Source organism: Proteiniphilum sp. (genome assembly GCF_040307845.1).
Lineage (GTDB): Bacteria > Bacteroidota > Bacteroidia > Bacteroidales > Dysgonomonadaceae > Proteiniphilum.
The window spans coordinates 1-53,345 of the sequence record NZ_JAWRIS010000007.1 but is presented as its reverse complement, the minus strand read 5'-3'; the positions used below and the strand labels follow the sequence as shown (position 1 = coordinate 53,345).

The window sequence follows — 53,345 nt, the reverse complement described above, 5'->3', positions numbered from 1 at the left end:
GTCTTTCTGAACATAATCGGTTGCGCTTATTTTCCCTACAAGATACGATTTTTTTTCCTGATAGCAATGGGTTTTTGAACCCCGCTCGTGATATTTTTAGTAAATAATCTGTCCGCGACTTTTTAAAGTGGACTCAATAATCATTATTTAAACAGCTATTAAAAATCAAGTAAAGTGCAATTTTATTTCACCCAGCCCCACTAATTTTACCTCCGTTATTTAGAAGAGCGCAAATAAATTACTGGAACAGTTTTATTATTAGCAATTTAAATGTATTTTTGTATGAAAAATTTAGAATTTGTGGAGTTGAATGCCCAAGAGTTGGAAGAAGTGAATGGAGGTATTATTACTACGAATCCTTTTTATGGGATACAACAGTGGATTTTGGGAAAAATGAATGATTTATTTGCTAAATAGTAAATTTCATTATCCTATAACGCAGTTTTGATTTGAAAAAAAGTGCAGGATTTAGTTTCCTGTGCTTTTTATCAATCAAAATATGTTCTACCTTTATTTCTATTCCTTTCATGACCATGAGAATTAGGATAAATTGAATGGGAAAATATTTGTACATAGAAATTTGATGAGTTGATACTTTTGGAAAAAATAATTTAAAAATAATATTGATTATGAGACGATTGAATAATAGATGTTTAGTGCTTGGTGTTGTGTTACTTGCTGTTTTTATTTTTTTACGAATAAATTATGATATTGAGCCATGGATTGCTAATATTTTTATTATTCCAATTGGATTCCTATTCTTTAAAGGTTTTAATAGAGGTAACTCAACGCTATCATCTGAGCTAATTATCCTTACCAGTTTCACTTTGGGGCTTGTTGTAGCTTCTCTATTGGCTAGAAATGTGTCTGTAAATGAAATTCTAATAAGATCATTTGCAGCTATCGTTAGTGCAGGAGTAGTGGCTATCATTCTTTATTTTCGAAGATGATATTATTTTGTTGTAATCCTACAGTGATAGCAAAGGATAATGTTGCCTTCCTTAGAAGGCACAACCCTATAGGGTTTGTCAACGAAGAGTTGACACGTCTAAGAAACTTAGAACTGTCAACGATGTGATGATATGTAACATCTAGTTCTTAATTGGGAATTGGCACGTTGCGTTATATGAGTTAAGCGAATCAGGGATTGGGTAATGAATATATACTTTAGAATGCTACAATGAAGTTATCCAGTTTTATTTCATCAGATGACAAGAATGGATTATCAAAAAAGGGGATAATCTTCAAAGGGATTTTATTTTATGTGATGTCTCTTTTCACGTTGGTGATTGTTATCCTGGCCCTGATTGTTATTTTGAATTTATTTAATGTAGATACAGAGTCATTGAAATATCCTCTTGATTCAGAGAAGAATGAAATTAGAAAAAAGGGTATTCTATATGTACTATTTTTGGTCGTTTTTTTCGGGCCATTAATAGAAGAGCTGAGTTTTAGATTGGGATTATCATTTAAACGAATGCATGTTGCCATCTCGGCAGGAGCTATCACTTATGTGATTAGTTCATTATTGTCGGGTAGCAAATATTTTGAAGGCATCCACTATAAATTGATTCTTGCAATACTTGCAGGTTTACTTCTATATCGTATAGGGCAGACTACATTGGACAATATTCAGCAGAGGTATGGCCGGATGATAATATGGATAATGATTTTGTCTTTTGGTTTTTTACATGTTTTAAATTACGACATTGAAGTCACCTCTATACTCCCGATGTATTTTGTGATGTGTTTGCCTCAGGTGTTGATGGGTATTGTATTTGTATATTTCAGGTTGAATCTGGGATTTCTTTATGGATTGGGTTTTCATTGTTTACTAAACGGAATTTCTTTTTTGCTTTCGTTGAGAATGATGTGAATTCTATTGTTGTTTGTGACTAAAGGGTGAAAATTATTGGATAAACATTTTTTCAGAAAGTTTAGAATAGGTGTTTTTATCTTTTTAAATTCACATCGGATTGCATAGAAAGACAATATATGAGAAAAGATAAAATTTTAAAAATTATATGCTTAATACTTTTCCTGCAAGCTTTTATAGTAATTGTAAATTCACAAACAATAGTTATAAAAGGGGATATTATAAATGAATCTGACAATAGAGGCATCCCCAATATAAATGTCTTTTTAAAGAATACACAAATTGGTACCATTTCAGATCAAAACGGAAAATTTACCCTAAATATTTCAAGTAAATATATAGATGAATATCTATACTTTACAGGAGTTTCGTTCAATGGGGACAGTATTTTGGTAAGGGAAATTAAATCTCCGGTGACAATAAAATTATCGCCAAAGACCTATCTCCTTTCAGAAGTATATGTAATGCCAGATAGCACCTTATATACGCTATTAAGAAAGGCATACAACAAAATTCCAATTAATTATCCCAATATACCCACACTGTATGAGGGTTTTTACAGGGAGAGCGTGCAAAATGAAGAAGAGTTGCAGACTGACTTTATAGAGGCTGTACTATCCATCTATAAAGATCCCTACCAAAAATCGAGCAATAGTCCGGGACAGGTTGAATTGCTTAAATCCAGAAAAAGAAAAATAAGGGACACCGGAATATTATATTACGGGGGACCCTACCTGACAATTAAGAATGATTTCGTATTATCACGTGCAGATTTTATCAAGCCTCAAAGCCTTAAAAATTATAAATTCATATTCAATGGCATAAAATCGTTAGAGGGAAAAGATTGTTATGATATTGGTTTTCAGAAACTAACCAAAGATACACTGGCTCTTTACGGGACAATGGTGCTTGACAAAGAAAGTCTTGCCTATGCATCGTTTGAGCTGAATAGAAACTCGATGTCATCCCATCCACAAATAAAACAACGAATAAATACGGTAAATGTGGCTTATGAAGAAATTGATGGCAAGTGGTATCTGAAATATTACAGTACAAAAAATGAGGATATCAGAAGATTGGATGAAAAAAGAATATATGGTTCCATTGAGTTTATTACAACTGATATAAAGAGTGATTCAGTTCGCCCAATTCCTTATGAGCGACAATTACAGTTTTTTGATCCCCTGATAACAAGGGCAGAGGAGTACAATAAAAAAGGATGGACGGATTATTCTATCCTTGACGGAGAAGATGAAAGTAGATCCAAGTTCCAGTTTACAATAGACGAATCAACTGAAATATTCAAAGAAGATTCCCAAGCCAAGTCAATCCGTGCCATGAAAGTGATTTCTGTTCTGACAAAATTCCATTATGACATCGGGATATCATACAGGCAGGCAAGCACAGATGCTGTGCACCACGATATTTCTTTTCAGCCTAATGGCTATTCATTTGCAATTAAACACAATCAGAAAGCAACAAATGACAATATTCTTGTTCAAACTGTATTCGGATATAAGCTCAATAAAAATATTAACGTATTCTATCAGGAGAATACCGATTTATTTAATAAATCAATCTCTATAAACGAACGATATTTGGGAATTGGATATAGCAAAAATGTAAAACCGACAGGATTGCCCTTATTTCTTGAAACTTCTCTCATGTTCTCCAGTAATAGCTATTTTTCCGATCTTGGTGAATATGATAATCCTATGACTTTCCAAATCAATGGAAAAAAGATAGATTCAAAAGTCGTGTCATTTGATTATGGATATAAATACAAGTCTATTACCTCTCAAATATCAATATCAAAAAGAATCAGCAGGCTATTTTCTATGAGTATGTACTTGTTATATGATATCCATCTGCATTCTGATAAGATATTCCGGATAAAAGAAGAAAAAGGTGGATTATTCTCAAAAAAGAAAATTGAATTGAAAGACAATGATGTAAATCTCAATTTTATCAATGGAAATTCTCCATGGGATTCTTTTGATGTAGGTAATGCACAATTTGGGGTCTTGCTAAAGTTTAACTGAACAAAGTCACTGAGATGAAAAGATGTCAGGATATGTTGTTATTGTCATAGATACATCCTATATTTGCCACTGTTATATGCGGAAAGTGTGTAAAAAATCACATTATCCACATGAAAGTGTGAACGACATGGAGAATTTTGAAGAATACGAAAAGGAGAAGAAAACGATCAACATTTATACCGCGAATGGGGTAGGGCTGGCGATTACCGGTGCGGCGGCAATATTGTTCGGTGTTCCCTTTTATCTTATCTGGGGGCTGAACTCCTTTCTCTCGCTACAACAGGTCTTGCTATTTATCTTGTTATTTGTGGCAGGTATTGTCATTCATGAACTGATCCACGGTTTCTTCTTCGGGTTGTTTGCCAAAAACAGGTTTAAAAGCATCCGGTTCGGGGTGATGTGGCAGATGCTCACCCCCTATTGCCATTGCAAGGAGCCACTCAGGATAAAGCACTACTTCCTGGGGGCGTTGATGCCGGCGTTGCTGCTGGGAATCATTCCGGCGGTGATAGCGCTTTTCAATGGCAGCGGGATGATGTTGCTGTTTGGCGTTCTTTTTACCGGTGCCGCGGCGGGTGATTTTATGGTGGTGTGGATATTGAGAAAGGAACATCCCGATACTTATGTGCAGGATCACCCGTCGGAAGCGGGATGTTTTGTTTACCGGAAGAGAGAGGAGGTCTGATGGGAACTTGTGGTAGAAAGTGTCTTTTTTTTGTTGTTTATGGACAACAAAAAATATACAAAACTGTTGTTTGTAAACAACAATTTCGCTTTAGAAAAATAATTGACCCGAACCAATTGAATAAAAGGAGCAAAAAAGAGAGGGGATTATTACTTCTCAGAAAATGAGAAAAATAGGTTCAATAAAAAGTCAAAAGAAAAATAACATTCCAGCAGCATGGGATTAAAACGAGGAGATAGAGTAGGAAAGGGGCAATTTATACGTTTGTTGATCATGGCTGGTGCGCTGTTCGCGCTCATCTTCCTGTTCAGTCTCAGTCCGACGCTTTCGGAATGGTATATGCGCCGGATTTACCCGGTGGTGGCTGCAATATTATCTTTTGTCTCCAACATTTTCCCGTTTTCTTTATACGATCTGTTCCTGGTTTTGGCAGTACTGCTGTTGATAGGATTGATTGTGTCCGCCATCATTCGTAAGATATCTTTTTCACGGTTCCTTTTTTCACTTATCCGGTTTGTAACGGTGATGGTGGCCTGGTTCTATTTTGGCTGGGGAATTGCTTATTTCAGGGAAGATTTTTACACCCGGAGCGATATCGTGGAAAAGAGATATGATCCGGAGGTCCTTAAGGATTTTACCGTCCGATTTATCGGGAAAGCCAATCTCTGCTATGTCGACTGCAGGGATATGGACCGGAGCGAAGTGCGGAAAGAAATTGAATCATTGTACCGGTCGTTGTGCGAACCGTTAAGGATATCTTACCCCAACGGAAAAAGGAACCCAAAGCCGATGATGTTCGAACCGCTCTATTCCAAGATGGGCGTTTCCGGGTATTTCGGTCCGTTCTTCAATGAGATACATGTGAATAACTACAGCCTTAATTTTACCTATCCATCTACCCTGGCGCATGAAATGGCGCACCAGTTCGGAATTGCCCTCGAATCGGAAGCGAACTTGTATGCTTTTGTCATTTGTGCGCACAGTGACAACGAAAAGATCCGCTATAGCGCGTACGTTTCAACGCTCCGGTACCTGTTGAACGATATCTACCAGTTTTTGCCCGAGGAGTATGAGTCATTAAGAGCGTCTATCCGTCCGGAAATCATCACCGATCTCCGGCAAAACCGGGAGCATTGGCTCGCTGCAAGAGATGAATCCTTGTCGGCCATGCAGGACAAGGTATATGACGGTTACCTGAAAACAAATAAAATCAGTTCGGGACAAGCCAACTATTCAGAAGTAGTCGGCTTATTAGTTTCGAGTTATGATACTTTGATGGAACGTTTTCGATAATCAAACCTCCTGCTCTCCCCAGCCTCTCTCATCCATTTTTCACTCTTCACTCTTCATTCTTCATTCTTCACTCTTCACTCTTCACTCTTCACTCTTCACTCTTCACTCTTCATTTACTCCAAATATTCCCCGATTCTTCCACTGATCTGTAGCAGTGAGATTTCGTAGAGTTTCGTGTTGTACTGCGCGGTGAGAAGCCGCTGTTCAGCTTCGAGCAGGCTGTTTTGCGCTTCCCGCAGTTCCAATCCGGAGAGGTCGCCGATCTTGTATCGTTCCATGGCGATCTCGTAATTCAATTCCGCATTTTTGAGGCTTTCTACTTCCAGGTTAGTCAGTTCTACATTGATCTGATAGGCCATCCACATATTGGCGAAATCGCTTTCCAACGCCAGTTTATTGCGTTCGACCTGTAATTCACGGTTTTGGACGGTGATCCGGGCATTTTTCTGTTCCCTTTTGCGATTGAATCCATCGAAGATGGTATAGCCGAGGGTGACTCCCACATTGGGACCCCAGGTGCGTTGTTTGTCGAGTGTGCCGGTATTGTAGTTGTAATGGGTAAAGCCATAGCCTGCATTTAACCGTAAATAAGGATAGTTGCGGCTCCTCAGGCTTTTAAGGTCCAGTTCGCTTAATATTTTATTCTTATCACTCAGCAGGAGGACCGTATTATGCTGTATTGCCCGGCCGAACAATTCTTCTTTCGACAGGGCGGCATCCAAAAGAATGGTGGTATCTTTTGCGAGGAAGTACTGTTCCACATCGCCACCCATCAGTTCATTCAGGCGTATTCTCGAACTGTTGAGCGTTTCGTAATGCTGGATAAGCAGTGAGCTGTCGGCATTGAAATATACTTTTGCCTGTTGCAGGTCGAGCTGTGAAAGCGATCCCACCTGATAACGTGCTTCCACGATGCGTAACCTTTCTTTGGAAAGTGAAACCGCGTATTGGAGGTTTCCCAGTCGTATCTGTTGTTGCACATAATTGTAGTACTCTGCCGTGAGGCTGGCAATGAAATCTTCTACCGCTAACCGTGTGTTCAGCTCCCCGATAGTTTGCAGCTCTTTTAACCGTTGATAGTTGGTTTGTATCCGGAACCCTTCGAAGAGCGTCCAGTTGAGGTTTACACCTGCATCCAACGTATGTGTATTGGAGTTGCGGTTTTTTATTGTCTCCCCTCCCTCCGCAGGATACTGGTCGGAATTGCTGTTGCGCAGGTTATAACCAGAGTTCAGGCTGACATCCGGCAGGAATCCCGCATTCCCCAATGTGACATTATTATCTGAGATCAACTCTTCATTGCGTACGATACGCAGATCGTAATTGTTTTCCAGTCCGATCCTCAGGCATTCCTGCAAATCCATCAGGGGCTGTGTGGATTGTCCCGGTTGAACTGTTTGCCCGTTTTGTTGTACGGATTGTTCCTGAGGCGGAACTTGCCCGTTTTGTGCGGACACAGCAGGCACGGTCAGCAGGAAAAAGAGTAGCAATGGCACGTTTTTTATCATCATTTTATTCGATAGTTATTCGATAGTTATTCGGTTGTTATTCAGTTGTAATTCGGTTGTTATTCGATGGTAATTCAGTTGTTATTCAATTGTTGTTCGGTGGTAATTTGAGCATTATCCCGCAAAGCGGGAAATAACATGCGAAGCATGAATAACTATTGAATAACGCGAAGCGAATAACGGCGAAGCCGAATAACAATAGAATCATCACATCAGTAAATCATCAAATCAACTTTGTTTCCTTTTCAACCGTTTCATCTCCTGTACTTCCCTGTTTGTAGAGAGATAGACATACATTGTCGGGACGATATAGAGGGTGAATAGGGTAGAAATGAGCAATCCTCCTACTACGGCCGTACCCATGGCGACCCGTCCGTTGGCTCCTTCACCACTGGCAAACATGAGTGGTAGCAGTCCAAGGACGGTTGAGATACTGGTCATCAGGATGGGGCGTAACCGCTGTACCGAAGCGTCGATGATCGCTTTGAGCTTGTCGACGCCGGCGTTCTGCCGCTGGTTGGCAAATTCCACGATAAGGATCCCGTTTTTGGTCACCAAACCGATCAGCATGATAATGCCGATCTGGCTGTATATGTTCATCGTGATACCGAACACACGCATGAACAGCAGTGCCCCGAACAGTGCCAATGGAACGGTGAACATGATGACAAACGGATCTTTAAAACTTTCGAATTGCGCAGCCATCACAAGGAAAATCAACAGGATGGCGAGGCCGAAAGCGAAAATCAGGCTGGAGGAGCTCTCCTTGAAGTTCCTGGATTCACCTTCCAGGGCAGTCCTGAATGAGTCGTCCAGCACTTCGGAGGCTATCCTGTCCATCTCGTCCAACCCTTCGCCGAGCGAATAGCCGGGAGCTAATCCCGCGGTGATGGTGGCCGAGTTGAAACGGTTATACCGGTAGAGTTGGGGAGGGGCGACCGTTTCTTCGAGTTTCACCAGGTTGTCCATCTGGATCATTTGGCCGGCATTGTTTTTGATGTAGATAGTTTTCAGGTCGACAGGGGTATTACGTTGTTGACGGTTGATTTCACCCAGTATCTGATATTGTTTCCCGTTCATGTAAAAGTAGCCCATCCGCTGGCCGCTCAACGCGTATTGGAGGGTTTGCCCTATGTCGCGGGTGCTTACCCCGAGCATGGCCGCCTTGTCGCGGTCGATGAGGATTTTTGTTTCCGGCTTGGTGAACTTCAGATTCACGTCGCTCATCTGGAAAAAGGGACTCGCATTCACCCTTTCCATAAAGGGAGGAATGAATTCCTGCAGCTTTTCAAGATTGGGAGCTTGCAGGATATATTGTATTGGCATGCCGGCGCGGCGTCCACCGAAAGTGGATTGTTGCTGTACGAAAGCACGGGCAGCGGTTTCATTCCTTACGGCGAGGGTGAGGGCATCGGCAATTTCCATCTGGCTGCGTTCACGTTCGCGCATATCCGGCAGCACAAGCCGTATCATGCCGAAAGTGCCGCGGGTCATATTGATATTTGACTCCCTTTCCGGGGCGATAGAGTCGGCTATTTGCGAGATGCGTTCGGTATAGTCCCTGATAAACTCATAGGTGGCTCCTTCGGGTGCGGAACTCCGGATCATCACCATGGAGCGGTCTTCGAGGGGGGCCATTTCAGAGGGTATCCTGTTCCAGAAAATAACGATACAAATGACCGCCACGACGATGACCGGCAGTACAAGCCATTTATTATGCAGGAAGGCCCGCAACGACCTGTCGTAGAAATGGTTCAGTCCATCGAAAATAAATTCGGTCTTTTCATGCAACTTATTCTTTTTGCGTCCCGTGGTGAGCATTTTGGAGGATAGCATCGGCACGAAGGACAGCGCGGCAAAAGCCGAGATAATAAGCGCTCCGGAGATCACGATGCTGAACTCACGGAACAGGCGTCCTGTCATCCCTTCCAGAAAAACAATCGGGAAGAATATCGCCACCAAGGTCATGGTGGTGGAGATCACCGCAAAGAAAATCTCTTTCGATCCCGCGATGGACGCTTCTTCAGGATCCATTCCACCCTCCACCTTCTGAAAGATGTTCTCGGTCACCACGATCGCGTCGTCCACCACTAATCCGACCGACAGGACGACGGCCAACATCGATAGCACGTTGATGGAGAACCCGGCCAGGTACATCACAAAGAAAATGCCGATCAGCGAGATAGGAATCACGAGGGCAGGGATCAGCGTTACCCGCCAATTCCTTAAAAAGATGAAAATGATGGCTACCACAAGGATAAAGGCGATAAGCACGGTTTCTTCCACCTCGTTGATAGAAGCCCGGATGAACTTGGTGTTGTCGAACGCTGTGTCGAGGGTCACATCTTCCGGAAGGTCCTTGCGCATTTGTTCCATACGCATCCTCACCTCATCGGCAATATTGATATGATTGGCACCCGGTTGCGGGATGATCACGCAACTCACCATGGGCACTCCATTCCTTTTGAGGATATTTTGCCGGTTGGCCGCGTCGAGTTCGGCAAACCCCACGTCGCGGAACCGTACAACCCGGAAGTCATTTTCCACCAGGATGAGGTTGTTGAAATCTTCCGGTGTCTGCATCAATCCCATGGTGCGTATGGATTGGGATATCTGGTCGCCCTCAATGCTTCCGGCGGGAAGTTCGATGTTTTCCCTGTCGAGCGCATTTTTTATATCTATCGGGGTGATATTGTATGCTGCCATTTTAAGCGGATCGAGCCATAGGCGCATGGCATAGCGGTATTCACCCCAGATCTCCACGGCACTTACATTGGAAATGGTCTGCAGACGCTCTTTCACGGTGAGGTCGGCGATCTCGGAGAGTTCCAGCATGGAGCGGATGGGACTCTGCACGGTGATCTGCATGATGGGATCGGAGTCGGCATCGGCTTTCGACACCGTGGGAGGATCCACATCGCGCGGGAGGTACCTTTGCGCGATGGAGACCTTATCCCGCACGTCGTTCGCGGCGGTCTCCATGTCTACGCTCAACTCGAATTCCACGGTGATCCGGGAACTCCCTTGGCTACTGCTGCTGGTGAGCGAACGGATTCCCGGGATACCGTTGATGTTTTGCTCCAGTGGTTCGGTGATCTGGTTCTCAATTACTTCCGCATTGGCGCCGGGATAGGATACCTGAACGGTGATGATGGGATTGTCCACGTTGGGATATTCGCGGACAGGAAGACTGGTATATCCGATCAACCCGAAGATAATGATGATCAGTACCAACACCGTGGCCAATACCGGCCGTTTTATGCTTAATTCAGATAGGTTCATCTCGTTTAATCTGCTCTGTTTGCCACCATTTGACCGATTTGTACCGGCATCCCGCTCCGTAACTGCATTACACCGGTGGTGAGCAGCGTGTCGCCTATGCTCAGGCCGCTGATTACTTCCACTGATGCCGATGTGCGCATGCCGGTGACGATTTCCACCTCTCTTGCATTGCCATTGTCATACACATAGGCAATATCGCGACCCATCTCCTTGATGCTGGAAATGCTGGGTATGACAATGGCATTGTCGATCCGGTCGAGATTGATGCGGATACTGGCGGACTGGCCCGGTTTCATCTTCCCGTCGGCATTGGGGTAGCGGGCACGGGCAAAAAGGCTGAGAGTACGCACGTCTAACCGTGATTCCACAGCATACACTGTGGCGTTGTATACTCCCAGGTCATTTTCTACCGAGAAATAAATTTCTGTTCCCGGCTTGATCGTATTCACAAAATTCTGGGTGAGGGAAAATTCGATCTTGAGAGGTGAGATTTTAGTGAGCGTAGAGACTACGACTGAAGGTGAAGCATAAGCGCCTTCACTCACCTGGCGCAAGCCGATCATCCCGTCGAAAGGAGCCCGCAATTCGGTTTGCTGAATGCGTGTTTTTACCAATTCGATATCGGCTTTTAATGTTTCTAATTGTGTCGCTACCGATTGATAGGTTTCCTGGCTGATGGCATCCTTTTCAAGGAGTGTCTGTTGACGGTATAGCCTGTCTTCCGCAAGGGGTAATTGAGCTTCCAGTTTTTTTAATTCTGCTTGAAGGGGTGCATCGTTCACCTTGGCCAGTAATGTCCCTTTCCGCACCTGGGATCCCTCTTCGAAATAGATGTTGGTGATCTTCCCTGCCGATTCAAAAGTAAGGTCAACCTCTTCATCCGGTAATAAGATACCCGTTATCCGAAACATATTATTCAATGTTTGTGGTGTCAGGACTGTGGCATTTACCATTAGTGTCGATCTGTTCAAACCTCCGCCTGTAGTAAGTGGGGCAGAACTGCTATGCTGTCCGCCGGAACTAAACAGTTGTTTGATCTTTGGAAAGAATGCCATCCCCAGGATTAATACTGCGATGGAAGCAAAAACAATTATTTTCGTTTTTCTGTTCATACAATTGTGTTATTCTTTTCTTATGGATTAACCCCATTGACAGATTCGAATAAATTCAGTCGTTTTGAGTCGCCTTCGCTCCTCGATTGTTAATTCTCGCTATGGCAGAGACCAAACTTGTTTGGTCTCTACTCATTTAGCTTAACAAAAACATTCAAAAATACCGATTAAAGTAGAGAAAAAGTAATACTAAGACTCTTTTTAGATTTTTTTAGGTCTCATAATCGATATATCATTCAAATAAATCGACGAATAGTAGTTCGAATCACCGATTAAATAACTATTTTTGACATTCGAATATCAGCTTCAAAACAACAAAAAATAAATAAGATGAACGTGAAAAAATTATTACTAACATGGGTATTTGTAATGAGTGGCATATTGTGGGCAGAGGCCCAGGACTGGGCAAATTTGGAGAGGTTCGGGGAGGATAACGAGAAACTGGGACCCGCGAAAACATGTGACCAGCGGGTGGTATTTATGGGTAACTCCATCACGCAGGGTTGGATAGAGCAAGTGCCCGAATTTTTTGAGGGACGTGACTATATCAACCGTGGGATCAGCGGACAGACTACACCGCAGATGCTGCTCCGTTTCCGTCAGGACGTGCTTAAGCTATGGCCCAAGGTAGTGGTGATCCTCGCCGGAACCAATGATATTGCGGGTAATACCGGTCCTACCACGTTGGAGATGATCGAAGACAATATCCAATCCATGACGGAATTGGCGCAAGCGCATGGCATACAGGTGGTGTTGTGTTCGGTGCTTCCTGCGTATGATTACCCGTGGCGACCCGGATTAGAACCTGCTCCCAAGATTGTGGAATTGAATAAGCGCATCAAGCAATATGCTTCCACACGTGGGGCGGTTTATTGCGATTTCTTCTCCGTCATGGCTGATGAACGGGACGGTTTGCCGGAATCACTGTCGGGAGACGGTGTGCATCCCAACAAAGAGGGATATGCCATCATGGGGCCTTTGGTGGAGACAGCCATTGCCCGGGCACTTCTCATGTGGAAGGAGTTTAAATGATATTGCTGACGAAAATTGTCAGGGAGTAGTCTGAAAACTACTCCCTGACTCCGGATTTACTATTCCGCTCCTATGAACTCATATTGTTTGATATCCCTTAGCCCGGGAGCGCTGAGGTAACTTCCCAGATCTCCACTGATCTTTACTTTTTTATTGAAATTCTGCGGATTAGCCCGTAGATTAAGCTTGTCTCTCACACTTCCACTGCCTAACATCACGGGTATAATCTTTTCTAAGTCAGTCTCTCCTTGATTAGTCGCCAGCGCGAGATTGCTTTGAGAGATGGTGGTATTGCCCGATAAATCGGTCGAAAAACTGTTCATGGAGGACAACGAGAAATAGCCCACGATATACCCTTCCACCCATACACCGGCTTTATCCTGGTATTCTTGTGCTTCTTCTACCGTGTAAGGAGTTCTCTTTGAACCCGGTATCCTCGGAGGGTCTTCAGTTGTGGTGGGTATGGTCGCACTGCCGGAAGGTCCTTCGGTCCAATCGGAAATCTCTCCTGTGGTAATGGCGGATATCAGATCAGAATCCAAATAAATATTGTAGGTGTAACGGGTCGATTTATTGAAAGCTTGAATCTCCGGCACACTGCTTAGGGGAATTTTGAATGTCTCATTATCCAGCACGAACCAGAATTCCATCCCGTTAAGGTTGGTTGTAGGCAAAAGGATGGCCTCGGCAGTTGCCCCATCGGATGACACCATACATGGAATATTGCCGGTGGCGGAGGGAGCAGACAATATGCCGCTTGCCAGGTTGAAATCCGCTTTTGTTGACACATTGGTTATAATGACTTCTATGTCATCCAGGCTTGATTCAATTTTGTGCGTTATCTGGAGCATGATTTTCGACAGTTGGTGCGAGAACTGCATATTGACAGCCGGGTTCCCCGCATGAAAGGTTTTGGCATTGTCGGAATAGAGGAGGTCGATATCGGCTTGTACCGATTGATTGGACAAGTCAACGGGATAGATGAAGTCGGCAATGTCTTCCTTGTAAGGGTAATAACTGATGAAATCCACATTTGATCCATCAAGGGGAAAAGTGATGGTTTTCGCACCTTTTGCCGGTGAAAACGCGGTAGTGCCCGTCGTCTGATACTGTACATTCTTCATGAGAGACGAGGAAGCAAGCGTTTCACCCGATTTTTTCATATAGACACCAATGGCGTCTCCTTTATCCCAGGCAGAGCCGGAGGCACGGGTCTTTAATCCTTCGATCGTGGCACTTAGTTGAATCTCTTTGGCTATAAAGCCAAAAGGATCGGGAGTATCCCCTTCGCAAGAAGAGAGCGCCACACTTATTAGAAAATAAAGCGACAACGTTTTCGTTAAGCCGAATGAACAGAGCCAAGCTTGCTTGGACTTTGTCATGGCGAAAAAACGCCTGACTTTAGTGAATAATTTTTCTGTTTTCATGATCTGGTTTTATTAACGGGTTTTAATGGCCACCTGGTTAGGATGGTATTCAAATAGAAAAGATAAATAGGAGAACCTCTAAAGATGATTGTCAAAATAAAAGCAGCCATCTAAGAGTAAAAAGGCGAATTACGCGGCATCAATCCTCAAACAACACTCTACGGCGTATCAATACACAGTTATACGGCGAAAAAAGGCAATCAATTCATATTATTCCGTTTCCAAAATGAAACGGAATGCAATTACGGAATGATATAGTAAACGTCCAAATTTATTAATGAAAAAATATATAAAAAAGATTAAACCTGACACAACTCTTATAACAATGAAAAGACTCAGTCGTACAATTAAATACGACTGAATCTAAAGAAAAGAGATATGATATATTGTCGACGAAAATTATTAAATTATCAAATCAGTAAATCATCAAATTAGTTTACCTATTCGAGAGTTGATAACTTCCGGAACCCAATTCTATTTCAATTCCATTTCCTGTTTCGGTAACATTCCTTACGCCATTCCCGGCCGGTTTCGACACATTCAGTTCTTTCGGCAGCCTGATAATGGCCGAACTGTTCCCCGGAATGGTGATATCCCAGAGGAATGTGCCGTTTTCTTTTTTCCATTCGCTTTTTATCTCACCGTAAACCGACTTATAAGAAGCTTTCACATGTGATAATCCTTCGGGAAATTTCGGTTCCATCAGCAGTTTCTTGTATGCCGTACCTCCGGGATGGTTTTTGATCCCTGCCAGGTCCTCATAAAACCAGATCAGCAGGTCGCCCAGCAGCATCACGTGGTTAGCGGAATTCATGGCCGGATCGGCCGTATCCCCGTTCCATAGTTCCCAGATGGTGGTTGCCCCCTTTTCAATCATGTATCCCCAACTGGGATAGGTGCGGTTAGTGGCGATACTGTAGGCCAGGTCTACATTTCCATGCTCGGTGAGTCCGCGCATAAGGTGTTGTATGCCCAAAACGCCCGTGCTTACATGTCCGTTGAAATCTACTTCGGTCTTGTGTACGATATTGTCGAACACCTTTTGTTCATATCCTTCGGGAACCAATCCCAATTGTAGTGAAAGGATATTAGCCGTGACGGTGTTGTTATCATAGAGCGCCGAATCAGCATTGAAGAAACGGGCATTATAGGCTTCTTTGATTTTCGATGCCAGCTCTTTATATCCGGCTATATCCTTTTCGTTTCCGGTGAGTGTGGCAAACTCGCACATCAGATCCAACAGGCTGTAATACATGGTGGAACTAAGTACTGCACCGGCCGTTTTCCGGGCGGGATCTTGCGAGTGGATGAGTTCCTGCGATTCGGGCGGCATGCACCAATCGCCATAAGTGTCTTTTGTGACGATATAATCCTGCATCGATACCTGTTGAATGCGTTCCAGATAACGTTTCATGGAAGGGTAATGCCTTTTAATCGATTCAGTGTCGCCATAGTTTTGCCATAACATTTTTGCAGCGTAGAAATAGGCGGCCGGCCAGGTCACATCGTCATTGTAGATGGTCCAGTAGCGTGGGGAGACCACGGATATACTTCCTTCCGGACTTTGAGAGTCCTCTACATCCTGGAGCCATTTGCTGTATAGGAGGGCATTATTGAATACGAATGCCTCTCCGAAACAACCGGTCACCCGGTCGCCCATCCATCCCTGGCGTTCGTCGCGTTGCGGGCAGTCGGTGGGCATGCCACGGTAATTCCCCCGGATACCCCAATAGGCATTTTTGAATATCTGGTTGATGGTTTCGTCGGATGTCTCGAATTGTCCCGTCGTTTCCATCAGGTCATAGATGACTCTCCCGGTGAAATCGGATAATGCCGGTTGATAATCCAGTCCTGATATTTCCACGAAGCGGAATCCATGAAAGACGAAAGAAGGTTCCCAGCTGAAATCCCCATCTTTTGCAGGGGTGTAAATATCGGTCACCTTTGCACTCCGGAGGTTTGCCATATAGAGTGTGCCGTCGGGATTGAGCAATTCCGCGAACCGCATGGTGACAGGTTGATCCTTTTTCCCCTTCAACCGGTTGATTTTTATCCAGCCTACCATATTCTGTCCCATATCGAGGATGAATTTTCCATCGTCCAGTTTTGTGATGGCTACCGGTGTCAGTTCCTCCTGTACACGGATGTTTGGATTGGGTTGTGCAACGAGTGTACCTTCAGGTGCATCCATCATATCGGCCTGCTGCCATGCCGTATCGTCATATTGGGCCTTGCTCCATCCGTCCAGTTCCAACCGGGCGTCATATTCTTCGCCGTCGAATTCATTATTGGCAATGATGGGGCCTTTGGAGGTGACCTTCCAGGATTCGTCACTGACGATGACGTCAGTGACGCCGTCGCCGTACTCAATTTCCAATTGGGCCAGCAGGCGAGGCAATCCGAACATGATACTCCAATTGTCCCGCATGCCGAAATAACGGCCGTTGCCCAGTTTTACAGCCAATAGATTGTCGTTTTTCCTGACGAGTGACGTGACATCATACACATTATAGTACACTTTTTCGGGATACCATGACACGGTAGGAGCAAGGACGTCGTCCGAAACACGTTCCCCGTTGATATAAGCTTCATAAGCGCCTTGCCCGGAGATATAGAGTACTGCACGCCTCACACTTTGCTTACTGTCGAACGCTTTTCGCAGGTAACGGGCGGCCAGGCGGGTGTGTGCCTTATCTGTTTCACCGGGATTCGAAAGTGCATCTTCACCAATCCATTTGGCTTTCCAGCCGGCAATATCCGGTAAAGCCATTGACCAATGGTTGACTTTGCTCCAGGCTGTTTCTCCCTGGTTGGTAATTACTTTCACCCGCCAGTAATAGACTTCTCTTGGAGAGAGTGCATCTCCTTTATAAGGGATCAATATGGATTCATCATCTGATACGATCCCGGAATCCCATAACAGGTTGTTCCCTTTTTCTAGGTCCTGCTCCGATCCTGCGACCTGAATCTGATAGGCTTCCTGCTGCAGATCGGGTTGGGCGGAACTGATTTGCCACGAGAACCGGGGAGTTGAGGTACCCAGTCCCTGTGGATTTTCCTGCATTTCCACTTTCAGGGAATCTACTTTGACAACCGTCCCCTGACATCCGGCCATAAATCCGGCCAGGATAAGTACAATTAAAGAATAAATGTGTTTCATATTTGTTAAGAATAAAGAGTAAAGAATAAAGAGTAAAGAATAAAGAATGAAGATTTTTAGAACTAAGAACCAAGACTCACCTTCCCGCCTAATCACTAAATCGGTATTTTCCTGCCGGAATTTCAAACAGGATATACCCGTCCTCCCTGTCAGTTTCCTTCACATAATCAGCATTCACATTCACATCCACCGTTTTTCCATTGTTGTCAGGGAACAGGATGGTTGCCGTACAATTAGGCGGTACCGTTACGTTTAATTCGGTTTTTCCGTTTTCCCGTTTCCATGACGACTCTATCAATCCTGCCGGCGAATCGAACGACGCTTTTGCGTGCGATAATTGAGTTTCTGTGAGCTTCGGAACTTTTACCACAAACTTTCGGAATCCGGGGATATCGGGATCTCTTCGGATACCCGATACTCCGTCGATATACCAGGCACCGGGATAGAGAAAGGAGCTGTGCAGCAGTGAATGTCCTGGCAAATCCTTTTCCCACATCTCCCAGATGGTAGTGGCTCCGCTTTCACGCATAAGCCCCCAACTCGGGTAGGTAGTCTGGGATGCCATTGAATAGATAAGATCATCGCGCCCCTCTTCGCGCAATACTTTGAAGAGCATTGCTCCGCCGGTAATGCCCACGTCGATATGTCCGTTTTGGTTGACCAGGATTTCCTTTGCGAGTCTTTCCATCACTTGGGGTCTCAATTCAGCCGGTATGATATCGCCGTAAAGGGCGGCAGAGAGGCTCCGCATCGTCTTGTCGGAATAATTATGGTCTTCCGGATGATAATATTTGTCATGGAGGGCTTTAGCTGACCGTTCTGCCTGCTGTGCCCATCGCCCTGCCTCTTCTGTTTTTCCGATTACCCGGGCGATTTGTGCTGCCGTTTTCAGGTTATATATCCAATAACAGTTGTTGAAAAACAGGTTTTCATCGGAATTGTTATTCATACCTTGCGATGTGGCACCCGGCCAAAGCCAGTCACCTAAGAAATCCCATTGTCCGCCGTATCGTTTCAGCATATCGTTCTCGACGTGGGTGTCGAGGAACGCCAACCATTCGTCGATCATTTCGAAGTTTTCTTCGAGTACCCTTGTGTCCGCATAATGTTGGTACATGAACCAGGGGAGGGTGACCACGATGCCGCCCCATGCCGGGCCGCCACCACCGTGATAAGTCGGTGCTGTCTGAGGTAGTACGCCTCCACCCAGTATCCTGCCGCTTCCCTCTTGCTTACGCGCCCACTCCGGATCGTTCATATTGCCTGTCATGGGCTCCGTTCCCTGCACGTCGCGCCAGTCCTCCAGCCATTTGGTATAGAAAGCCCCCAGTTTGTAATTGAACAGGCCGGTTTCGGAAGTGGCATGGGCGTCACCACCGTAGCCGAACCGTTCGCGCTGAGGACAGTCGACGATAAATCCGCCCAGTGATAGGTTTTCAAATGTCCATTTTACAGTATTGTATATCCAGTTTTGCAACGGATCGGAGCACTCGAAGCGGGTAGCTTCATCGAAAGCGGTACGCACCATCCATCCTTTGATATCCTCTTTTTGGGGAGCCGATTTCAACCCTTTGATGGTGATCCATCTGCCGGAACTGTAATTGAAACGGTTTTCAAAGGTGCCTTTTCCTGAAGTGCCGATTACATACGCATTCATCAGCCCGAATGTTATATCATCCTGCTCCCGCTCTGAAAACAGAAACCGGATGGTATCTCCGGGATTGCCTTCTACCGGGATTTGTGTCCATCCCGCGAAATTCACTCCCATATCCACACGATAACTTCCGTCCGGACGGGATTCGATGGAGACGGGATGAAGCTCGTCCATCAGTTTATTGGTTTCTACTTGTTGCGCCGATAGCTGCAGTGCCGGTGTGTATACCGTAGCTTTTTTCCAGTTGCTGTCATCGAGGGTTGCCAGGTTCCATCCTTTTACTTCTTCACGGGCATCCCATATCTCTCCTCCGTAACCACCTACGCCAAAACCCCAGTTGCCCGTCAACATATTGGGACTGGGGCAGGTTTTCCATGACTCGTCGGTGGCAATCCTTATTAGTTTTTGACCATTCTTGGCCCAAATATCTGTCTGTGCAATTGCGAGGGGAGTGCGGGGCTTATCCGGGGTTGAATAAGGCCCGAAAATAGACCATGAAGTTCCCAACCATAACACAATGACGTTTTTGCCGGAAGTAAGCGCAGGGGCAATGTCGTAGGCAATATAGCGTGCCCGTTTGGTATGATCTGTGACTGCCGGGGCAAGCACATGATCGCCTATTTTCTTCCCGTTGACATATACTTCATGATACCCTACCGATGCCACAAAGAGTGTTGCTTTAGTGGGTTTTTCCTTTAAATCGAAAGTTTTCCGGAACCAGGGATCCTGCATCTTGTTAGGCCCTTCCGCCGGGTTGTAAGCTTCGTCCGTGCCGATCCATCTTGCCGTCCACTCATCTTGAGAGAATAAGCCCGTGCTCCATTCGGCCCATTTGGCGTACACAGATTCATTTCCTTTTTCATCCTTCACGGCTACCGTCCAATAATATTTTTTATCGGATTGAAGTGGTTTGCCTCCGTATTCAACCAGCTGCATATTATCAGATGTGATCCATCCGCTGTCCCACATATCACCGAAATTATCCGCTTTTTTTTGTTTTGAACTGCCGACCAATATGCGGTATGCCGTTTGCCGCTGACCATAAGCGGAACCGTCCGTCTGCTGCAGTACCCAACTGAAACGGGGAAGGATTACGTCCAATCCGGAGGGGTTGACCAGGTATTCGCAGGTGAGGTTAACAGGGATTACCGATGATGGAGGTTTGCTTCCCCAAGCCGTTATGACGGTTAGTGTAAGTACAGTCAGAAAAAAAATTGCTCGTTTCATATTTTAGAGTAAAGAGTAAAGATTCTCGGAGCCCAGAACCATTATTGATTGGTAGATTTATTGATTTGCTAATTGCTGCTTAATTTATAAATCAGTAAATCAATATATTATCACATTGTCGCATTAGCATATTATTCATATTATCCATAGTAAATGTAAAATTATGAGTTCCGGCTTCCAACACCGTTACTTTCTCTCCTTTTACATAATCGGGAAGATACAAAGTGGCACTGCTGTTCGCAGGTATTGCAACCTGGTAGTTTATTTTCCCTTTCTTCCATTCCCACTGCGATTGAACTAATCCATAGGGAGATTGAAACTGCGCATCGAACTGTGCCAGATCTTTTTCAAAATGAGGACGCAGGATAATGTGTTTGAACCCGGGTTGTGCCGTATCGGGATAGATACCTCCCAGTCCTTTGAAGAACCATGCGCCGATTTCACCGAACATCATGTGGTTGTCGGAGATATCCCGCTCTGCATCCAGATCCCAGTTCTCAAGCAGGGTGGTGGCCCCGTTCACAATCCACCATCCCCAGGAGGGATATGTGTCCTGTACCGCTACTTTATACGCCACCTCGGGGTAACCGTTTTCACTTAACGCATTCAAAATTGCTTTGGCGCCCAATACCCCCACATCCAGATGGAATCCGGCTTCTTTCACTTTGCGGGCAAGATTATAAGCCACCTTGGTTATCATCTCTTCCGGTACCACTTTCCATTGCAGGGGTACACTTAGTTCGGTCTGGGTGCCACTTGCGTAAATGCCGGTTTTCCGATCCAGGTATTTATCGTTGATCGCATTTTTAATTTTCTCTGCCAATGCGGAGTAATACCGGCAATCGTTTTCCTTTCCGAATAGCTTGGCTGCCTCTGCCAAAATCTTTGTATCTACATAGAAATAGACGGATGAAGTCAATTCCAGGTTCGAATGTGATTTTACCGGAACCCAGTCGCCCCGTCCCCACGAGGTCAGTCCCTCAGGACTTATACGATCCACGTAATCCACATATCTTTTGATATTCTCATAACAATCTGCCAATAACTTGCTGTCTCCATAGAACTTGTATATTTCCCAGGGAATAATGGCAATGGTACTGGTCCAGTCCAATCCGTTGGCGGTGCCATAGCCCCATCCTCCTGTAGGAATAATATCGGGTAATACCCCATTGGGTTGTTGTTCGTCCCGGTGGTCGGCCAGCCATTTTTCATACACCGTGATGCCGTCGAAATTGTAGAGGGCGCTTTCAATGGCAAGATGTCCATCCCCTGTCCATCCGTTCTTCTCACGTTGCGGGCAATCGGTAGGATACCCCATCAGATTCGACAGATAGGCATTATTAGTTGCCCTCCATAATTGATTGATAAGGTCGCTGGAAGTCTCAATTTTGCCGATCGGTGATACGTCGCTGTGCATAAAATAAGCCGTCACACTGTTCTTATCCAGATCAACCGGTTCAGTGCTTGTTACCTCCACATAGCGGAACCCTTTGTAATTGAAACGCGGCATAAATTCATCCTCTCCTTTTCCGCTCAATATCAATATGTCTGTCTGGAAAGGATCTTTCTCCTTGTCGCCACGATAGTACACATCAATATTCGACAAGTCGATCCGTCCGTTGTCATACAGACGTTCTCCATGTTTTATCCGCAGCTCGGTCCCTGCTTCACCTGAGACCTTTATTTGGGTCACTCCCGACATGTTTTGTCCGAAATCATACACATAAGTCTTTTCATTAATCTTATTGACGGATTGGGCGGGTAAAGTCAATACATTACGTACCGGTCTGAGTTGTTGAGCGGTAATATTGGTGGATGGCGCGGAACGCAGCATTACCCCGTGCCATTGTGAGTCATCGAATCCCGGCCCACTCCAGCCTCCCTGTTCCAGCCGTGCGTCGTAATGTTCTGCCGTATAGATGCTGTTAAAGATTACCGGGCTATCCGATCTCTTCCAGCTCAGGTTGGTAGGAATAGTTTCTATAGAGCCATCAGTATAGGTAATACGCAGGTCGAGACAGAAAGCGGGACGGTTGCGCCAGGGGGCACGATGGAAATCCCATACAGCCATCGACTGGTGATTATACCAACCGTTGCCCAATATCACTCCGATTACGTTCTCTCCTTTTTGAAGCTGGGCGGTCACGTCGTGCGTGACATAGAGGTTTCTTCGGTCAAAACGGGTGTACATCGGATCGAGGCGCTGGTTCCCGATCCTTTCGCCGTTGATATGGAGCTCATACAGCCCGGCGACGGCGATGTATGCTCGGGCAGATGCGATCTCTCTGGCAGTTTCAAATTTTTTACGGAAATAAGGAGCGCCCTCATAATGGATATCCTTTCCGTCACTGATCCAGTCTCCCTGCCAGCTACTGATACCCATCATTCCGGTTTCAAAAGATTGGATACCGGATGTACTCGTTTGTTGCATCCCATCCCATACAATCACTTTCCAGAAGTATTTTGTGAAAGGTGTGGGATTGGTTCCCTTATAAGTCACGAGTTGCCGGTCTGAATCTACCTTTCCGGAATCCCATATCTCTCCATCACCATTGACAACTTTCAGGGAGTCGGTACCAACAATAATCCGGTAGGCGGACTGCTTTGCTCCCTGCCTGTTGTCTTCAATCCTCCATGTCAGCCTGGGACTGGGATTATCTATGCCAATGGGATTTTCCAGATGATCTGTTTTCAGATCAACCGGCAAAAAGGATAATTCGCCTTTCAGGGAATAACTGAAAAGGAAGAGTGTAAGGAATATAATTGATCTGTACAATTTTATCATCACAATAAGGGTAAAAGTGAATTTTCATTATTCACATTGGCATATTCATCCATTGTTATTGTTGTTGTAAACGAGTGATTCCCGCTCCCGACGGAGAGGCAATCTTCTTGTTGAGGAAGATAGACTTTGGCTGTACAGTTGTGAGGAACGGACAAATCCATTCTGAACTGATCACCATCGATTTTCCAGTTAACGGAAACCGTCCCGTACAATGTGTCGTATGAAGCTTCCACGAATTTCAAATCTCCCACCGGTTTAGGTGCAATCACTATATTCCGGAAACCGCTGTAGTCCTCTGTCGTTATTCCTGCCAGCGATTTATAGAACCATTCTTCAATCTGGCCCATCATGAAGTGATTCCATGACGCACCATCCCTCGGATCCCATAGTTCGGTGAGCGTGGTAGTGCCGAATTGCAGTTGGAAACCATAGCCGGGTACTTCCCGGTGATTTTGCATCTTGTACATGATTTCGTTCAGTCCGTTATCCGCCAACGTTTGGAACAGGTATCTGTTACCGACATCTCCCGTGGAAAGCCGATACCCTTTTTCCTGTATATCTTTCACCAGATTATCCAGAACAGCTTGTGTATACTCAGGCTCCACAATCCCTGCGAACAACGGCATGGCATTCGATGCCTGGCTTCCCGTACCGTATTGACGGGTGTTTTCATCAAAAAACTCTTTGTTGAATGCGTCCTTAACCTGCTTTCTTAGTTTTGAATAAAAAGTAAAATCGTTGCGATTATTCGTTATTTCAGCAGCTTGCGCCAGATAGTCGATGACCATATAATAATGGGTGGAGGCAGATAACGATACCGGCGTGTTTTTCGAGGGACCATAAGGTTCGTTTTTCCGGTAATCGCACCAGTCGCCCAGTCCATGTGAAACAATATGATCGGTTGCGGTGGAAGAGAGGTAATCGACATATTTTTTCATTACGTCGTAATATTTTATTATCAATGAATTATCCCCATAAAACCGGTAATACATAAACGGCAGAAAGACAGCTGTACTCCCCCATTCGGGTGAATCGCGGAAACCATCCTTGAAGACAACATATTCGGGAGCGATATCGGGAACAAGGCCATTTGGCAGTTGTGCATCACGAATATCCTGCATGATCTTCGGCGCGAATGTCGTCAGATCGAAATTGTAGAATAGTCCCGGGCCGTTCAGGTGTATCTGTTCCAACCATCCTAATTTCTCACGATGGGGACAATCGGTGAATACAGCATGCATATTGCTTTTAATGGCATTCACTATGATCCGGTGTGCCTCATTGAATATCTCATTGGAACAGTGAAAACGGCCTGTCTGGGCGCTCGAATTATATACAAAATGGGATTCGACTTCGTTTGGCTTAATCCCGTCCGCTTGTATATATTTATAACCGTAATAGGAGAAACGGGGATGCCAAACCTCCTCCGGACCTCCTTTCAAGGTGTATTCGTAATAATAGGGCGATCCCGATCGTGACTGGTCTATTGTGCCATCTTCATGAATCTTTTCACCCACCGTCAACCGAACCTTATCCCCCGGTTTTCCTGAAACTTTGATCATCGGAAAACCCGACAGGTTTTGTCCCATATCGAAAACATGTGCATCACCTACTTTTTTCACCGATTTAGGTAAATAGGTTTCCATTATTTTGACGGAGGCGGTTGCCTGCGGGGTCAGTTGACCATCCGGGGCGCTTTGTACTACTACCGGATGCCAATCCGATTCATCGAATCCAAAGCTGTCCCATCCTCTTTGTTCCAGCCTTGCATCATAATCTTCACCACCATACATGTCATTGAAGACAAGAGGGCTTAAGGAGTATTTCCAGCTTTCGTCCGAGGCTATTTCCTGCTTTGTGCCATCTGTATAGGTTATATGCAATTTGAAAAAGAGGGTGGGAGGCCCGAAGCTTACCTGCATTTTCACATACCGGCCGCCTTGCTGGTTAAAAAAACCGTTACCTAACAATACCCCGATTGCATTGTCTCGTTGCAGGGCATCAGTTATGTCATACGCGTTATAATAGATTGTCTTGTCGTAATCGCTCCACATCGGGTCAAATTGGGAGTCGCCTACTTTTTCTCCGTTCAGCGACAGCTCATAATGCCCCAGTCCGCTGATATAGATGATCGCGTCTTTAACCTTCCTGTCGGTGGAGAAATCTTTTCTCAGATAGATACTTCTTCTGGAGAGTGGATGGGTATCTTGCCATTTTTTTCCTGCCTCGGACGACATGGCCAATCCATGGTAGTCTCTTCCTTCCGGGATATGGGCATCTTTCCTGTCGATCGCCCCGATCCATTTGGCCTTTAATCCTGTATCCGATGGAGCCATCCGGAATCTGTGCATCTCACTCCATGCTGAAGCATTATTGTCAGAGTCCCAGGCCTTGACTCTCCATAGATAGGTTGTCCCCGGTTCCAGCATTTGTGATCCGCTATATTGCACCCGTTGGTTCAGATTGGATTGCACTTTTCCCGAATCCCATATTTTCACCTCTTTTCCATTGACACGGGTATACATCTCTATGGTGTAGGCAGACTGGTTAACATCCTGCTTCTCGGATTGGAGTTGCCATCCAAAGTGAGGTTTGCCGGAAACTAACAGAGGTTCTTGTTGATAGTCACAAGTGAGTTTTATGATCCTGAATTGATGAAGGGTCTGTCCGTATGCTATGTTTTGAGTACAGATCATGAAAATGAGCAGGATAATTAAAACTCCCGGCTTTAGAAACTTGTGTGAAATGGTTAGCAGGTTCAATAAAGGCATGTTGCTTTTTGTATGATGATATTGTTACTTAATTTCGGCACATAAAACTCAATCTTACAAAGTTAAGACATTATTATCATTCTGTAACTCATTTGGAATGATATAAGGACTAAGATATTTGATATGATACAGGAGTATGGCGCATATTTAGGAGGTCACAATTAAAGATATTGCCAATCAAGTAGTTGAGGTTTTATCTTTTAGTGATTCACTAAAAGGTGAAATGCAGCGGCAATATCAATAACGATCATATTTTTTGTCAATAAAAACATCTTTCACTGCCTTCAGGTAATCGAAGCCATGTAACATATCCGGCAGCAGGTAGCTACCTTCTACCCATTCATTCCAGGCATTAATTGTGATCAGTTTTGTTTGGCCAGGATGTTGGTCGGCATAATCTTTTGCTTTTGAAAGCAATGCGGCAAAGCTTCCGGGCGTATTATGAGAATGTACTATATCCTTTATTCCCTTTTTGGGAAATCTTGGCGTATCGTCCCATCCAATTGAGACGCACGGAAAAACGGGAACGTCCAATATCTCGTTCATCTGCTCCCTTATCTTGATTGAGTTGGCTCCATATACAAGATAATCTTCATCCATTCCTCCCATATTATACATGGCTACGCTGTTAAACCCCATTTCATCAACATTCTTTTTGAACGCTAAGGCTCTTTCCTCCGACATAAGAGATCCTCCACCCTGATTCCATTGGATGTGGAGTCCTGGAAATCCGGCCTTTTTTACTTCATCCCTGAAATAATCCAGTGCTTTCCGGGTTTCTTCTATGCTACCGCCGAAACTTTCCTTCAGCTTGTCAATGCTAAAAATGGAGAAAACAGGTTCACCATTTATTTTAAAGTAGTTGGGTTGTCTAAAATATTGATTGATCACCCTGTCCACAATAATCTTGTAATTTTTCCAATCCACTTTGGCATCCCATAGGATTGATTCATTGTCTCCATAACGGTGATAATTCCAATAGTTATGTTTTACATCATGGTTGGCCCACATGATATAGAACTGCATTTTGCTATTATTTCGTGCCTTCAAAAAACCATCATTCAAAGCACTTTCCAGATATGGGCCTTCCTCATACCAATACCAGTCATACACAAACACATTCACACCATGGTCAACGGCCACGTCTATCCAACGTTCAACTACTTCCGGGTCGTTATCCATTTCATATCCCCACAGCGGTTGACGTGGTTGGTAATGACCTTCATATCTGGGATTCCCTTTTTTTATCACTTCCCATTCACCCATACCTTCCGACCATAGTTTTTTTCTTGCCAATGGATCATCGTGGCAGGATGGCCAGATGTAAGCCGCTACATAATATTCATTTTTAATTTCCTCATTTGTTAGTTGTGATTGTGCATCAAAGATATTCCCCCAAATAATGCCGATCACTATTAGTAAACCCATACAAATTTCATTTCTTTTCATGATTGTTTCTATTTATCCGATAATTTTTAAGAATTCTGCTCCAACTTAATTATACTTTTAGTTATTTAATATGAAATTATAATGTTACTTTTTTCTATAAAGAATTAATATTGCATCCGAATCGACAGGCGTATGCGTTTCGAGTCCACTATTGTTCCGGGTTATATCCGCTTTCAGGTAACGATTGTTGGCTGTGTCGAACCAACGGGCCGTATAACGTGTGGCATCTATGTCACTAAGTTTGACTTTATCCTGTACCGGCACATATACCAATATTGTGTTCCGGTCGCTGGTGGCAAGTACAGATTGCCAGCGGGGAAGGGCTTCCGTGCCCGGTTGTTCTCTTAATAGCTCGTTAGCAGGGACTAATTTCCACCACTCAATCTCCCTGAAGAACCCGGAGAGATAGCCTATCTGGATACTTCCATCATGGAAGAGAGCATCATACCATGTAATGGGGGAAGGATCCTTTTTCCCGTGGTTTATAGGTGTGTCTCCCATACGTAACCATGGCCAGATGGTATGAGAGCCGTATGCTACGCCGGTAACCGGTGTTGAAAAAATACTCCAGTAAGCGCTGTTACGTACTTCTTTCGCGTTATGACCATTCTCATATACCGGTTCGGTATCTATTATAGGACGAGGAATAAGTTTTTTCCATTCAGAAACTACCGGTCCCTGTGTTTTCCAACGTATGGCATTATCGCTATTGGTATGTCCTGTCTGATAGCTGATCATGTCGAGCCATGATTCATCATTGAATTCATTGCCATACCACGAAAATCCCTGGGGATGAAGGGTGACGATGTTGCGATGAAAATTCTTGTCGAAAACCCTCCGGCCTATGTTCTTCCATCTGCTTTCATTTTTGTCAGTGTATTTACCATCGCCTCCGAGGTTCCAGATTACATGATTTGCATCATATCGGGCCAGTATATATTCGGCCAATTTAATGGCCGATTCTTCAGGAAGAAAAGAACCGGGGTTTGAGTCGCCGTAAGCCCAAAGCATCACAGGTGCTGCCACTAACCCGTAATCATTGATGCGGTCGATCCGCTCATCCATCCGTTTAAAAAAAGATGGATTGACCTCAATCCTGTCGACACCTGAAAAAGCCGTTTCTTTTTCTGCGTTACTGGGCCCTCCGCGCCATTGCGTGGTGATTAGTTGGATGACAGAATAACCGGTTGCTTTCCGGTTAGAAAGGTATTTTTCCCACTCTTCCATAGTAGAAAGGAGACCACCATTCCAGGCCGTGCAGCCTATATAGAGGAATGGTTTATCATCGCTATATGATAAGTGGTAGGTGCCTGTCACATGTTTTATCGGGCCTCTCCGGTAGATATCGGCTTTATTGTGATTGCGGACACATTTGAAAGCTCCTTCTACCCCGTTAAGTTGATCGTTGGCCGGATCAGAACAAATTGTCTTATATTTCCATTTCCCGGTTTGATCCGGCATAAAACGTATCTTCCATATCTTTTCACCATCCCAAAATCCTCTGACGACCAATTTCTCACCGGAAGGAGATGTGAATTCTGCACCGAAGAAGTCAACGTCATACAATGGGTTGTCATATAACTGCCTGCTTTCGAAAACCAACTCTTTCTTTTGCCATTTCTTTATTGTTGTGTTGTTCCCATAAATAATAAACAAGCATGCAAAAGAATATAGAATGATGAAAATGATCTTTTTATTCATAACTAATGGATTGTGAAATATTTTGTAGATTCCTTGTTTATGATTGTTAGATCGTCAGAGGATTGCCGAAGTTTTCAATCCATATGGAACAGTTCTTCGAGAGGTATGGAGACCGGAGAATTATCCTTATTTACTTCCATTATATCCGCCATATAATCCCACCATTTTTGTACTATTGGGTTTATACCTATTTCCTGGGAAGATTGCTCCCCTTTTATTTTTTGGACTGCAAATAGCATATTTGTTTCCTTATCCCAAAATATAGAGTAATCCCGAACACCGGTGTCGGATAATAGTTTCTTTAATTCCGGCCAGATAGCCGAATGTCTCTTTTCATATTCTTCTTCTAATCCCGGTTTTAAAAACATTTTAAAAGCTACTCGTTTCATGCTATGTTTAATTTAATGGGTTGTGTATGTTTTTCAAATCGCATATACTTTTCAAATATACACACAAAAGTTCAAGTGTGTATTTTATTCATCTGTGGGATGAATGGGGACATTTGGAAATGTCCATTTGCTGGTTATTTTTAATAACTCTTCCGGAATTTCACGTTCGTACCCCTGAATGATCCCTTCGATCTCTCCGTTATCGTTTTTCCAAAAAGCGAGATCGATCCTCTCTTCCAGGTCAATGATGAAGTCTTTGGTTTTAAAATGTTTTAAACCGCCTGCAGCCAGTGCCTCTACCTGACCCTCTTTATCGAGTCTGACTGCTGCTACTCCGACCGCATCAAATAGTACAGTATATTTACCTATTTTCTTTGTTGTATGGATTGGATCACCTGCCGGATTATCTTTTCCTGAAACCTGGATGAGTGTCCCGTCAATTAAACGGGCATATCCCTGTGTCGGAGGGGTATTGGAAATGTATCCAAAGCCTTCCGATAGCCTTGTAGCCGGAGTTTGAAGATCAATTTTTTGTTTTCTCAGCTCTTTTGAAACCGCCGATACAATTGTTTGTATATCTCTTCCAACAATCATTTGTTTTGGTAAAGCACTGTTCCCGTTGAAAGTGTTGCCATCAAAATCCATGGTCCAATTTCCCATCCGAAAGAGTTTGGCGGAACCTCGGGAAGCCTGATGGAAGAAATCTGCAGTGGATGTTTTTTCAAATTCGGGATTGTATAGGATAACTGCCGCGTATTGTTGTTTCCCATACTTTATCCTTCCGTTTGGATCAATGTATAAACTGCCCTCTTTTATTTCACTGGATGGAATTAAATCCGTAGGAATACCGGCATGCCAGAGGCTGTTCAGCAATTCCATACCTACGTCATCGAAAGAAGGTCCAGCCCGGTTTATGGCTGCCTGATGACCAAAAACAATTGCTACCGGGCAGTCCAAAGGACTATCGCTGATGAAATTCAACAGGTGGATTTTGCTTTCTGCACGCATCAGATCCCCATTAAAGAGTTGCGTATGCCTTTCCGTACGTTTTTCTTTACTGGGATACAAGGGATGGTAGTTGATCCTGCCTCCGGCGAGGGCGCAACTCCATATCTCCTCTTCATAATCACTCCTCTGGGTTGAATAATATTGGTTATACCAGACGGGACTATTCCATTTCTTTGCCAGCGCAGTGCGTACACCAAAGGGGGTTATTTCATCTGTCTGCGCCCAATCACGCCTTGCCGCCCACCAATATAAACCATTTTTTTTGCTTTCGAACCGATTGGGGTATGGATACCAGGTCGGGTGGGTTACCACTGCTGCATCAGGTCCAAAAACCTCTTTTATCGTTTTATAAAAATCATTCTCCAAAAGTGTGTTTTGTTGCCGGTTTAGTTCCATATAATGGTTTATCGCCATATATCTCTGCTGTTCTTTTCCTTTTATTCCGATGGACATTAACAGGCAATCTTCCAGTAGTTCCCTTCCGCCTGTCTTTTTTGCATAGGCGGCAGCATAGTGCCTGGAGTACCAGAAGTGATTTCCCGAAACCATCCTATCTGCGGGGAAACTGGGTGGAAATCCCCATTCGTCGCGCATTCCACCAGCCAATGGAACATCCGAGTAGTTTCGGATGATACTACGCGTAAACTCCATCAGATGTGGGGCGAAAACATCAGGGGTAAGATAGGTGAATGTAGCCATTACACATGCATGCAACCCTTTATTCTCTCTGTTTGCCGGAAGCCGGACGACGATCGAGTCTTTTGAAGAAACTATCACTTCACATTCCCGGGTTATATCTGTAAGGGTTTCCGGACTAATTTCCTCCGATGTCTTTTGATATACATAAACACGCGACAGAAAACTTTTCAACGGGATATAGGGTGTTCTACTTCCCGTCATGTGATCAGAAAGAGTGACACTGCGAATAACGGCTTCGACAGGTGTTCCATCTGAGAGGGGAATTTCCTCAAGCCATAATGATTCCTGCAGTTCATCCGGATATAAAGCCTCGAATTTTCGGGAAGCCAAACGAGGATCCAAATCCAATGCAATCCCAATCCCTTTTTGTTTGGCATACTCTACAGCCTGCTTTACTTGGTCATGCACGTCAATGTCGGTTATATCTCTTCCACGTAGCCTGATAGCTGTCGTTAATAAATTATAACAGGAATGTTTGCTCGCCTGATCGATAAAATATTTATACCCGTCGGTTTCAAACTGTTCTTCTCCCCAGAACCATGCTCCGATTACAGGGGGTGTCGGGGAGAGAATATAATGGTCGACAGGTTGGGACATAATTGCAGTCCGGGAAAACATGAAGAATAGGAATAAAAGAACTATATGCATGGCTATTGCTCCTCTCTGCAGTGTTATATCGTATTAAAGGATTTACTTTGTCTGGTATACATAATTGAATCGCCCTCCGGGTGCCACATCGCCGTTGACGTACCAGTCCATCGGATCTTCTTTTTGCATGTTGTCAGACCATTTGAATTCAAAATTGAGCACTTCTTTACTTTTCGAAATTGCTCTCAAGGGAAAACTATACATCAGTCTGTTTCCTTCCGTTTTGACCGTGACCTGATCAATCGTCTTCCACTGTCCATCGACATACTGTTGAAAATCCTTCCCTGCGTTGACTCTGAAGTCATATCCCATCCATCCGGTAGTGTGGTCCCTGTCGCTGTTGATATAGAGTCTCATCCACTGTTCGTCGTTGCCATGGATAATCGGTTCGGCCGTCTCCGCCATAAAATAGATTGTTTTTTGGTCTCTTGCCACTTTCAGTGTGGTGAAATCATTTCTGCCGGTGATGTTAGTGTATTGGATATGAGGCTTGATTACCGCCGACGGATGATCTCTTTTTTCTGTATCACCTTGATAGTCTGTATAGGCTGGCATCACATCTTCCCAGTCGTTCCATTCTTTGATAATCACCTCTTTACCGGCTTCCGGTGCCGCATTCATGCCCTTGTATTTCCGGATGTTTGCTACCATCTGCATATAGTAATTGTCTTTTAATCCGGCAGTCATGGTGGGTTCTATGTCCCTGCTGTACTCCGGATCGGCTTGGTCGCAGAAGTAGGAGTGTTCGGGGTTTCCATCCGTACTGCCCCATCTTCCGGCTATCCATTCATTCCATCCGGTGATAAACACAAATGGCACATCCTGTTGAAGCGCATAATCCCACTGTTCCTGGAAATTATACCCATAGAATATATCCTTTTCCGGTTCACCGGAATAGTTTTTTCTATAGCTTCGTCCCCAATTATTCGTATTACCGTAAAATGCGGAACCTCCCATACCTGCGGCGGGATCGGGGTGCTGGCATACCGACACATTGATGATTTCCCTTTCCCCGTTCAGGTTTTTATAGACATGCTGCGGCCTGATGAATTCGATCCATGGCCATCCGTTATCCTGTATGGGTTCATTGGGCCATTGTGATTCCCTGAATGTAAAAAAGGATTGGAACTTTTTTCCTTTGGCCTCTTTGGTCCTGCCGATAATAAGGGGTTTTCCTTCCAGGTAGTACCATGTTTCAGGATAGTAGATGGGCGCTCCCGGCTTGTAATATGCATCATAAATCTTTTGCATGGTATTTCCCGATTGCGTATTGGTATAATAGACCATTTTGGGTGGGTTTTTACCTTGCTGTTGAAGAGTCCGGATAGCTTTCATCAAAGCATCCGATTGTTCTTCATAAATAATCGCATTGGTGGCGTCGATCAACAGAAAGTCGACTTGTGCATCGGTCAGCAACTGCATGTTTTTCAGATGCACCCAGTAATCGTCACCGCGGTAGTACCCATAAATCGGTTCTCCCCAGAAATAATAGCGTCCTCTTTGGGTAGATCCCCAGTTTTTGTGATTTCCTTTCTTCAGCACTTCCGGATGATTGGGAATGATCTTGCTAAGGTCCCATTCCTGTTCGGAGGTTTTAGAGGATTTATCTCCCTGCCAGAGGAAGTAAAACATACCTACACTCCTGTTTTCCTTGATATCACCCACTTCCTCATGTCCCGGAAGTACTCTGCCTAACTCATCGCTTCCTGCCAATGGTTGAATAACGTCTACAGATATCGACTCCTGTTGGGCGATGAGAGGGGAATTGCTCAAAGTGAAGATCGTAAAGAAGCATAAAAAAAAGAAGTAAATAGATTTCATACGATTGAATAAAAAAGTTAGTTGACTTTGCCGAATACATTTCTTACTGCTTCCAGATAGCCGTATCCCCAGGTGGTGTCGGGCTCCAGGTAACTTCCTTCAGACCATTCATTCCATGCGTTGATGGTAATAATCTTCGGTGTGATATTATTCTGGTCGACATAATTCTTGGCTTTTACCAGATACTTCTCAAATTTATCGGGTGTTGAGTTATTGATATATCCTGCCTTGAAAGGGAATCGGGGATTCGCATCCCAACTTATGGTGAGGTTGGGGAAGTATGTCATGGAGAACTGATCTTTAAATCCCTCCCACATGTCGGTGGAAGCATCACCCCATACTTCATAGTCTCCCTCGGGATTCTGGAGGTGCGCCCAACAGTAGTTAGTCAAGCTTTTAAAACCAAAGTAAGTCAACACATCATCCTGACTTTTGATCGGATCACCGGGTACACCTTCAATTGAAGAGGGTAATGCTTCCCACAGGATACTTTGCAGATGAAGGCCGGGAAAACCGGCTTCCACAGTTTTTTGTTTGAAATAGTCGAGCGCTTCTTTTGTCTTTTCCGGCCCTCCCAGTCCATTGATCAGTGTGTTCAACTCATAAATACAGAAGACCGGCTCACCGTCAATTTTGAAATAGGAGGGTTCTTTGAAGTACTGCGAAATCACCCGGTCTACCACTATGTCGAACTGCTCCCTGTCCACTTCGCCGTTCCAATATACCGAGTCGACACGGGGATTCTTCACATCCCAGTAGGTTGTGGCATCGTGATTGGCCCACATCAGATAAAATTTCATCCGGTCATTGTTCACTTTCAGGAATCCTTCGTTGATACAACTTTCCAGGAAAGGTGCCTTTTCAAACCAATACCAGTCGAAAATAAATGTATTCACACCATATTCGAGGGCGGTTGAGATTTTTAAATCCATATCCCTGGGATTTGCTTCGTCGAGATATCCCCAGAGAGGCACTTTGGGTTGTTGGTGTCCTTCCTCCTTCGGTACAGTATTACGGATGATTTCCCATTCACCGGTTTTCTCGGGGAAGAGGAATTCCGACCGCGGCTCGTAATGATAGGCCGGCCAATAAAAGGCGGCAATGGAGTATTCGTTTCCTGCTGCTATGTTTTGTTTTTTATTCTCCGAGCAGGATAAGAGGAGAACAAACGCTATAAACAGCGTAAAGATGTGAGAAAAAGGGTTCATATAATTAAAAATTAGAGCCAAAAATCAAGACTCAAGAACTAAGAGTGAAGAACTAAGAGTGAAGAACTAAGAACTAAGAACTAAAAACTAAAAGTGAAGAGCTAAGAATTAGAATTTCTCAACTTCTTTACTTCTCAACTTCTCAACTTCTCAACAATTCAACATCCTCAATACTTTACTGACTGGATAGTGATGGGGCCGAAAAGTCCGGATGGTTGTAACGGACTTTGGGCATTATATGGATTCACATAGCACCATGTCTTCCTTTGCGCTTCAGGAAGGTGCTGGTCGCCGATCAATCGATTCATCCAGTTGTTAACTACCTCAATTTCCAGTTCATTCTCTCCCGGTTTCACAAAATCAGAGATCTCGAGCTTATAAGGATATGTCCAGACACCACCCGCGTAACTGCCATTCACACTCACTTTTGCCATCGCAGTCAGATTACCCAAGTCAATCTCGATAGTTTCATTCTCTTTTGTTTCCGGCATAGAGAAGTTGATCCTGTAATTTGCCGTTCCCGAATAATATTTGATGGATTCATCCGATGATGTGGTCCAGTCATGAAGCGTTTCAAAGATCACCGGTTCGGCAGGTCCCCTGAATGCGGGGTCGAAACTGACACTCCATGGGCCTTTTAAATCCTCAATGACATTCGGAGAAGGATAATTATCCTGAATATCAGTTAGGTTACTCTTTTTGGCTTTCTCCCTGAATACCATGAAAACGCTTTCATACGGAGCCAGTTTGGTTGGTACGGAGGTTGTTTGTGCCTTTATTTCAAAAGCAGGGAGGGTACGGATCGATCCGGAGATTGCCTCCCATAATTCAGGCTGTTTTCCGGTTACCCTGAATTCAGGATGGATAATTTTCTCCTCCCCGGTCTGGTTGGAGATAAAGTAAATATCGATACCTCCCAGCGACCTATGGCCGTAATGAATGGAATTGTCTTCGGGCAGTTTGCAATCGGGTGGGAGTTGGATCATGCCAAATACCTCTTCCAGGGTGAGTCCGTTCATAATCTCCCCTTTTCCATATTTTCTGCTTTTCACGTTTACACCATCCACTTCACCCCATAATTCTGCGGCCATTTCCCGGACCTGCCGGTCGGCTTCCGGTTGGTTCTGGAGGCTGGGGGAGCGGTCTGGCGCCGACCCGAGTACTATGGCTCCCTGGTAAACCAGTTCCTTGATTTTTGCCAATAACTCCGGCCGCATAGTCTCCTGTTTCGGGAGAACCAATACCTTGTACTGCGTACCGTGGGGAAGGGTTACCAATCCATCCTTCACCGTCATATCCCTGATGATTACTTCGGCATTCATATAATCGAACTGGTAGCCTATCGGTAGGGGAGGATCTGCCACGCCTGTCATTTTGGGGGCATCTTCACCGATAAAATAGGCGACATCGGCCACATTGAGCCCTTGCTGCAACATGAAGTTCGACCGTTTAAGATATTGTGAAAAGAGATCCATTTGCGAGAACCATGTGTTCTTGCGGTCAAATTCATTCCCGAACCAGGCATTCACTCCCGGATTCTTATCTTCATAAGGTTGCATGATATAGAGATGCAGCAGGGTGTTATTGATTCCCTCTGCAAAGAAGCGGTCGGTACGTTGTTTCATCATCGCCGGATAGCGTGAATAGGCAGGGCCACCCGATGTGTTGGATTCGGCGGAGATCTTGGTTTTTCCGTAGATATGCCCGGCAGAGGTAGCTGCCCGGTTTTCAATATCACCCAGTTCACCCTGGCTCCAGAACTCTCCTCCGATCTCGTCGGACTGTCCGCCATACATCAGGAACTCTCCAGGGAATCCCCAGTGGCCGTAATTCTCCAACCATGTGGTCAATCCGTGTTGGTGGCTTACGTCTCTCAGTCCACCCACGTAATCATAGGCCACTTTGTCCGCTATCATTCTCCTTAAATCCCATAAGAACCGGTCCGATTCCTGTGGGCTGTTCACCACATACCCCCTGTACACCGGCAAGTAGGGAAGAGGGTCATAACCGTATCTTCCTTTGAATTCCTCCAGGAATCCATCGGTGAAGTTCTGGCCTCCGGTTTCATAGCTGTCCTGCACGACCACCTTGAATGTTTTCCGGTCGGTTTCCGGGATTTTCCTAAGTATTTCACCGATAAACGCGTCGAAATGAACGGCAACCCATTCCTTGCTCATTTTGTCTATCTCGAGGCCGGTCGCTTCTGGTGAGGCAGGACTGTTAGTAACCTGCGTGGGAGTCATCCCCATCCGTAATATTTTCCATTCTCCTTCCGGCACGTCCCAATTCAATGTTCCGTCGGGGGACATCTTGTCGGAGATATCAAGCACCTGGTCGGCCGTGATCATCAGCGACTTGTCATCCACTTCCGGTTGATCGGCCCACATATAATCACCCCAGTAGGGTAGCGGAGTGGGGTGCATTTTTGCCAGTATTTTTTCACTGTAGCGTTCCACTTGGGGAATGGCGCTCAGGTTCACTTCCGCCAGTCCCGCATTCTGCGGATGATAATTCAATACCAACCTGAATTCCGAGGCTGTGGTGGCCGGTAAAGAGATGGTGACCGGCGCATAGCGATCGAAACCTACGTTGAGTGCCGGATTTGACCTGTTGATCACAAATTTTGAAACGGTGCTGAACGCATTGTTGTCTCCTTTAGCCTGTAGTTCGGCATCCGCCCTGAACGGCGAAGGAGTTGTCCGGATAGTCAGGCTTCTGGCAGTAAACGGTTTGTCCGTTGTAAAGGTGATTGCCACATTATTACCGGGTAAATTGATACCGGTCCGGGGATTGTTATCCGTCAAGACCGACAGGTTGGAGATGGCGGGAGATGCCACAATTTTGGCGTTGTTACTGTGCAATACCATCCCTTCGCCGTTTATGGACGGGATGGCGATGACTTTCACATCCTGGAACATCTCATGTGGCTGTTCGAGCTTCTGTGCTATTTTTTGTGGCCCTTTCACCATCACTTCCGACGAGGCGAGATAACGCATCGCCTGTTCGGGTTTGACCCAAGGTCCACCCGACTGGCTCCAGCCGGGAGAGTTGAAAATGCCAATCTCTATGTCGAGTTCCGTGGCAGTTTTCAATGCGGTATGCAATATTTCCCACCACTCATCGCTCAATACTTTGATATTCCCGAAAGGGAGGTCGTCCACACCAATATTCCCGATAAAAGCGCGGTTAATCCCGGCTTCCTTCATGGCATGCAGGTCTTTTACAGCACCCTCTTTTGAAATGTTATCGGAGATCCAGTACCAATAGACACTGGTCTGGATTGAATCAGGCGGATTCACAAATCCATTTTCTAATTCCTGTGATAGTTGTGTCAGATTTTTTCCGGAGTTTTGCATGCATGCCGTCAGGTGTAATGCAAAAACCGCAATCAACAACATCTTCATTTTTAGCTTCATCATTTTTTAGTTTTATGATATTTATATTAGAGTTTATATCGAATAAGATTTTAGCTATAAGAACTCTCCTGAAAAATAATTCTTTTTGAATAGTGAAATAAATTTAAACAGAGTCTAATCAATCTGTTTCGTTTGAAAATATTCCATAAATATAGCCTGTTTTTTTGAGAAATGACCGGACCGTTCTAAAAAACGATTTTGTAGTTTCCGGAAGGAAATTTATATACATCCTTACCATCCACCGTCTCTTTTTTCAGGAAATGGCAATTTCCCATTTCTTCACCGTTTACTTTGAACTCTTTTTCATAGGGAGGAACCACGAATCCCGATGAATTGGCAGGGATAGTGATTTCCCATTCCAGCCCGTGTTCATTTCTCTTCCAACTGCTGGAAACCCTACCATAAGGCGTTTCGATACTTGCTTTTGCCCATGGTAGAAAATCGCAGAAGAGTGGTTGAAAACGAATCACCTTAAAACCGTAACCGGAAGGATCGGGAGAAATACCCGCGATATCTTCGAAAAAGGATATGTCGAAACCGGCCTGCATAGGATGGTTATAGGAAGAGCTTAATACCGCTTTTCTGGTTATTTCGTTCACGGGCAATGTTTCCCATAGGGTAGTGGCATCGGCCGATTTCCACATCCACTCGAAACTATGCTCCCCTTTTTTGGTGAACATGTTCCATGCCGCTTCGGCATTACCATGGCGTGCCAGCATACTTCCTATCCTGCATAATCCGAATATACCACAGTGCATGAATCCTTCGCTCTTCTCGTTCATATTTCTCACTATGGACGCGCTTACGGCCTTTTCGTCACCATCAGGCACAAGACCCAGGTCCAACGCCAAGGCATCTGCCGTTTGTGTGCCGAAGGTTTTGTTTACCGGATCATACATGATGGCAATCATTTCCCGGGCGATCTCTTCCTGCATCAGTGAAAAAAGTGCCACATCCTCCTTTTTGTCGAACAGGCGTGCCGTCTCTTCCATGATCTTGGCATCCAGGTAATGAAAAGCGGTGGAAGTAAATTCAACCGGTGTGGGATCAGCCGATTCGTACTCGGGTGCGCACCAGTCACCCAGTCCCTGGTATACGATGGAAGAGGTCTCTTTGTTATACAATTTCTTCCTTTCCTCACTTTTTGCCAGCGAGTTCACATAGAGTGTCCATTGCTTCATCTGCGGATAAAACTCTTCAAGAATTTGCCGGTTGCCGTAATAGGCATAAATCCACCAGGGTAATTGCACGAGTGCGGTTCCCCAGTCGGGCGACGCTACTCCGCAAAGCCTCTTGCCGGGTGCGATCATATAGGGTATGCCGGCTGCTTTGTCGGTAAAATAGAAGGTGTTGTTGTATCTTTCGTGAAAGAGGGTATTCTTCTCTTCCTTAGAAGCGCCTGAACGGATATCTCCCAGGTATTTGTGCCAGAAATTTTCCATCTGGAAATTCATATTGGCCATTTTCACGTAAGCGTGCACGTCTCCCAGCCATCCACATTTTTCCCTGATCGGGCAATCGGTGGGAATACCGTGGACGTTACTCTTCACCGTGCGCAGCGCCAACTCATGTAGCTTGTTGATCTGCTCGTCCGCACATTCGAAGGTGCCGGTCTGCTCGATATCGGAATGAACAACAATCAGTTTTAGCGTCTCCTTATCGGGTGTTTTCGTGACGCCCGACAATTCCGCATAGCGGTAACCGTGGTAGGTGAACCGGGGAACCCATTCTTCCACTCCTTTTCCTTTACAGATGTAATGGTCTTTGAATATCTCCCCATGGTGGATCCATCCTGTCGATCTGAAATCCAGCCCCTTGTTCTGGTCGATTCCCTCCGCGAAGCGAATGGTGATTTCCGTGCCTTCAGTTTCATTCACTTTCAGGAGGGGAATTCCGGCCACATTCACACCAAAATCATAAATCCAGTTGCCCAATGAATCCTGCCATATCTTTTCGGCCGATAAAATCTCTTTCTTCCTGATAGGAGAAATCAATTGTGGTAACAATCGTGGAGGTATACCTTTTGTGGCGACCAATGCTCTCTGCCATCCTTCGGACGAAGAGCCGGCTTTGTTCCATCCATCCATTTCGTAATTGGCATCGTAGGTCTCTCCCAGGTATATATTGCTTTTACGTACAGGTCCTTCACGCCATTCCCAACTTTCGTCACTCCCCACGACTGTTTGTGAACCATCTTTGTAGGAGATCACCAGTTGCAGCCTTAACATCGGGTCACCATAAGAAAAATTGGCTCCTTGCCATGCCTCTTTTTGCGAAAACCAGCCCCCGCCCAGCATCACGCCGATGACATTTTCACCGTTCTTCAAATGAGAGGTTACGTCGAGTGTGCTATAGAGCGCCAACTGGTCGTAGTCGGTCTGTGCCGGATCAAGAAGTCGCGTGGGATCCACTGTGTTGCCGTTCAGGGAAAGCTCGCCTGCTCCCAGTCCGCAGAAGTAGACAAGCGCTTTCGAGATTTTCTTTCCCTTATCTGTGGAAAACACTTTCCTGAAATAGGGTAGGGCATGTTGGTTGGGATCGGCATAGGTGATCCATTTCGCCTTCCATGTGCTTTCATTCAGCAGGCCGATGGAAAAACCGGCCGGTTTGCTCCATTGGGTCGCTTTATCATTCTCTTCATCATTCTCTTCCCAAATCCTGACCCGCCAGAAATAAGAGGATCCCTCTTTGAAGTCCGTTTCCGGTTGTATGCCGAACTGTTGGTCGGAAGGTCGTTTCCCTGATTTCCAGATATCGGCTTTGCCCTTTTCTAGCAGATCCTGTTGTGAGGCGATCTCTATTTCCCAGGCTGTTTGTGTTATCCCCTGGCGGGATGACTTGATTTTCCAACTCAATGAAGGCGCATCGATTCCTTCCGGATTGGATATGTTGCAGCATTTCAGCTCTTCGACATAGGTGCCGCGTTCACCAGTATTACATGCATTGAATAGGAGTGTAATGCTGAAAATAGAGAGAATTACTCCATTGATAGAAATCTTTTTTGTCCCTCTCATTATTTCTGTTTTGACTGAGTAGTATATCATAATAATCCTTTATTCGGAATACACGAAGTTGAATCTGCCTCCCGGTGCGGTATCGCCGTTGACATAGAAATCCATGATATTCCCGTTTTCCTGCATGTTGTCATTCCACTTGAACTCGAAGTTGAGTGGTTTATCACTCTGGTTGAGTATTTTTTTGTCAATCTTTATCTCGAGTCTGTTATCTTTCACGACAAAGAATGATTTATTCACTTCTTCCCATTCCCATCTGTTTCCGATGTTCTTTTCGATAATCACCTTTTTTCCCGAGGGATTCTTCCGATTTATAATATAGTCGTACCCATTCCAACCGGTTGATTTATCTCTGTCGATATCGATAAGCAGGAGCATCCAGTTCGGATCTTTATGCGAAGTAAGCTTTTCAGCGGTTTCCACGTAAAAATAGATGAATTGATCGTCCCTGGTTACTTTTGCCTTGACGATATCGTTTCGTCCGGTATTGTTGGTATAGTAGGTGTTGTTCCTCCCTACATGGTCGCGGTGGAAAGTATTGCCTTTGTAGTGTTTGTATTCGGGCGTCACATTGTCCCATTGGCCGGATTCACCCAATTTGATGGTTTTAGGACCTGGAGCCTTTTCCGGTGGGGTCATTCCTTTGAATTTCCTTACGTTATCTATCAGTTGAAGATAATAGACATCGCCTTTATTACCCCATCCTTTGTTGGGTTCGATGTCCCTGCTGCGTTTCCAGTCGAACTGGTCGACGAAGGAGAAAGGGTCTCCGGTCCATGAATGTTCAGGGAGCCATTGTCCTGCGATGAACTCGTTCCATCCTGTGACAAAGACCAGTTCAGGATCTACTTCGAAAGCATGGTCCCACTGTTCCTGAAAATTCCAGCCGTAGAGGTAACCATCCACCCTGGGGTCGAACCCGTTTCGTTGAGAGAAATCTCGTCCCTGCGATCCGGGGAGATTGAATGCGCTGCAATGTCCGTTGGTTTCGGGAGCCGCGTTTTGTGCCACTCCTACTGCCATCTGTTCGAAACCACCTTTTTGATCGGGTATATACCCATGTTGAGGATAGTTCTCGAGCCATGCCCACTGATCTGCTCTCTTCGGGCCATCCACATAATCGGGTTGTCCGGGGCGGAAAGTGAAAAATTCCGCGATCTCACGGTCTTCGGGCGAGTTGGTCAGGTTATCGGGGTAAGCCATAATTCCCGGTTTTCCTTTCCAATTGAACCATAGATTCTTGTATCTTCCCGGTTTATAAACATCATTGTAAAGTTGTCTAAGGGAGACCAGTGAATGAGGAGTCGGACCAAAGGGAAGCATAAAGGCAATCTTGGGAACGTTCACCCCGTCTTGCTGTGCCTGGTCCCAGGTTTTCATCAGCGTTTCGTACGATTCAATCCAGGTAAGGCTTCCGTTTGTGCAGTCGAAGAAGACCACATCCACTTTCGCATCTGCCAACATCTCCGCATGTTTTCTCAACACCCATGGATCGGTCGTCTTGTAATAGCCCAACAAGGGTTGTTCCCAATAGAAGAATCCCGGTTTTGCCTTTCCCCATGCAGGATGGTTATAATCCTTCATCGCTTCGGGATGTTTCCTTACTATTTCTGTGATGTTTTTGACGGTTGTGGTGGTATCGTCATTTCCCTGATGCCAGGTCCAATAAAACATGGCTACATATTTGTCCCTCTTACCCCCGGCATCGGGATATTCACTGACTTTTCTTTCCAGCGCATCGGTTGCCGACCATTGGTCACTATCTACCCCTTGTGCTGTAAGAAGCTGAGTCGAGATGAACAAAAGATAGAAAAGAACCAGATTTTTTTGTTTTGTCTGTAATCTGCGCATAATTTGATAAATTTTGATTATGGTGAAATATAATGCATAATTTCACTCCAGTTACTAATCCCAATAATTGATTTATATGGTTCGAATACCTCAGCTTCTCTATCGGTTCCCGCAGCCTGGTAGGCATACCACACAGGTTTGCGTCCACCCGGATCGGTTTCGTCATCGGGGAAACGCCTTAATCCGATCCGCAGCCCATATTCCACCCTGTTGTCTATCCAGTTATGCCATTGGATAGCGTCAATACCATCCAGGTTTGCCAGTTTCTTCCAGGCATAGGCAAAACCGGCTGCCTGTTCCTTCAGGTCTTTGGTTTCATAGGTGCGGGAGTTGGTGCCGTTCTCTGAGAGCCATAATGTTCTTTTGACCGACCCTTTATAACTGTTTTCCGGCTTTTTGATCCAATCATCTATCACTTCCAGATTCTTGAATGTGACCAATGGGCTATGGGGAGTAAAAATAGCTTTTCCATCCAGCCAGGTCTTCGGCTCGTTCAGATCTTGCGGGTAGGGGTGATAGGCCACTCCCCATTGAAAATCACCCTCGAGGTTACAGAATTGTTGCAGCATTGTCAACAACTCTTTGGAGGAATAGAGTTCAACCGGTTCAACCCATGAATGGGTGAATGATCCCATTATTTCACTGTGTTCATCATATTGTCGGCTGATATTATGACATATCCTCATGGATCTCAGGTAAGTGTCAAGATAATTCAGCATGGGCTTTCTTCCCATGTTCGTCCAACTGAGTCCGGCATCCACTTCATTGTGCATGATCCATTTGTGTATTCTACCGTAAGCATTGTCGGGTCGGTTATAGCGGGAGGCCAGAAAATCGAGGGCGGCCGCGTAACAGTTGACTCCCTCATCCGTAGTCATATTAGGCATGGTATAAATGCCTTCCGATGTGAAATCGGGATGCTGCAATATTCTCCCTATTTCCGGATCAGCACATTCAGCTGCTTTTTGTACCAGAATGATTGCCGCCACCACGATATTTTTTGAGGCAGCCAGTTTCAAAGCTTCATCTATATGTTTGAGGTAATCGGTGGACATGTAATAGGTTTTTCCCCCGTATGTATGGGAAACCCTGTTGACCCCGGGGGTAGTGTAGATCATCCCGGTGATGAGGATATTGATGGTGATACTGGTAATACCGAGCTCATCGAGATCGCTCACAAACTGGTTTATGAAAAACCCACCCAACCCTTTTTTGCTCGTTAAAATTCCCGGTGGCATTGATTGTGTAGGCTCAATTACATCGGCATACCTGGCGTGGGAGGCGAGCAATTCGTTATTGCCACTCTCCTTGACGATGACCCATCTGGAAAGTAAACGGTCATAGTTTATGCCATTTTTGGCAATCACCCGTGGCAGGGTAATCCGGAATGAACTGTTGTCGAGTGCTATTTTATTTTTAAACTGAGTGGTGGTAACCAGTGTATCATTCGGAAAAACTTCGCACAGGCTGAACTTCCCTTCACCGCTATATTCCCCGGTGACGGTAATTTCGGTTCTACTCACCTTTACTTCGGTAATGGAAGAAGAAAAGCGTTGTTTCAGGTAAGCGTCCAAAGCTTCCTTGATCGCTTCATCCTGTATGATCTGTTCTTCTTCTTTGTCGTAAATCTCTTTTTCCGCCTGGTTCATCGATCTGAAATAGATATTTCGGATCTCGATATTGATTCCGCTTTTTGTGCCGAAATCAAACCTTATGAAATCATCCTGTTTTCCCCACGAGAAATCTTTTCTCGCCTTTATCAGGGTCAGAGAGTAATTTTTCCACATGGAGGAGGCAGGTATCGCATTGCCAAAAACTGAACGGCTTTCACTGATGGAAGGACCGAAGAATATCTGGGGCTTGTCAATCTCTCCCGAGCTTTTGTACTCAAATGTCAACACAACCGAATCCTGGTGGAGCATTTTCGATATACCTTCGGTCGTAATATAGGGATCTCCCCCCGTCGTGTTGATTGAATAGCTGTTTTTCTCGATTTGCGATATGGTCAGTTGATTGGCCGAGTTGAGTTTGAACTTCAGATACTCGGTGGTAGCCGGTTTGACAATAACCGGAGGTTCGATTTCGGGCTCTTTACTGCATGAAAAGAAAAAAAGCGATACGAATATAAGCTTTATAAGAAAGATACTGAACTGTTGCATTCAATTTTGATTTTGTTATATACTAGAAATCTTTTGGAGTTGCTCTAAGCCATTTGCCCGAAAGTGAAGCATCAATATCGAGTAACAGCAATTGTCCGTTTACTTTCGAAGGAATAATCTGTTCTCCAACTTTTACCACCGGCGCTTTTTTACCGGTAACAATGGGTAATGACACACGTCCTGTTCCTTGTATTTGTATTTGATAGACGGTTCCCTGTTCGGTTATTTCAGGAATGAAGACAATCTTTGTCAGCGGTTGTTCTGCAAAGGTATATTTATGCCCGTCGATAGTGATGCCTTTACAACCATTTCCGATAAAGGCTGTCAAACGGTTATCATTCCCTGTCCTGAAAGCCATTGAAAGTTTTCCGTTATAGATAATCCTATGACCGTTGATAGCCATGTTATCGAGTTCAATGGTATCGATCGGCAGAGGATTAACCGCCAGTGCTTGCGCATCCCTTTCTGCATTACGGGAAAATCCGGTATCCCAATTCTCCCTGTGTGTACGGTAATGGCGTACTACCATCGTTGTCCCATTGGGGAAAGCGGTCATGAAGTAATCCGAAGTACGTGACACTACGGAAGGGTTGTCATTGACATCCTTCAGACGTCCCGTGGCCGGATAAGCATCGGCTGCGTGAAGCAGTTCGAATAATGTCCGGGTTTCATAACCAAGGCTCTGCGACTGGTCGTCACGCGGACGAAATCCGAGATAGTAGAATGTGCCTTTTCCATGATCGGTTTTTACTCCGACAATTTTACCATCGCATTGCGCAACGATTTCATTATTGTTGGAATCTGTCGGATAAATTCGGTCTACAAGGAAATCGGTGAGGATCGTTTGCGGTGGGACAGCAGCAAAGCTTCCGCTGAAAGTAATCTCCTTTCCTGTGGCAATCTCTCCCATAAATGCGTCGTGTCGGTAACGGACTCCTGCCAGCTTCTGCCATTGTTCCACACAAGAGTTCCCTTCCGAGTCGAGCAAGGGTGGGGTGCCGAACCAAAGCACTTTGCCTCCGTTTTTCATGAACAACTCCATCATATCGAGCAATCCTTTTTCGGGTAACGGCTCAAACATGACGACCAGTGTGCCGTAGGTTTTGTCTTTTACTTTTAGTTTGCCATCCTCCAATACCTCTCCCATCTCCATTAGCTTTTGTGCGGTAAGATAGTTGGTGTAGCCATACTGGGTAACCCAACTGCCGAAACGTTCTTCCACCGCTACCAGGCTCAGGGGATAGATCGTTAGTACATCTATGTCACGGTGGACATTTCCCGTAATCATTGAAATATCCCTGGGTGGTTGAGCTCCAAAAGCGTAATTGACCGCCATCCGGCGTTGATGTGCTTCCGCCGGGAAACCCCAGGCTGCAGCGTATGCGTTGGGGTATTTGTTGATCACCCCGATCGAGGAAGCCATCGCCGCACCGTAATAGTTACGGTCGCTCCAGCCACATTCAGCGAAGTCGTTTCCTGTCGGTTCCAGGTATTCACCCCATTTAAAATAATCGTAACAAGCTGCTGCAGCCTGATGCACTGTATTACTCCACACAAAGTTGGAGGTATATTCATACTGGGCGGGTATCGGAGGTAGTTTTTCCGTATTCCACAGATCGATAGTAGGGCTTTCCGCCCATGACGCATGTGCACCCGTTTTCAGTTCTCGCCCGAATAGTGATTCGGCATATTTTTTCGCATTGTTAAATAGATCGACCACTCCATTATTCAATAGCTTGTAATAGCGATCACGTAATTGATAGGTTTTGTGGATATCTCCCGGTGTAGCCCCCATTACGTACTGAATATTGAGAACCGAATGAGCAAACGGTTCATAGTTTGGTGCGCCATATACGAAGTAGAGGAGGTATTTGTCGTCAAATGGTTGTCCATACTTATGCGTATAAGTATTAGCCATACTCTCAGTGAGATACAGGGAGTTGAACTGTCCGTTCTCATGATGGCTGAAATAGCTCCAGTCTTGCTGGATATGCATCTCGTCGGAATAAAATTCCGTGAGGTTCACTCCTTTATCGTGATATTTTTCTATCAGTGTTTTAAGGAAAACAGGTGCGTCGGCGTTAAAATAATCCATTTCCTGGGTTTCATATTCGAGCATGACCATGACCCGGTCGTAGCCTTCCACTTCAGGTTCTTCACCCGAAACCTGCAATAACCGCATTTCTATATTCTGTCCGACTCCTTGTGCCTGGTAATTCATCGTGTCGGTTGCCTCGTATGTAACCTGCTTTAACTCTACAATATCTTCCGGCTTTACCACCCGATAGGGGATAAAACCGCCACTCTCTTTAAATGCATATGCCTTGACATTTTTTAATTTTACCGGTGATTTGCCCTTGTTGTTGGTCCAGTATAGCTGATGCCAGATAGGAAGGTGGAATTTACCGGTTTTGGTATCCCTGAACCCGACTTTATAGGCCAGCCAACGCCCGCTATTACCGGTCTGTTTTTTGTATGCCGGCCCCAATTCCAGCGGACTTAACAGGCTCAAACAGATACCCATATCGTATTGTTTGACGAAATCGCTGATGACCTTGATGTTATCTACATATTCGTCGGTGTCGGGTGTCAGTTCTCTTTTGGCACCCGTATCGTTACGGTATTGCCGGAAAAACTCGTCGAACGCAATAATAAGCTGCTTGGATCCATGTTTGTTCCCTTCCTCGCAGATTTGCCGCAGGCTCCGGATGTACTTGTTGTAACCGAGAGAGAGATCCATCTCCTTGTCCGGATCGGTGAGATCTCTCAGTTGTTGATCGCTGGTAAGGATAATTGATTGTGCCTGAAGGAATGAATCCATTCCAGAAAGGCATCCCAATATGCATAATAAAAAGAAAAATCTTATAGCCTTCATATGATTGTTTTATTCCTGTTATTCATTCCACTGTATGGATTATTTCCGACCAGTCGTTAATGCCTATGATTGATTTGTAAGGTTCAAATACCTTGTCTTCCTGCGAAGTATCGGCAGCCTGAAAAAGATACCATACTGGTTTTTTCCCGGCAGGATCGGTTTCATCGTCGGGATATTTACGGAGACCGATGCGAAGACCAAATTCACCGCGTGCATCCATCCAGTTGTGCCACTGGAATGCATCGATACCATCAAGGTGTTTCATTTTTTTCCAGGCATAGGCAAAACCGGCTGCCTGTTCGGCAAGATCTTGTTCGGAGTAGGAGCGTGAGTTTGTCCCGTTTTCCGACAACCAGACGGTTCTTTTTTGCGTGCCGAGATATTTATTTTCCGGTAGCTCAATCCATTTATCCAACACTTCAAGATTCTTGAAGGTGACCATTGGTGAATTCATTTTGAAGGTCGCCGAATTGTCATTCCACGTTTTTGGCTCATTCAGGTCTTCCGGATAGGGATGACAGGCTAAACCCCATTGAAAATCGCCTTCCACTTCAGAGTAACGAAGGAGCCCGTTGAGAAGATCGAGTGTGGCGTAATCTCCATCCACAGGAACAGGTTCACTCCATGAATGGGTGAATGATGCCAGCACTTCGCTATGCTCGTCATACTTTCGTATGATGTTGTAGCATAAGCGCATTGATTTGTAATAAGCATCCAGGAAGACATGCAGCGGCCGGTTACTCCCCATATTTGTCCATACATGCCCTGCATCCACTTCGTTGTGCATAATCCAGTGGTGAATGCGCCCATATTTGTTATCTTCCCTTCCATAACGGTTGGCGAGGAAATCGAGTGCAGCAGCATAGCAATGGACACTCTCAATGGATGTCATATTAGGCATGGTGTAAAAAGCATTTTCACCTCCGAAGTTCTCATCCTGGAGCAACTGTCCCACTTTGGGGTCGGCAGACTGGCTTGCAGAATTTACCAGGAGGATTGCAGCCACGATGATATTATGTTTGGAGGCCTCAAGCATCGTGCGATCGTACCCCTCCACGGTAATACTGTCGAAATAATAGGTCTTTCCCCCATATTCATGGGCGATTGTATTCTCCCTTTCGTCGAGATAGATAAACCGGGTGATCCAGATATTTACAGTGATGCTGCTAGCCGGAAAATCAACCAGATCGGAACTGTACCCTCTTCCTATGTGATAACCTCCGATTCCTTTTCTTCCGGCAAGTTTCCCTGCTGGCAAATTTCTTTCCGGTTTAATATAATCGGCATGACGTGCAGACGAAAGAAGTTTTTTCCCTTTGGCTATTACCCATTTTGATAGTGCCTGATCATAGAGAAATCCATCGATATTCACAAACCTTTCCAGTTCAATGGAGAATGGCGATTGTGTCAGTTCCATCCCCTCAAATTGTTCCAGCAAAGTAATGTTTTCCCATGGTTTTACGGCATGTAGGATTGCCTTTCCATCGTCGGAATGATAGTTCCCCTTTATACGGAGGGTCGAATCCAGCACCTCGACATGCGTGACAGAGGATTGGTAATCATTGGATAAATAGTTGGCTAATTTATCGTTGGCTTGTTGATCGAGCGCTTTGAAAGCCTCTTTCTCCTTAAAAAGAGCACTCTCGGTTTTGTTACGGTTACGAAAATAAATATTGTGTATAATTATTTCGGTGTTGTCCCGGTCGCCGAAATCTAACCGGATAAAACCTTTTTCTGAATTCCAGTTAAAATTTTCGATGGATTCACCCAGGTCTACTGAATAGATAGCTATTTCTTCCGTTACTTCCAGTCCCGGGCCTTTCTGACTCCCTGCTAAGTTAGACCCGAAAGAACCGGTTTCTTCCGAAAAAAAGAAAACCTCCAAAAAGTTAACTCCCTTTGCTGAACTATATTCAAAGGTCAATACCGTTTGATCTTTAGAGAGCGGCTTTTTTAATTTCTTCAGGAAAATATAGGGATCATGCCCTTTTGTGGTTATTTTATATTCATTCTCTCCCAGGGAATCTATTGTCAGATGGTTGGCAGAGGGCAGATCGAAACGCATATATTCGGGACTCCTACTGTTACAACTTATTGCCATTAAGTTTGCTACCAATAACATGATGATAGGATATCTTGATTTCATAATTTTATGAGCTTTTTTTATGTTATTTCCGGAAAATCAGGTGCTATTTTCCCAAATTAATCCTTGTAATTTTGGCTTTGCCGGCATCTGAAAATGAAATTTTAATATCTTTCATAGCACCCTGATAACCGGGTATAGCGGATAAGTCGATCTGATGTTTATGAGGATGACCGTCTGAAACTATGGTTTGTTTGACTGTTATAGTTTGTTTTGTTGGAAAGAGGGGTACCTTCATCTCTTTCTCTTTTTCTACACTAAATTCCCCTTCACTCCAGTTCAACCAATCCGTAAAATCAGATTTACCGACCGGTCGTATTTCAACAACGAGTTCCAGTTCTTTATTCTTTTCTGAGGTAAACTCGCCTTCTATTTCCAGGAATGGAGATTCGGATGCTTGCCAGAATGTGAGAGGACTTATCAGTGTTGCGTTTTTTTCGAATTGTATATTTAATCCATCTTGAATAGGGAATCCCGTATCTTTTATTTTACCTTGATAATACCAATTACAACGTGAGTTTTCAAAATGCCATTCGGAATTTGGCCTGATAGTCCGATTTTCCTTCGCATACGACCGGATATCATCCAAGGTACCCAAAATGAATGATGTTTTATAAGTCCAATGGATGTTGTGGTCAATGATTTGTCTACCGACCGGTGCAATATGTCCTGTTTGTCCATCTTTTTCACCGCCATATCCTTTGAACGCATCGTTGGGGTGAAATCCACCGTTGAAGTTCATTACTTCCGGTTGAAATACTCCTATTCCATACCCTTTGTCATCCAGTAATGCAGCCCAATTTTCAGGGGTATAAAAATGTACCCAGGGCCATCCTTTCTTATCATTTTTGTCGACGATAACTGTTACAGGTTCATCGGTGAAAGGTTTATCTCCAAGATAGGCAACCAGTTTATACCAAGGACCATTTGTGTACACTGCCGGCATTTCCTGTCCGGCGGCATGATATTGGGTTTTATCATTCCTGTTGTTTATCAGGGTAGCTTCCATGGTGATCACATTTCCTTCCAAAATATAAAGGCTTTCAAACACGCATTCACCTGCAACACCCGTCTTATGAGGCCATTGCATCGGAATACTTCTGATGAAAATAGCATTCTCTCCCCGTTTTTCAGAGGAAATTACCTTTGAACGGTTACCTCCTGCATCTCCCGATTGGATGGGATTCCATCCTAACCCTTCCCATTCAGGGGCAGGCCTTTCGCCATTGGGACCGATATATGGCCAGGGGCCGCTATAAAAAGACATTTGTATCTGTCGACCCCAGTCGAAACTGTTGATCATATTCTCACCGCCATTGGCTTTATCGGAGAGATAAGTGACGGCACCTCCCAGGGTTATATCCACGCCGAGTTTTAGTCGCTCATTTTGAATGTACACCATAGAAGTGTCTTTACCGAAGCTGCCACTGGCACATGCCATTAGCCTTCCTAAACACAGATATATGAACAATAAATAAAGGGGCTTTCTATACATTTTCTCCGAATTAATTGTGAATAAAAAAATCAGAACTTCGAAGACTCACGTTATTGTATTAAGGATCAACGAAGTTCTGATATAAAATATTAGATAAAGAGAATTCTACCAACCTGGATTCTGCCAGTCATCACCTGTGAGGGCTTCCATCTTTGAAACCTCGGACAGGCTGAGAGGGAACATCAGATATTTATCTGTATTGGTTCCACGTTCTTGCAGTTTTACCCTATTGTAGATATAATTATCTCCATCCTTTGTTATTCTCATACCTGTGACGAACTTGTCGGTCTCGTTGAGTATTTTCCACCTTCTTACATCAAAGAAGCGGTGCTCTTCAAAAGCAAGCTCTACTTGCCGCTCGTTGCGGTATCGAACTTGAAATTCTTCATTGGAAAGCCCGGCTGGAAGAGGAGGCATTTCGACCCGCGCCCGGACAATATTAACAGCATCTCTTGCAGAAAGTGCACCTGCTCCGGCTGCTTTGCCCGCTACTGCTACATCAGGTCCGGCTGAGTTGTATGCAGCCTCGGCAAAATTCAGATATAACTCACCCAATCTGAAGATTTTCATAAGTCCGTCATTATCCACATTCACATTTGACCTGTAGTCATTAAATTTCCTCAAATAATAGCCGGTGCGTGTAAACCGTATCTGTGTGATATCATCAGATATGCCGCAGTTACCCCCGACAAAAGTTTCTACTGGTATTGGTGCAGGGGGTGGCGTAAAAGTTTCGATCTGAAAATCTTTGATCGTTATTTCATATCCGGCTCCACCTGTGATATCAAATCGTAGAAAATGGTTTTCCGGTTGTGCTCCACCACTTGCATCCACACCAAATCCCCAATTGCTTATTGCTGTGGAGAGATCGTATTCGAATCTTGTCCATTCGGAAGCTTGTTCAATAACAATGTTTTCGCCCGACGACCTTCCTCCTTGCGGACCACCTGCCACACAGAAGAAAAACTCGGCGTTAGTCACTCTGATATTACTTTTGTATTGAAAACTGATTACTTTCTTTTCAGCATCACCCAACGGTTTTCCAAGAGTGGAAGTATGAATCCATGGGTCACTTCCGGTACTTGTTAGGGTAACTTCATCATTATTCTCTGAAACCGAGATATTATTTACCACAGAAGGTAAAAATTTCAAGGGGAAGATATCTTTTTCGATATTACCACTGGAAAGCGATCTGGGAGAATTATTGTAATATACAGAGGCATAGAATCGAGGATCCCGTCCCTCATAAGGATTGTTTGGATCATATCCGGATGCTGTATTGATGATGGGATCCAGACGATTAGCGTCATTATATCCCAAGACAGGCATTTCTCCTGTTGCTTGCATTCCATAGGCATCCACCAATTCTTGTGAGGGACCTGCCCCTGCTTTTTCAGCACCTCCGGTAATGGGCGTACCTGCCCATTTCCATACATTTGTTCTGGCACTGGTCGATTCGAAGATGGTTTCTTTGTCTACAGAACGACTTGGATCGGAACGGAAAATGAAATAATAGGCGTAAGCATTCTGGGCTACATCCCCACCTGGTGTGACGTTGAATAACTCAAATCCGTGTGCCAGACATTGGTCCAATGCTTCTTTGGTGATTTCTGTG

At 44.8% G+C, this 53,345-nt stretch carries 29 protein-coding genes; 7 read left to right on the top strand and 22 right to left on the bottom strand.

Translation table 11 applies throughout. The annotated features are described in order from the left end of the window. Nucleotides 1–282: 282 nt before the first annotated feature. From ABV001_RS01560 to ABV001_RS01535, 6 genes are all read left to right on the top strand, one after another. Nucleotides 283–417, top strand: a complete 135-nt coding sequence (locus ABV001_RS01560; protein WP_352421183.1) for a class IIb bacteriocin, lactobin A/cerein 7B family — start codon at nt 283–285, stop codon at nt 415–417. Nucleotides 418–629: 212 nt separating this feature from the next. Next, the gene (locus tag ABV001_RS01555) at nt 630–950 is read left to right on the top strand and encodes a hypothetical protein (protein WP_323424006.1); all 321 of its coding nucleotides are present in this window, start codon (nt 630–632) and stop codon (nt 948–950) included. A 230-nt stretch (nt 951–1,180) separates the two neighbouring features. Next, nucleotides 1,181–1,876, top strand: a complete 696-nt coding sequence (locus ABV001_RS01550) for a hypothetical protein (RefSeq protein WP_323424005.1) — start codon at nt 1,181–1,183, stop codon at nt 1,874–1,876. Nucleotides 1,877–1,995: 119 nt separating this feature from the next. Next, the gene (locus ABV001_RS01545) at nt 1,996–3,918 is read left to right on the top strand and encodes a carboxypeptidase-like regulatory domain-containing protein (RefSeq protein WP_352421182.1); all 1,923 of its coding nucleotides are present in this window, start codon (nt 1,996–1,998) and stop codon (nt 3,916–3,918) included. Nucleotides 3,919–4,045: 127 nt separating this feature from the next. After that, complete coding sequence (locus ABV001_RS01540; RefSeq protein ID WP_352421181.1) at nt 4,046–4,603, top strand: DUF3267 domain-containing protein; 558 nt, start codon at nt 4,046–4,048, stop codon at nt 4,601–4,603. 216 nt (nt 4,604–4,819) lie between these two features. Then, nucleotides 4,820–5,896 (top strand): DUF3810 domain-containing protein, encoded by a 1,077-nt coding sequence (locus ABV001_RS01535; RefSeq protein WP_352421180.1) that lies wholly within the window; start codon nt 4,820–4,822, stop codon nt 5,894–5,896. 113 nt (nt 5,897–6,009) lie between these two features. Here the strand turns inward: ABV001_RS01535 and ABV001_RS01530 are convergent, their stop codons facing one another. The 3 genes from ABV001_RS01530 to ABV001_RS01520 all read right to left on the bottom strand — a co-directional run bounded on the left by ABV001_RS01530 (nt 6,010) and on the right by ABV001_RS01520 (nt 11,798). Next, nucleotides 6,010–7,404 (bottom strand): TolC family protein, encoded by a 1,395-nt coding sequence (locus ABV001_RS01530; protein WP_502929816.1) that lies wholly within the window; start codon nt 7,402–7,404, stop codon nt 6,010–6,012. A 228-nt stretch (nt 7,405–7,632) separates the two neighbouring features. Then, nucleotides 7,633–10,686 (bottom strand): efflux RND transporter permease subunit, encoded by a 3,054-nt coding sequence (locus ABV001_RS01525; RefSeq protein ID WP_352421178.1) that lies wholly within the window; start codon nt 10,684–10,686, stop codon nt 7,633–7,635. Nucleotides 10,687–10,691: 5 nt separating this feature from the next. Then, the gene (locus ABV001_RS01520; protein WP_352421177.1) at nt 10,692–11,798 is read right to left on the bottom strand and encodes an efflux RND transporter periplasmic adaptor subunit; all 1,107 of its coding nucleotides are present in this window, start codon (nt 11,796–11,798) and stop codon (nt 10,692–10,694) included. A gap of 330 nt (nt 11,799–12,128) precedes the next feature. On the opposite strand from ABV001_RS01520, the gene ABV001_RS01515 reads away from it, so the two are divergent. After that, on the top strand, nt 12,129–12,830 hold the full coding sequence (locus ABV001_RS01515) for an SGNH/GDSL hydrolase family protein (protein WP_352421176.1): 702 nt from the start codon (nt 12,129–12,131) through the stop codon (nt 12,828–12,830). A gap of 59 nt (nt 12,831–12,889) precedes the next feature. Here the strand turns inward: ABV001_RS01515 and ABV001_RS01510 are convergent, their stop codons facing one another. From ABV001_RS01510 to ABV001_RS01420, 19 genes are all read right to left on the bottom strand, one after another. Next, nucleotides 12,890–14,257: a fimbrillin family protein gene (locus tag ABV001_RS01510; protein WP_352421175.1), complete on the bottom strand. Its 1,368-nt coding sequence runs from the start codon at nt 14,255–14,257 to the stop codon at nt 12,890–12,892. Nucleotides 14,258–14,693: 436 nt separating this feature from the next. After that, on the bottom strand, nt 14,694–17,417 hold the full coding sequence (locus ABV001_RS01505; RefSeq protein ID WP_352421174.1) for an alpha-L-rhamnosidase: 2,724 nt from the start codon (nt 17,415–17,417) through the stop codon (nt 14,694–14,696). A gap of 88 nt (nt 17,418–17,505) precedes the next feature. After that, nucleotides 17,506–20,298, bottom strand: a complete 2,793-nt coding sequence (locus ABV001_RS01500; protein WP_352421173.1) for a family 78 glycoside hydrolase catalytic domain — start codon at nt 20,296–20,298, stop codon at nt 17,506–17,508. A gap of 91 nt (nt 20,299–20,389) precedes the next feature. After that, complete coding sequence (locus tag ABV001_RS01495; RefSeq protein ID WP_352421172.1) at nt 20,390–23,083, bottom strand: alpha-L-rhamnosidase; 2,694 nt, start codon at nt 23,081–23,083, stop codon at nt 20,390–20,392. Beyond that, nucleotides 23,083–25,854 (bottom strand): glycoside hydrolase family 78 protein, encoded by a 2,772-nt coding sequence (locus tag ABV001_RS01490; RefSeq protein WP_352421171.1) that lies wholly within the window; start codon nt 25,852–25,854, stop codon nt 23,083–23,085. Before ABV001_RS01490 ends, ABV001_RS01495 begins: the two co-directional genes overlap by 1 nt. A gap of 237 nt (nt 25,855–26,091) precedes the next feature. Then, nucleotides 26,092–27,282 (bottom strand): glycosyltransferase WbsX family protein, encoded by a 1,191-nt coding sequence (locus ABV001_RS01485; RefSeq protein ID WP_352421170.1) that lies wholly within the window; start codon nt 27,280–27,282, stop codon nt 26,092–26,094. Nucleotides 27,283–27,387: 105 nt separating this feature from the next. Further along, entirely contained in the window at nt 27,388–29,004 is a 1,617-nt protein-coding gene (locus ABV001_RS01480) for a glycoside hydrolase family 140 protein (protein WP_352421169.1), read from the bottom strand. 74 nt (nt 29,005–29,078) lie between these two features. Further along, nucleotides 29,079–29,393, bottom strand: a complete 315-nt coding sequence (gene rhaM / locus ABV001_RS01475) for an L-rhamnose mutarotase (protein WP_352421168.1) — start codon at nt 29,391–29,393, stop codon at nt 29,079–29,081. An 84-nt stretch (nt 29,394–29,477) separates the two neighbouring features. After that, nucleotides 29,478–31,697 carry a hypothetical protein gene (locus ABV001_RS01470; RefSeq protein ID WP_352421167.1) on the bottom strand — a complete coding sequence of 740 codons (2,220 nt, stop codon included), beginning with the start codon at nt 31,695–31,697 and terminating at the stop codon, nt 29,478–29,480. Nucleotides 31,698–31,790: 93 nt separating this feature from the next. Further along, nucleotides 31,791–33,569: a hypothetical protein gene (locus ABV001_RS01465; RefSeq protein ID WP_352421166.1), complete on the bottom strand. Its 1,779-nt coding sequence runs from the start codon at nt 33,567–33,569 to the stop codon at nt 31,791–31,793. Nucleotides 33,570–33,586: 17 nt separating this feature from the next. Next, on the bottom strand, nt 33,587–34,777 hold the full coding sequence (locus ABV001_RS01460) for a glycosyltransferase WbsX family protein (protein ID WP_352421165.1): 1,191 nt from the start codon (nt 34,775–34,777) through the stop codon (nt 33,587–33,589). 167 nt (nt 34,778–34,944) lie between these two features. Further along, entirely contained in the window at nt 34,945–38,196 is a 3,252-nt protein-coding gene (locus ABV001_RS01455) for a glycosyl hydrolase (protein WP_502929815.1), read from the bottom strand. A gap of 182 nt (nt 38,197–38,378) precedes the next feature. Further along, nucleotides 38,379–41,207: a family 78 glycoside hydrolase catalytic domain gene (locus tag ABV001_RS01450; protein WP_352421164.1), complete on the bottom strand. Its 2,829-nt coding sequence runs from the start codon at nt 41,205–41,207 to the stop codon at nt 38,379–38,381. A 39-nt stretch (nt 41,208–41,246) separates the two neighbouring features. Beyond that, nucleotides 41,247–43,058, bottom strand: coding sequence for a hypothetical protein (locus tag ABV001_RS01445; protein ID WP_352421163.1), 1,812 nt, complete (start codon nt 43,056–43,058; stop codon nt 41,247–41,249). A 17-nt stretch (nt 43,059–43,075) separates the two neighbouring features. Then, nucleotides 43,076–45,217 (bottom strand): DUF5722 domain-containing protein, encoded by a 2,142-nt coding sequence (locus tag ABV001_RS01440; protein WP_352421162.1) that lies wholly within the window; start codon nt 45,215–45,217, stop codon nt 43,076–43,078. A gap of 22 nt (nt 45,218–45,239) precedes the next feature. Then, nucleotides 45,240–48,092: a hypothetical protein gene (locus tag ABV001_RS01435; protein ID WP_352421161.1), complete on the bottom strand. Its 2,853-nt coding sequence runs from the start codon at nt 48,090–48,092 to the stop codon at nt 45,240–45,242. A 22-nt stretch (nt 48,093–48,114) separates the two neighbouring features. Beyond that, nucleotides 48,115–50,238: a DUF5722 domain-containing protein gene (locus ABV001_RS01430; RefSeq protein ID WP_352421160.1), complete on the bottom strand. Its 2,124-nt coding sequence runs from the start codon at nt 50,236–50,238 to the stop codon at nt 48,115–48,117. 43 nt (nt 50,239–50,281) lie between these two features. Further along, on the bottom strand, nt 50,282–51,637 hold the full coding sequence (locus ABV001_RS01425; protein WP_352421159.1) for a hypothetical protein: 1,356 nt from the start codon (nt 51,635–51,637) through the stop codon (nt 50,282–50,284). A 198-nt stretch (nt 51,638–51,835) separates the two neighbouring features. Continuing rightward, nucleotides 51,836–53,345 (bottom strand): RagB/SusD family nutrient uptake outer membrane protein (locus tag ABV001_RS01420; protein WP_352421158.1); only part of this gene is annotated, 1,510 nt, incomplete at its 5' end.

What these genes read in the sequence shown, in the direction of transcription:
- ABV001_RS01560 (WP_352421183.1), top strand. Translation starts at nt 283, where the DNA reads ATGAAAAATTTAGAATTTGTGGAGTTGAATGCCCAAGAGTTGGAAGAA.
- ABV001_RS01555 (WP_323424006.1), top strand. Translation starts at nt 630, where the DNA reads ATGAGACGATTGAATAATAGATGTTTAGTGCTTGGTGTTGTGTTACTT.
- ABV001_RS01550 (WP_323424005.1), top strand. Translation starts at nt 1,181, where the DNA reads ATGAAGTTATCCAGTTTTATTTCATCAGATGACAAGAATGGATTATCA.
- ABV001_RS01545 (WP_352421182.1), top strand. Translation starts at nt 1,996, where the DNA reads ATGAGAAAAGATAAAATTTTAAAAATTATATGCTTAATACTTTTCCTG.
- ABV001_RS01540 (WP_352421181.1), top strand. Translation starts at nt 4,046, where the DNA reads ATGGAGAATTTTGAAGAATACGAAAAGGAGAAGAAAACGATCAACATT.
- ABV001_RS01535 (WP_352421180.1), top strand. Translation starts at nt 4,820, where the DNA reads ATGGGATTAAAACGAGGAGATAGAGTAGGAAAGGGGCAATTTATACGT.
- ABV001_RS01530 (WP_502929816.1), bottom strand. Translation starts at nt 7,404, where the DNA reads ATGATAAAAAACGTGCCATTGCTACTCTTTTTCCTGCTGACCGTGCCT.
- ABV001_RS01525 (WP_352421178.1), bottom strand. Translation starts at nt 10,686, where the DNA reads ATGAACCTATCTGAATTAAGCATAAAACGGCCGGTATTGGCCACGGTG.
- ABV001_RS01520 (WP_352421177.1), bottom strand. Translation starts at nt 11,798, where the DNA reads ATGAACAGAAAAACGAAAATAATTGTTTTTGCTTCCATCGCAGTATTA.
- ABV001_RS01515 (WP_352421176.1), top strand. Translation starts at nt 12,129, where the DNA reads ATGAACGTGAAAAAATTATTACTAACATGGGTATTTGTAATGAGTGGC.
- ABV001_RS01510 (WP_352421175.1), bottom strand. Translation starts at nt 14,257, where the DNA reads ATGAAAACAGAAAAATTATTCACTAAAGTCAGGCGTTTTTTCGCCATG.
- ABV001_RS01505 (WP_352421174.1), bottom strand. Translation starts at nt 17,417, where the DNA reads ATGAAACACATTTATTCTTTAATTGTACTTATCCTGGCCGGATTTATG.
- ABV001_RS01500 (WP_352421173.1), bottom strand. Translation starts at nt 20,298, where the DNA reads ATGAAACGAGCAATTTTTTTTCTGACTGTACTTACACTAACCGTCATA.
- ABV001_RS01495 (WP_352421172.1), bottom strand. Translation starts at nt 23,083, where the DNA reads ATGATAAAATTGTACAGATCAATTATATTCCTTACACTCTTCCTTTTC.
- ABV001_RS01490 (WP_352421171.1), bottom strand. Translation starts at nt 25,854, where the DNA reads ATGCCTTTATTGAACCTGCTAACCATTTCACACAAGTTTCTAAAGCCG.
- ABV001_RS01485 (WP_352421170.1), bottom strand. Translation starts at nt 27,282, where the DNA reads ATGGGTTTACTAATAGTGATCGGCATTATTTGGGGGAATATCTTTGAT.
- ABV001_RS01480 (WP_352421169.1), bottom strand. Translation starts at nt 29,004, where the DNA reads ATGAATAAAAAGATCATTTTCATCATTCTATATTCTTTTGCATGCTTG.
- rhaM (WP_352421168.1), bottom strand. Translation starts at nt 29,393, where the DNA reads ATGAAACGAGTAGCTTTTAAAATGTTTTTAAAACCGGGATTAGAAGAA.
- ABV001_RS01470 (WP_352421167.1), bottom strand. Translation starts at nt 31,697, where the DNA reads ATGTCCCAACCTGTCGACCATTATATTCTCTCCCCGACACCCCCTGTA.
- ABV001_RS01465 (WP_352421166.1), bottom strand. Translation starts at nt 33,569, where the DNA reads ATGAAATCTATTTACTTCTTTTTTTTATGCTTCTTTACGATCTTCACT.
- ABV001_RS01460 (WP_352421165.1), bottom strand. Translation starts at nt 34,777, where the DNA reads ATGAACCCTTTTTCTCACATCTTTACGCTGTTTATAGCGTTTGTTCTC.
- ABV001_RS01455 (WP_502929815.1), bottom strand. Translation starts at nt 38,196, where the DNA reads ATGATGAAGCTAAAAATGAAGATGTTGTTGATTGCGGTTTTTGCATTA.
- ABV001_RS01450 (WP_352421164.1), bottom strand. Translation starts at nt 41,207, where the DNA reads ATGAGAGGGACAAAAAAGATTTCTATCAATGGAGTAATTCTCTCTATT.
- ABV001_RS01445 (WP_352421163.1), bottom strand. Translation starts at nt 43,058, where the DNA reads ATGCGCAGATTACAGACAAAACAAAAAAATCTGGTTCTTTTCTATCTT.
- ABV001_RS01440 (WP_352421162.1), bottom strand. Translation starts at nt 45,217, where the DNA reads ATGCAACAGTTCAGTATCTTTCTTATAAAGCTTATATTCGTATCGCTT.
- ABV001_RS01435 (WP_352421161.1), bottom strand. Translation starts at nt 48,092, where the DNA reads ATGAAGGCTATAAGATTTTTCTTTTTATTATGCATATTGGGATGCCTT.
- ABV001_RS01430 (WP_352421160.1), bottom strand. Translation starts at nt 50,238, where the DNA reads ATGAAATCAAGATATCCTATCATCATGTTATTGGTAGCAAACTTAATG.
- ABV001_RS01425 (WP_352421159.1), bottom strand. Translation starts at nt 51,637, where the DNA reads ATGGTGTACATTCAAAATGAGCGACTAAAACTCGGCGTGGATATAACC.